We start from the raw sequence: 50678 nt of genomic DNA on the forward strand, positions 1-50678 counted from the left end.
AAGGAGGATGGAAGATGAGAGGACTTTTGAAAAAAATATCAGCAATAACTCTGGCGACTCTGATCGCATTTGACACGCCGCTGTGTTCCCTGGCCTATGACGAAGCTCAGTGGGAGGCTGAGGAAGCCGGGGGAGTCTCCTCCTATGATTATTTTGGAGATTCTGAAGGCAGTACAGATCCGGACATCTGGGGGTATGACTATGACACAGATGTTTCCGACGACGTGATTTCCGACGACGTGATTTCCGACGACGTGATTTCCGACGACGTGATTTCCGTTGGCATCGATGATTTCCTGATTGAACAGGAAGCGGATATGGCAGAGGAGGATGCATCTGAATCTGAGGATGCTGATACATCCGGTGAAGTGGAAGAAGCTCCGGATGTAATAGTTGAGGAAGAGGAGGCAGAAGTTACCGATGCAATCTCCGACAATGATGCAGAAATGGTTGTTACAGGGGATGATCTCGGCAATCTGAAGGCTTATGATGATGACATAGTTCATCTTGTTATCGGACAGAAGGTTGATCTTGGTGAGTACCTGAAGAATAAGGTTACAGAACTGGGATATGATCTTAATCAAAAAGGAGCTAAATTCACCCTTGAAGATGGATCTGTTATATCCCTGAGTGCAAAAGGTGTGGTAAAGGCAAATAAAAAGGGTGTGTGCCGCATTTTCTGGTCCACGCTTAATAGTCATGGCAAACTGACAAGGCAGGCCATGCTTATAGACACCAAAGTCCATAAAGCTGCACTGTTTGATAAGACAAAGACCCTGACCTATGTGGGACAGACCTATGACTATAACTACAATGTTCAAAATGATTATGACTGTCCTCCGGTATCCTTTGAATCCGCTAATCCGGATGTCTGCACCATTGATCCGGAGACCGGTGTTATTACTGCTGTCGCAAAAGGTTCCGCCAAGATTTCCGTAATATGGGGCGGCGGTACCTACAATATCAGTAAATATATACTTACCGGAACTGTGAAGGTCAATGTTCCAGCTCTTTCCAAGACCGAAGCAAAAGTATTATCAGGAGCAAAGCTTAAGCTTAAAGTTACAAATGTTCCTAAGGGTACCTATGTTTATTGGGGTACAAAAGATGGTGACGACTGTATAGATATTAATTCCAAGGACCTTACCTGTACCGTTACAGCGCTTTATCCCGGTACCCAATATGTATACGCCGAGATAGACGATCATCAGTATGAGTGTAAAATAGAGGTTCCCGGTGTAACAGTCAAAAAGGAATCCTTTACACTTGACCCCAAAAAGACCGCTACAGTCACCCTTAAAAATACCAAGTATAAAGCTTCCGCCTTTAACTGGAGCAGTTCTGCACCAACAGTTGCTACAGTCAGCAACAAGGGTAAGATCAAGGCTGTGGGCAGAGGCTCTGCTACTATTTTTGCAGAAAAAGATGGTATAGAATGCGCTGTTTTGGTTACAGTAAATAAATCAAAAAAGAACAATAAGAACCTTCCGGTAGATAGCACAGAGGGTATAGCGAAGTCCACAGTACCTGCCGATGCTTCGGAAGATACAGTGCTTGGAAGCGTAAGTAACGGATGCCAGCTTACTGTGGAAGCCGGTACCTTTGAGAAGGATGCCAATATATCTGCATCGCCCATCAGCACCAAAAAACTTACTTCCATGGGTGCCTATAGGGAAGGTGTGTTTGAAGAGATCATTTCGCCTGTAACTATTTCCTGCGAAGGATATACAGAGGGAGACTACTTCGGAACTAACGTTGCTCTGACAGTTCCTATGGGTAAGCCCGGTGAGACCATCACTGATCCGGAGGCTTATGTATTTGCGTATTACGATGAGAATACCAAGTCCATAAGATATCTGTATCCTGACAGCTATGACCTTGAAAAGAATGAAATGACCATCAATCTGCCTCATTTCTCATCCTGGTTTGGTGCCAAGCTTACCAAGGAAGAAGAGATAGAAGCATTCCTTAACAGCTACTGTGCAAAGCGCGCTGTTGAAGAGGGAAAATTCTCTCAGGCTGCTTCAGAACTTGAGCCCTATATCAAGGCAAAGGCAAAAGCCCTTAACCTCAGGGATGAGGCTTTCAAAGATCTGGTTCAGGCTACAATTAATATCATTGCAAGTGAAGGCGGTAAAGCACTTGCTGACGGCGGCTACAGTAAAACAGGTGCAGCGGCAAGCTCTGTCACTAAAGCTATGACCGGTATAGCAAGAAGTCTGACTGATGGTGATGAGCTGGCTGCCTCGGACGGATTTGAGGCTATGGCAGTTGATGCATTACAGAAGGCATGGGATGAGCTGGGATATTCAAAGCGGGCAGGAGCTGTTTTTGATCCCGAAATAGCAGAAGGCTTCTCAAGCCAGGCGATAGGCGGCACCTATGGCTTATATAAAGTATTTAAGCACCTTAATGAAAATGAAACAGAAGATGCAATGAAGGAGCTGGGGAATGTTATGATGGGCGTTCATCCTGCTGTTGAACTCGGAACCAAAGGAACGAGATTTGTTGCTACCTGTTTAAATGTAGAGTTTACCTATTGGAAGGCCAATGAAGTTGAAGAACTTTATCATATATACAAAAACGGTTTTGATAGAGACTTCTTCGGAAATTTCGTACTACCTGCTAACGAGGAATCATTCCTTACTTACCTTAATTGTTCCAGCGGTTTTACCAAGGCTAAAGGAATCAACCGCTTCTATCAGATGGATAAAAGAGAGGAAATGTGGGCAGAATTAAAGGAGCGTGATTCCAAATGGGCAGAATATGGTTCTTACGATTCTCTTCCTGTGGAAGAAAAAAGCAGGGTTGAAGCATATCTTGAAAAGGAGCTGATTGACTATTTTGAACTGCGCAGGCAGCAGGAGGGTGTGGCTGCACAGATCAAAGCCAAGGAACAGGTAATAATTCAGACTATGCTGAATGATAATTTAGGAGCTTTAAAGCTTACAGACGAAAATACAAGACGGTTCTTCAGAGAGGAAACCGAAAAGGACTATAATCTTACCGCAAGATTGGAACGTCTGGTAAAGATTCGTTCTCATATTTCAATGTATATTGATGAAGAGGCGCTTGAGAGATATGCAAGGGATGAGGGCGGATACAATTATGGAGATATGATGAATCACTGGGTAGACTGCTGTGCAAGGAATCAGATTTGGAACCATCCGGAGAATAGGCAGCAGGCCCTTGATGAATTCCTTGAATATGTTGAGATGGCCAACGTTCTGAAACCCGGTATTAACACTAAGTATTCAGGGCTTAATAAGGGCGTTCTGGCTAAAAGCTTTTGGACTGAGCACGAAGGCACAACGATATTGTGGATGATAGGATACTTCGATGATCATATCTGGGATGAAGATGGAAACGAAGATATTGAAGCAGAAAAGGTTCCGTTTAATCAGGATGTAAGGCTTGATATCTCTGATGGAGAAACTCTAAATAAGAAGATTTCAGGAATAGAAAATATGAAACTAAAAGAGGATGGAACCTTTAGCTATAACGCGGATGGAGTTTCCATAAGCGGTTACCTTAATACATCCACTTACATCGGCAGCGGTACATTTACTTTTACTTCCGAGTATGCTAAGAACTATGGCTATTCATTGGATGAAGTCGATGGATTCCTTAGAAATGGGGATGAATTCCCTGACGGATGGAATTGTTTCCGTAATCCGCTGTCATATGAAGAAAATCTGACTTATTCAGGTTCATTTAAGATATCGCCTTCCAAGTCAGATTACCTCCAGTTCAATATGACCGGAAAAGCGACTATGGAATACTCTGGAACTTATATATCAGAGGTTAAGGACTATAGTCTTAGATTTGACAGGAGCAAGGCTACCTGTGTACCCGGAGACTTCTATGGAACTAAGACCTGGGATACTTATGAGAGCAGCATGAGATGGTATCTTGTTCCCAAAAAGAAAACCAGTACAGGGACAGGAGAATAAATAAGAAAATAGAATTTGATTTATTTAAAGATGCGCTGTACTTCATAACTGGAGGTACAGTGCATTTTTCTGTGGTAATGAAAGGTGACACGGGGACGGTTCTTTTGTCATCGTGATAACACAAGCACTGACCTTCTAACAGAGAAGGCAGTGCTTTCTTTTATGATTGAAGCCCCCTTAGTTTACCGGATTGAATTTTAGGTATCGACGCACAGCGAAGTAAGCGTCAGGGGCAGAGGGGGGACATCCGGAGGGCAGGGCTGGAAGAGGCAGCAGAAGGGCAGAAATATTCGCCTCTGACGGAGCGTATAGATTCATGAGCATTTCAGAAAGGTCCCAACGGGTCTGTTCGCAGCTCCGTTGTTTGACGTCCGGCAGAAAACATCCGGGAAACTATAGCATAATAATCCGGACGGAGTTTAGGAGTTGCAGACCCGTTGGGACCTTTATGAAATGCCATGTAATCTAAGCGAAGGAGGGGCGAATATTTCTGCCCTTCTGCTGCCTCTGCCAGCCCTGCCCAGGATGTACCTCTGCCCCTGAACTTACTTCGCGTGTGGGAAAACAGATGTGAACTCAATCGGGTAACCCAAAATTTAAGGTAGTAATGTAATAAAGATTATGATAGAATAAACGAAAATTGTATACACGTAAACAATTAATGAGGAGTAGGTGAAAATGGCCCAGAAAAATAGTGAAAAAAGCGTTGAAAAGCAGAAGAAATACGTCGATATGAGCAAGGCAGAGCTCGAGCAGGAGCTTGTCAAACTCAAGGCTGAATACAAGAAGTACCAGGAGATGGAGCTTAGCCTTAACATGGCAAGAGGTAAGCCCTGCAGAGAGCAGCTCGACCTTTCCATGGGAATGATGGATGCCCTCAATTCAGAGGCTGATCTGTCCTGTGCTGACGGAACTGACTGCCGTAACTACGGCGTTCTTACAGGTATCGAGGAGGCCAAGGAGCTTATCGGTGCCATGATGGAGAACAAGCCCGATAATATCATTATCTATGGCAATTCTTCTCTTAACGTTATGTATGATACTGTTTCAAGAGCTTTTACCCACGGTGTTATGGGCAACACACCCTGGTGCAAGCTTGATAAGGTCAAATTCTTGTGTCCCGTTCCCGGTTATGACAGGCACTTCGCCATCACCGAGTACTTCGGAATCGAGATGATCCCTGTACAGATGACCCCTACAGGCCCTGATATGGACGAAGTTGAGAGACTCGTTGCCAACGACGAATCCATCAAGGGTATCTGGTGCGTGCCCAAGTATTCCAATCCTCAGGGATACTCCTATTCAGACGAGACCGTAAGACGTTTTGCACGTCTTCGTCCCGCAGCAAGAGATTTCAGGATCTTCTGGGATAACGCATACGGAATTCACCACCTCTATGACGATGATCAGGACTACCTCATTGAGATCCTTGAGGAGTGCAAGAAGGCAGGAAGCCCTGATCTGGTTTATAAATTCTCCTCCACTTCCAAGATCACTTTCCCCGGAAGCGGAATTGCAGCTATCGCCACATCCCTCAATAACCTTGAGGAGATCAAGGCTCAGCTCAACTATCAGACAATCGGTCATGACAAGGTTAACCAGCTTCGTCATGTTCGCTACTTCGGAGATTTCGAAGGCATGAAGGCTCATATGAGAAAGCATGCAGCCATCATCCGTCCCAAGTTCGAGGCAGTACTTGATGCCCTTGACAGAGATCTTGCTCCTGTCGGAGTAGGTGAGTGGACAAGACCTAAGGGAGGTTATTTCATCAGCTTCGATGCTCCCGAGGGTTGTGCCAAGGCAATTGTTGACAGAGCCAAGAAGGCCGGTGTTACCATGACTGGAGCCGGAGCAACCTATCCTTACCACAAGGATCCTCATGACTCCAATATCCGTATCGCACCTACCTTCCCTTCACTTAACGACCTTAAGCTTGCAATGGACATCTTCACTGTATGTGTAAGACTTGTAGCAGTTGATAAGATGCTTAAGGAGATGTAAAAAAGTGGATGATTTCGAGGATTTTGTCAGAGGCAAGTATCAAAAGATAACTAAAACGCTGATAGAAAAAAAGAAATATATTACCACCATGGAGAGCTGTACCTCCGGGCTCATCGCTTCTCTTATCACAGATACCGAAGGCTCCTCAGCCATAATGAAGGGAGCCTTCGTGACCTACAGTAATGAAGCCAAGATCATGCAGGGAGTACCGGAAACAGTAATAGCAGAGTATGGCGTATATTCCTGCGAAACCGCGACGGAGATGGCCAAGGCAGCAAAAACGGCCTACGGCGCCGATATAGCAATCGGTGTTACCGGGACCATGGGAAACATCGATCCTGCCAATAACGACAGCACTCCGGGTGAGATCTATTATGCTATAGCTTATGGAAGTGACGTTTTTGTTACCAAAGATAAGCTGATGTCCAAGGGAACAAGAGCAGAATACAAGCTGGTTGTGGCTAACCTCATAGCCGACAAGCTTCTTAGCATTCTATGACATGAGTTAACGAGGACGATTGTGAGTCAATGGGGACGGTTTTTATACCAATGGGGACGGTTCTCTATGGTAAAGTTTTTGCAAAGAAAAAACTTTACCATAGAGAACCGTCCCCATTGGTATAAAAACCATCCCTATAGACATATAGACAAGTTCAAGAAAGTCAAGAAAAGCTCCATCAAAACGGGTTTTTCTTGACTTCTTTAACATATAGAATAATCCAAACGCAAGAAAAGAAAGAATAAAGGGGGTTATTCTATGTCAGTACATGTAATCGATGAGGCAAATCGCTGCCTTCAGTGCACAAATCCCAGATGTCGGGAAAACGGGTGTCCAATTCACACAAACATTCCGAAAATGATACAGCTTTTCAAGGAAAACAAGATGATGGAAGCTGCGGAGATGCTCTTTGCCAACAATCCGCTGTCCATGGTATGTTCTCTTGTCTGCAACCATGAGAATCAGTGCGAGGGAAACTGCGTAAGAGGTATAAAGGGCGAACCTGTGCACATTTCTTCAATCGAGAACTATATATCGGATTCCTGCTTCGAGAGGCTGGAGCTTAAGCCTGCTCCTTCAAACGGTATGAAGGCAGCGGTTATAGGTGCGGGACCTGCAGGAATCACCATCGCCATCATCCTTGCTCTTAAGGGATATTCAATAACTGTCTTCGAGACCCATGACAAGATCGGAGGAATCCTTCGCTACGGTATTCCTGAGTTCAGACTTCCTAAGTCCATTCTGGATAGATATTACAAAAAAATGAGAGAGCTCGGAATTAAGTTCAGACCCAATTTCTCAATCGGAGGTTCCACCGGAATTCAGGACCTCTTAAACGATGGCTATAAGAGCGTGTTCATAGGAACAGGAGCCTGGCGTCCAAGAAAGCTAGGCGTTCCGGGAGAGACCTTCGGAAATGTATTCTATGCCATCAACTACCTCAACAACCCTGATGTCTATGATCTTGGTGACAAGGTAGCTATAATAGGAGCAGGCAACGCTGCCATGGACGTGGCCAGAACCGCCATCAGACACGGATCGAAGGAAGTTGTAGTCTATGTAAGAGGCGAAGAAGTCAGTGCCTCCAAGTCCGAATTTGAGTACGCCAAGGTTGACGGCGTTAAGTTTGAATACAAAAAGCAGATTGTCCGCATCCTGGATGAAGGCCCGGTATTTCTCAATGCAGAAACGGGAGCCGAGGAGCTTGTTCCGGCAGACAGCATCATGATCGCTATCTCTCAGGTTCCTCAGGACCGCATCGTAACCCACGAGAAGGACCTTAAGCTCAACGAGAAAGGAAACCTTTACACCAACGAATCCGGTGAGACCTCCCTTCCCGGCGTCTTCGCCTCCGGCGACGTAGTAACCGGCGCCAAAACCGTAGTTGCCGCCGTCGACGTCTCAAAAAGGATTGCAGAGGACATGGACAAATATATGCAAGGACTGTGATTGGCTTGTTAACATAGGCTAATATTAAGGGTGGCATATTTTCAATGTTGGGACTATAATGTTAATGATAAAAGTTATCAATAAATTGGAGATATGTCATGACTTTAAGAGATGTAAAGATAAATGAAAGTGCAATAGTAACCGAAGTTGGCGGGGAGGGAGCTCTTCGCCAACATTTTCTTGATATGGGAGTGATCCCAGGCGCCAAGGTCAAGGTCGTGAAATATGCCCCCCTTGGAGATCCCATGGAGCTTCGTATCCACGGCTATGAGCTGACACTTCGCCTTGCCGATGCCGAGAAGATCCAGGTTATGAAGGCCAAAGAGAGCGAAGATGAAAGTGTCCGTAAGGCTGTGGAGGGCAATACATACTCCCATCCCGGCTTTGGTGAAGGCGGCAAGTATCATGACAAGAAGCATGAGAATCCGCTTCCCCAGGATACGGTCCTTACCTACGCCCTTGTGGGTAATCAGAACAGCGGTAAGACCACTCTTTTTAACCGCCTCACAGGCTCCAATCAGCACGTTGGCAATTTCCCGGGAGTTACAGTTGACAGGAAGGACGGCGAGATCAAGGGCTATCCCAATACGCTGATAACGGACCTTCCGGGAATTTATTCCATGTCCCCCTACAGCAGCGAGGAGATCGTATCCAGAAACTTTGTATTGGAGGACAGACCAAGGGCCATCATCAACATCGTTGATGCCACCAATATTGAGAGAAACATGTACCTTACCATGCAGCTTCTTGAGATGGGAATTCCCATGGTAGTTGCGCTGAATATGATGGATGAAGTCAGCGGCAACGGAGGTACCATCAAGATCAACCTTATGGAGGAAATGCTTGGAGTTCCCGTGGTTCCCATTTCCGCAGCCAAGGACAAGGGCATCGAGGAGCTGGTAAGCCACGCAATCCATATTGCCCACTATCAGGAGAAACCGCTTATCTACGATTTCTGTGATGAGAATGCCTACGGAGGCGCAGTTCACAGATGTATCCACGCTGTTGAGCACCTGATTGAAGACCATGCCAAAAGGGCCGAGATTCCCCTGAGGTTTGCGGCCACCAAGGTGGTTGAGGGCGACAAGCTCATTATGGATAAGCTTAAGCTGGAAGAGAGCGAAGAGGTAATGCTTGAGAACATCATCGCTCAGATGGAAAAAGAGCGCGGCCTTGACAGAAGCGCAGCCATCGCCGAGATGCGCTTTGACTTCATTGAAAAGGTCTGCAGCAAGACCGTAGTTAAGCCTCATGAGAGCAAGGAACACGCAAGAAGCGAAAAAATAGATAAGTACCTCACGGGTAAATATACTGCAATACCTTCCTTCATCATTATCATGGCACTGGTTTTCTACCTCACCTTCAACGTGATAGGAGCTTTTTTTCAGGGATTGTTAGAGACGGGAATTGATCAGCTGACAGGTGTTGTCAGTGACCTTCTCTTGGCTCATGGAGTTAACGAGGTTATTTACGGACTTATTATCGACGGAATATTTGCAGGTGTGGGCAGCGTCCTTAGCTTTTTGCCCATCATCGTCACATTGTTCTTCTTCCTGTCGCTGATGGAGGACAGTGGATATATTGCAAGAGTTGCCTTCTTCATGGACAAGGTGCTAAGGAGAATTGGTCTGTCAGGAAGAAGCATCGTGCCCATGCTGATAGGCTTTGGATGCACAGTTCCTGCGGTTATGGCCACAAGGACACTTCCCAGCGAAAGGGACAGGAAGATGACGATTCTTCTTACTCCTTTCATGAGTTGTACGGCCAAGCTTCCGATCTATGCATTCTTCGTTAATGCCTTTTTCCCGGGAAGAGGCGGACTAATCATAACAGGCCTCTATTTCCTTGGAATCCTTGTGGGAGTTCTGGTGGCCTTTCTTATGAAAAAGACTCATTTCAAGGGCGAAGCCGTTCCCTTTGTTATGGAACTTCCCAATTACAGGCTTCCCGGAGCAAGGAACGTGGGACTTCTTCTGTGGGAGAAGGCCAAAGATTTCCTTCAGAGGGCCTTTTCCGTCATTTTTGTAGCAACCATTGTAGTATGGTTTTTGCAGAGCTTTGACATTCACTTTGACCTGGTGAGTGATCCGGAGAATAGTATACTGGCCCTTGTTTCAGGAGGGCTGGCTCCCGTATTTGCACCTCTTGGACTTGGAGATTACAGAGTAGTGACAGCCCTTATTTCAGGCTTCATGGCAAAAGAGAGCGTGGTTTCAACTCTGGAAGTTCTCTTTGCTTCAGAGGGCGGTGTAACCGGTGCTCTCACCGCAGTTTCAGCGGGGACATTATTGGTATTTAGTCTTTTGTACACTCCCTGCGTTGCAGCCATTTCCACCATCAAGAGAGAGATGGGAGCAAAATGGGCTGTATTCACCGTTATATGGCAGTGTGCACTGGCCTGGGTAGTGGCATTTATCGTAAGGCTTATACTTGTGGCAGCTTTGTAAACTGACTATAGGACAAAAATTGAGAATACACTTTCGAAATATTTTACTTTTATTTCTTAGAATCGCCATTTACAATGGTATAGGAAATTATTGGTAATATAGCACGGAGGTGTATTTTTTATGCAGAAATGGGCAAGACTTCTTTATCAACCCGGTGTGCCGCTCTACGGCGATACCAGAGTTACCGGAAGTAAGGAACATATAGATATATCCAAAAGAGCTGCTGATGAGGCAGTGGTTTTACTTAAAAATGAGAACGATCTTCTTCCTCTCTCAGGTGATGCACCAGTTGCCATGTTCGGCAAGGCATCCTATGAGTACATTAAGGGAGGCGGCGGATCCGGAGATGTTTTTTGCAAATATATCCGATCCCTTTACGATGGACTTAAGGAGAGAGGCGTCAGAGTATATGAGCCTGTGATCGAGTATTACAGACAGGAGATAGAGAAGCAGTATGAGGCGGGAAGGGCTCCCGGAATGACCGCAGAGCCTGACCTTTCAGAGGATATGGTTAAGGGCGCCAGGAATTTTGCCGACACCGCCATCATTGTCATCAACAGATTCTCAGGAGAAGGCTGGGATCGCAGCAAGGTTGAGTCTCCAAGTGAGTTCAGCCCCTGGCCTGCAGCAACCAGCATGCCTACTCTTTCCGGTGAGGTTTTCCCTGATGGAGACTTCGTCCTTACCGCCAAGGAGAAGGAGATGGTATCCAAGGTCACAGCATCTTTTGACAGAGTAATTGCCGTTCTTAATATTGGCGGAACTCTTGATCTTAGATGGGTAAAAGAGGATGCTAAGATCGGAGCAGCTCTCTACATGGGACAGCTCGGTATGGAGGGCGGACTTGCCACAGCTGACGTGCTTCTTGGCAAGGTATGTCCTTCCGGAAGATTGTCCGATACCTTTGCAGGAACTCTTGAGGATTACCCTTCAACAGAAGGCTTCCATGAGTCCTATGAATACGTTGATTACAGCGAAGATGTATACGTTGGTTACAGATATTTTGAGACTGTTCCCGGAGCGGCAGAGAAGGTGGTTTACCCCTTTGGCTACGGACTGTCCTATACCTCTTTTGACATGGAGGTTGTAGATGCTGCAGCGGTAAAAGAGGTTTCGGGACTTAAGAAGACTGTGAACGCAGCAGATTTTACCGAGGGAAATGACGGATTCTGCTTCACTGTTAAGGTTACAAACACCGGAAAAGTAGCCGGCAAAGAAGTCGTTCAGCTCTATTACAGCGCTCCTCAGGGACTTCTTAAAAAGCCCGCCAGGGAGCTTGGCGATTTTGCCAAGACCAGGGTTCTTGCACCCGGAGAAGCTCAGCTCCTTACTCTTTCTGTAAGTAAGTATGAGCTTAGTTCCTATGACGATCTGGGCAAGGTTTCAGATGCATCCTATGTGCTTGAGAAGGGCGTTTACAGCTTCTATATCGGCGAAAATGTAAGGAATCTTACGAAGACTGATTTTGAATTCAATAATGAGGAAGACAAGGTCATTCAGAAACTTTCTCACAAGCTTGCATCTGTGGAACTCAAGAAGAGAATGCTTGCAGATGGCAGCTTCGAGGAGCTCCCTGTAGGTGAGCACAAGGACATAAATACATGTATTTTTGAGAAGATGGAGCCCGGAACTGAGGAGGCTCTTGTACCGGCAGTTCGCGGAAGAGACAGCTATTTCCTTACTTATCCTTATAAGGAGGGGGCAAAGACTTTTGCCGAAGTTGCAGAAGGAAAAGTAACTCTTGATGAGTTCATGGCTCAGCTCTCCGATGAGGATCTGATCCACCTTTGCGGCGGTCAGCCCAACACCGGCGTTGGCAACGTATTTGGCTTTGGCAATCTTCCTGAGTACGGAGTGCCCAATGCGGTAACTGCTGACGGCCCTGCGGGTGTTCGTATCCAACCTGAGACAGGCGTTAAGACAACAGCTTTCCCTTGTGCCACATCCCTGGCCTGCACCTGGAACAAAGACCTGGTGGAGGAAGTTGGATTTGCCGGCGGCGAGGAGCTCAAGGAGAACAACCTCTGCGTATGGCTCACTCCTGCCATCAACATTCACAGAAGTCCTATGTGCGGACGTAATTTTGAGTATTATTCAGAGGATCCTTATCTTACAGGACGCCTTGCAGGTGCCATGGTAAGAGGTATTCAGAGAAACAATGTTGGTGCCTCCGTCAAGCATTTTGCCTGCAACAATAAAGAAACCAACAGAAAGCACTGCGACTCAAGAGTGTCTGAGCGTGCTCTTAGAGAGATTTATCTCAAGGCTTTTGAGATGATAGTTCACGAGTCTGCACCTTATACAATAATGTCATCCTATAACGTTATCAACGGAGAGCGTGCTTCAGAGAGTCATGACCTCATTACAGGAATCCTTAAGGAAGAGTGGGGCTTTACCGGATTTGTTACCACAGACTGGTGGACAAGGGGAGAGCACTACAAGGAGATCAAGGCAGGAAATGATCTTAAGATGGCCTGCGGTTTCCCTGAGCGTGTTAAGAAGGCTCAGGAAATGGGTGCAGTAAACCGCGCGGATTTCGAGCAGTGCGCCAGAAGAATACTGGCAACTATTCTGAAATTTGATTAAAGGACCGACTCTCTGTATTCCTGAGGAGTCATATTTACCTTTTTACGGAAGGTGGAGCAAAAGGCGCTTTCGCTGCCGAAACCAAGATGATAGCAGATATCCTTGCTGGACATGGTTGTGGTGGACAGCAGGTACTTGGCGTGGTTTATCTTGGTGGTTACGATGTAGTCGTGGGGCGTATATCCGGTCTCTTTCTTGAAGACTCGAAGGAAGTGATAGGGGCTGATGTTAGCTCTTTTGGCCAGATCTTCCAGAGACAGCTCCCCGGTCAGGTTGTCGTTTATGTAGGATACGATATCCTCTATGGCATCGCCTGAGCCGTTTATGTTCTCCGGTTTTACACCGGAGGTTAGAAGCTGCGTAAGAATATTTACAATCCAATTATTGAGGACAGCGTCATTGACCGATGAGCCGTTTTTGAAGGAAGTGTAGAGTTTATCTATGTACTTCTCGAAACGGTAGTTAGAGCTGAGGGTTATGACGCTGCCTTTTTCTTTGGTGATTTCCCCATAGTATCTGCGGGCAAGGCTGCCGTCAAAGTGAAACCACACCGCTTCCCAGCCGGTCTTGCTGCCGTAGGAGTGGGGGCCGTAGCAGTCTATGAGTACTATCTGCCCCTGAGCGGCGGTATAGGACTTGTCATTGATTTCTATAATACATTTTCCCTTTTTGATATACATGCACAGAAAGCTGTCGAAGGACTCCCTGTAGAGGTGATAGCCTGCTTCATATTTGAAATATCCTGTGATCGTGGGATAGAGGAACAGATCACGGGTATTTGCGGCGGGAGTGTGGATGTAGTAATCGGAAACGGGGGATACAAGTTTTTCTTTTGAGTACATGGGGATACCTCAGCAATTTTTTTATATCTGTGAGCAAATACATCTAATGAAATCTCGGAGATGACCGGGTATCATAATTGTAATGATGATGGCAATTTTTTGCAAGATACGAGGTGGTGGAGGAGTCGATGGGACGATTGCGAGTCAATGGGGACGGTTCTTTGTGACTCGCTTCGTGAGTCACAAAGAACCGTCCCCATTGACTCACAATCGTCCTCGTTGAATACTAAATAGCCGCAAGGAGGCTTACATGAGCAAAGTTAAGATATACGAGGAGTTAGTCACAATCCCTACCTACGAAGTGGGTCCCGCCGACAGGAATCCTATGTTCTTAGAAAAGAGGGTATATCAGGGGAGCAGCGGCAAGATCTACCCCTATCCCGCAACAAATGAGATCAGCAGAACCAAGAAAGATAAGCAGTGGAAGGCTGTTTTTCTCGAAAATGAATACATTAAGGTGATGATCCTCCCCGAGCTTGGCGGAAGGATTCAGAGAGCCTACGACAAGACCAATGACTATGACTTTGTTTATTACAACAGGGTTATTAAGCCTGCCCTGGTGGGACTTACAGGCCCATGGATCTCCGGCGGAATAGAGTTTAACTGGCCGCAGCACCATAGACCCACAACCTTCAGTCCTGTGGATTACAAGCTCACTGGGAATGCAGATGGCAGTAAGACCTTGCTGATCGGAGATGTGGATCAGATGTACGGCACCAAGTGTGTTACAGGTTTCACTCTTTATCCCGGCAAGGCCTATATCGAGGTAACTGGACAGCTCTACAACAGAACGCCGCTGCCTCAGACCTTCCTGTGGTGGGCAAATCCTGCGGTTTCCGTAAATGACTATACCCAGTCCATCTTTCCGCCTGACGTTCACAGTGTCTACGACCATGGCAAAAGAGATGTCTCCAGATTCCCAATAGCCACAGGAACCTATTACAAGCATGATTACAGCGAGGGTGTGGACATATCGAGATATAAGAATATTCCCGTTCCCACCTCCTACATGGCTGAGAAGTCAGAGTATGATTTTGTCGGCGGCTATGATTACAGCAAAAAGGCCGGTCTTTTGCATGTTGCTGATCACCACATTTCGCCCGGCAAAAAGCAGTGGACCTGGGGCTGCGGCGACTTTGGCAAAGCCTGGGACAGGAATCTTACCGATGAGGACGGCCCCTACATTGAGCTGATGACAGGAATGTTCTGCGACAATCAGCCTGATTTTGCATGGCTTAAGCCCTATGAAGAGAAGGTGTTCAAGCAGTACTTCATGCCCTACAAGGCAGTGGGACAGGTCAAGAACGCCGGCATTCACGGTGCTCTCAATATGGAACTACGTGACGGCGGAACTTCCCTCTATATCTGCGCATATGCAACTCAGCTCTATGAAGAAGCAGAGATTAACGCAACCTACAAGGGAGAAGTTATATTCAGGGAGAAAACTAAGCTTTCGCCCAATGACATATATGAAAAAGAGCTTCCGGTTAACATTGAGGATGAGTACCGTCTCAAAGTCAGCATAATGGCAGAGGGAAAGGAACTGATATCCTATCAGCCCAAAGATCAGGGAATTCCCAAGCTCGCAGAGCCTGCAAAGGCAGCAAAGGAACCGTCAGAGATACTCACCAATGAAGAGCTGTACCTTACAGGGCAGCACATCGAGCAGTACCGCCACGCTACCTGGTCTGCAGACGATTATTATCTGGAGGGACTTAAGCGTGACTCCGGTGATACCAGGATAAACAATGCCTACGGACTTCTTTTGCTGAGAAGAGGGCGTTTTGCCCTTTCCGAGAAGTATTTCCGGGCGGCTATCGATAGACTGACACTTATGCATCCCAGCCCATTCCACAGCGAAGCATACTATAACCTGGGGCTTAGCCTTTTTTACCGGGGAAAATATGATGAGGCCTTCGATACCTTCTATAAGGCAATCTGGGTAAAGGAGCTCCAGGAGGAAGGATTCTACTATCTGTCTGCAATAGCCTGCAGAAGAGGAGAGTACGAGGAGGCGCTTGATTTCATTGAAAAAGCACTTGTGAGAAACACCCACAGCATTAAGGCAAGGGCGCTGAAAGCCATGCTGCTTGTGAGGCTCGGAAGGATGGAAGAAGCTAATAATTGGATAAAAGAGAATCTCAAGATCGACGCCTTTGATTATGTATCAATCTATGCAGGTGTGCTTGCGGGGATGTGTGATGAAGCTTATCTTCATAAGCTCTCAAGGGATTTCCATGAAACATATCTGCAGATGGCCAGGGATCTGGCGGAAGCCGGGCTCTACGACGATGCACTGAAGGTGCTGGATTACAGTGGCTCCGATCATCCGATGATTCATTACTATAGGGCATATTATCTCAGTAAGCTTGGTTGTGATAATGAGGCACAGGCGGAGCGTGATCTTGCAGAGAAGGCAGATCCTTATTGCTGTTTCCCAAATAAATTTGAGGACATCGCAGTGCTGGACATTGATGCACCGAGGGCCATGTATTATCTTGGATGCCTCTACTATGACAAGCTCCAATATGATCTCGCAATCGAACTCTGGGAGAAGGCTGCAGCCAAGGATGACACGTTCCCAACTCTTCTTCGCAATCTCTCCATCGCCTATTACAACAAGCGCGGTGACAAAGATAAGGCAAAGAAGTGCCTGGAGCGGGCATTTGAGCTGGATACCTCAGATGCAAGAGTGTTTATGGAGTTAGACCAGCTATATCAAAAGCTCGGGATATCCTTAGAGGATAGGCTTGCAAATTTCCATAAACATATAGAACTTATTCAGAAAAGAGATGATCTCTACACCGAATATGTAACTCTTTTGAATGACATGGTCAGGTACGAAGAAGCTCATGACCTTATATCCTCCCACAGCTTCGGAACCTGGGAAGGAGCAGAGGGCAAGATTACAACCCAGTTCAAGGTAAGCCTCCTGCAGCAGGCCAAGAAGCTTCTTGATAATGTTCAGAAGGAAGCTGAGACGAAGGAAGAGCTGGATGCTGAGATGTGCATACAGATAAAAAGGCTTCTCCAGGAAGCTCTCTCATATCCTGAAAACCTGGGGGAAGGACGCCTTGAAGGCACCAAAGACAACAATCTATATTATTACCTTGGAACTACCTTCGAACTAATGGGGCAACCTGAGAAGGCCAGGGAAGCCTACCTGAAGGCAACCCTGGGAGCTCAGGAAGTAGCCGGCGTCATGTACTACTACGACCAGCCCGCCGACATGATCCTCTATCAGGCCCTTGCCCTTGAAAAACTCGGCAGAAGGAGCGAAGCCAATGCCCGCTATTATCGCCTTCTCGACTACGGCGAGCAGCACCTTCGCGACACCTTCAAGATGGACTACTTCGCAGTCTCAATGCCCGACATGTCCGTCTTCGATGCCGACATGACCTTGAAGAACCGCGCCCATTGCTACTACCTCATGGGTCTTGCCAACCTTGGCCTTCATAACCCCGCCACCGCCGCAGAACTCTTCCGCCAAGTCCTCGCCATAGACAACACCCACCAGAACGCCATCCTCTACCTCAATCTCGCCGTCATATCTAAAGACACAGAATCTTAACTTGCGTACATAGGGCGAATATTGTAATATAACAGAAGATTTTTTGAGAGAGAATTTGAGGGGAAAGTAATGTGGAGGAGTGAGAGAAATGTATTGTATTCACTGTGGTGCCCAAATAAGCGACACATCTAATTTCTGCTTGAAATGCGGCAAACCCACCTCACCAAGTACATCAGGCCGAGAGATCTATTTTTCCAAACAAAAGGCAGTTAATCATATTCAAATGCTTACCAGGCAGTCTGCCGAGAAAATTGCGGAGGAACCCGGTTACTTTTGCTTTAATTGCGGATGTTATATAGACAGCAATCTTGCACAGCAGGAGGGCAGAGGAGTTTGTTCAGCCTGTGGAACAACCGTTATTCGTGAATATCTTCGTCCCCAGAACCTGCTTGGGAACCTTGCCAAGAAGTTCTCTTCTGTGGGAAATCATAACACCCCACTTACCCCTGAGAAGCTTATTTACAATTACTATGGATCCCTTTATTATCAGCAGACCGGCTATCCCTTTGAGGAAGTTGCGGTTGATAAGGAAAAGACCGGAAAATATCTCGTAGAAGTTGGATATCAGAAGGCCAGAGCAAGCTTTAAGAGCTACAGAACCTATATCTTTTTTAACGTTCTGATACCTGAGGAAAACGGATCTTTTCAGGAAATAGATGCAATTGTCGTATTCGGATCCATGATATACGTGATAGAAGCCAAGAACAGAAGCGGCATGTACAGTATGAACGGCCTTGCCGAGGATTACTGGGATTTTGAATCCTATGACGGAGAAAAGGCTAAGGTCTATAATCCGCTGTTGCAGAACAATGAACATGTAGCTGCCCTTCAGCACTATCTTCGTGACAAACTGGATTTTGAACCTTTCTTTTTCAATTTTGTGAGCCTTGCAGGTAACGGAACAGTCAACTGGAATATTCCGATCGATCCTCTTGATGAGCTTAAGCTTGGCTGCTGGAGAGTTACCAACAACGTTTCAATTGAGAAGACCTTCACTGATGATTTTGGAGTCTTTTTGCAGAAAATGATGGCTCCCGGTTATGATGATGGTTTTCCGGATTATGATGACAAATATGCTCAGATGATCCTCAAGGCCATGGAACCCGTTCTCAATGAACCCATGGAGGAGAGAGACAGGAAGATTGCAGAGAGGGAAAGTAATAAGGATGATAAGGGACAGCGACCGTATTCCTATTTCTTTGGTATGATCAACGGTTCGGTTCCTATCCTGTACAGAACCAATCATGTGCACAGCCAGGTAATATATGCCTATACCGGCAGATGGAGCTCTGCCTACAACGTGGTTAATCTTGGAGAGAACGGAGATCCTTATCTTACGGATGAATCGGCCACTGTTGAATGGTCTGCCATCAATACCGAAGAGGACCTGCGAAACGCATTTCTTTTCGTCAAGAACGGCAATCCACAGGCAGATGGTCAGGCAAGCGGCTATGGAGACAGCGCGCCTAATGCATCAATATCTGAATTTGAGTCCATGTTCTTCCATGGCTGCAATGATCTTGCTACCTTGAACGCAAGATATAAGAATCTGTGCAAGACCTTCCATCCCGACGGAGCCAGCGGAGATGAGGAGACCTTCAAGAAGATGCAGAAGGCATATGAGAGCATAAAGGCAAGACTATAAAGCATAATAAAAAGGCAATTACTGAGAAGAAAAAGAGGCCTTTGTGTGTTACAATATTTTGGAATGATTTTGTTGATGTCGTAACATTTGGGGAGATTTACGATGATTGATGGGAAAAAGATTGTAGCACTATGTGCATACAGGATATATGATCCGCAATTTTTTGACTGCGTGACAGAGCTCAATGAGCTTCTGAAGGCTCAGGATTGCAGGTTGTTTATTTACACCATGAACTCCGAGATCGGTAACAGCGGAGATTATGAGGCTGAAGCTTCTGTTTATGATCTGATACCTTTTGATAAGACTGACGCTGTCATTATTATGGCAGAGAAGATCAAGAAGAGAGAGGTTGTTCAGCATATTATCGATTCCGCAACGGGGTACAATGTACCTTGCATTGTTGTGGACGGCGATTATGACAATGTTGCCAAGGTGAAATTTGACTACGGTAAGGGCTTTGAAGCAGTAGTCAGACACATTATCGAACAGCACAAGCCCAAGTGCCCCCACTTCATGGCCGGCAAGATGGACAGTGAATTCTCCAACGAGAGAATAGAAGTGTTCAAAAAAGTAATCGCTGAGAACGGTTATACTTTTGATGACAGTATGTTAAGCTATGGCGACTTCTGGTCCATTCCGGCCAGGAAAGTTGCCCATGAGCTTCTTAAAAGAGAAGTACTTCCCGACGCTATTATCTGCGCCAATGATATCATGGCTATCAATGTCTGCGACATATTTACGGCAGCCGGAATCAAGGTCCCGGGAGATGTTGTGGTCTCAGGCTTTGACGGAATAGATGAGGCCTTTCTTGCCAAGCCCGGAATGACTACCGCTATATGTGAGAGTAAGGTCCTGGCAGATACCATCAGTGAGGTGACACAGGCAGTTCTTGGCGGTACCAGAGACATCGAGAGGTGGATCACACCTACCTTTGTTCCCAATGAATCCTGCGGATGTCCCCGCAGTCTTTTCGAAGTCAATTCCGTTGTACATGGACTTAATAACAGGTTTTACCATCATCAGGATGATATCCACATCATGCATGTATTGGCCTCCACCATCATGGCAAGTGAGAGCATAGGTGATTGCACCGGTCATATCAGGGAGAATCTTTCCGACAATATGTGCGTCGTTGTTGAGGATGCCTGCTTTGATCTTGAGAGGAACTATTTCCTTGACCATGTTACTAATACTACCAAGAGTATTATTTATAACAGTTATTGCAAATGTAATCAGATTACTCCCTTTGATCCCGAGTGTGTTATTCCAAGTCTCATGGAGGCTATGGATGCGGGATATCCGCTCATATTCAATGCTCTTGAATACATGGGCAGAGCTATAGGTTTTGTCTGCTATTCTTTTGACAGATATGACCTTATAGATTATTCCAAGACTCCCAGCGTGACCAACTGCCTTAGTATGGGCCTTGGCGGATTTATAATGATCCGTTATCAGAGATACCTCAAGGACAAGATCCAGCAGATGTATCAGAACGATGCCCTGACAGGACTCTACAACAGAGTTGCGTTCCTGGCCAAATATGAGGAGTTCAGGAGTAAGCCCCAGAATAAGGGTAAACAGCTCAACATTATCATGGCTGACCTTAACGGTCTTAAGATCATTAACGATACCATGGGACATGCAGCCGGTGACAGAGCCATTGCTACTGTGGCCAATGCCCTGAGAGCTGAGTGCCCGTCAGAGACTCTTCTTGTTCGATTCGGAGGAGATGAGATGATCGCCCTTGTTCCCGGTGAGAACAACGTGGATTCTATCATCTACAGAGTCAAGGAGCATCTGGCAACGGACAGCAAGCGCCTTGGGTATCCCATAACCGCCAGCTACGGAACCTATTCCACCGTGCTTTCGGATGAGCTTAATCTTGAGGATGTCATAGCCATCGCCGATGAGCAGATGTACATCATGAAGAAGGGCTCCAGGATAATAAGATAAATTAAATATTTGCATGAATACTATGCGGAACGTTTCTAATGTTTTTTTAGAAACGTTCCGTTTTTTTATTTCATTTTATTTCCGTAAAAGGGTTAATTTTTCTGCAAAAAATGACGATATACCAAACGGCGTAGAATCGTTTTTTATGGAAAAAGTAAAATTTTATTTCTGACATTCAAATTGAAAAGAGGGGTTTCCATATGAAGAGATGGCTGAAGATAATGAGTCTTATAATGAGCGTGCTGTTGCTTTCCGCAAATATGCACGCTATTTCCGCAAGGGCGGCTAATCTTGACGGGGCCAATGCAGCCAAGATCGCCAGCGCGATCACCAGCACGGCAGAGCAGCAGGCCAGGAAACAGGGAAAGGATTATTTCAAGACTCTTGCCAATGGAAGGATTATCTATGTCAAAGGCTTCAAAGTAACTAATTTAACTCCTCCTTCCCATGGTCAGCTTCTTGATACATCTGCAACCGTAACAGCAGACAGTGGTCTTTCCTGGGAAGTTCCGGTTATCTGGGTTGATCAGAACGGAAATATGCTAAAGATTGCTCTGGATATAGACGGAGTAGTGGCCTGCTATCCGATTCTGGCATTTTACCTGCCTGAAGGTTATGCAATGGCAACAGGTAAAAATGTGACTTATGACATCAGTATGCCTGATTTCGTGACAGATCTTATGGCTAAGTCCGGTGTCGCAACCCTCTCTAATCCCTCAAACGGAGTAACCTATATCACACCTCTTCTTCCCGGAAAAAACAAAGTGGAAGCCAATAGAACAACTCAGTATTCTCTTTATGATGAGGAAGAAACTGAAAGTGCGTCTTCAGGCGTTGAAGAAAAGCCTTATGTGCCCCAGGCAGATACTTCCGATAGTGGGAATGGCAACGGCGGTAGCGGCGGTGGAAGATCCGGAGACAGAAGCGGATATAAGAAGTATGATCCAAAGCTAAGTGAAGATGAAGAGAAGGCGATAATCGATCTACATGTTCAAAGTGACGATAGTTCCAAGGATGCTATTGAGGAGCTTAAAAATCTTGATAAAAATGACCTCGCTTGGTTTATATCTTTTGTAAAAAATGTTGTTGAACCGGAGGCAGTGCAGCTGCTTGAGCAGAAGTTCCCTGCCTATGGTGATGCGGCTGAAAAGAAGAAAGATGAGGCAGAGCTTGGAGAGAAACTGGGATTATATGTATATTACAAGGCTGCTGAAGGGTCTCAGAATTCCGGAAATTCCGAAGTGGGCGATGAGACTGATGAAACTGACAATACAGGCGGTGAAGTTGGAAATGGCACTATTGCTGAACTTAAATGGGATTATAGCGAACAGGGTGAACTGACATATTCCCTTGGAATAAATGTTTCCTATTTCTACACAGTGGATAAAGAGTCGGGTAAGACTGTGTTCAACGATGAAGCATATGATCTTCTCGATAATACCTTGCTACATGAAATCATGCATGCCCATATGCTTGACTATACCAGAACCGGAATGACCGGAAAGAAGTATGATGAAGCAAGCGGTAAATATGTGAATTCGGCAGAAAACAAGTTCCCGACATGGTTCATCGAAGGTATGGGAATGTCTGTTGATAATCCATATCAGTACTTGAACGAGTATTTTACAGGTGTGAAGGATAACTCTGTCGGATATGGATTTGATAAGGAGTCAAAAACCTATGATGCAGAGCTCCTTAAGGAAAGATACAGTTCCGATAACACCATGCAGCTTGGTTACGCAGATGGCAGTAATCCATCTGATGTAACAAAGAGCGCTTATGCAAGCGGATATCTTGCCAATGTATATCTGGCCTACTTGGCAGCTATAGCATACGATAAAAAGGATGCCATTTCGGAGAAAAAAGGTGAGATTACTATTGATTCCAAGGTCATCCGTAGCGGAATGAATCATATTTTGGAAGAACTCCATAACGGAAAAACTCTGGATAATATAATTGGTGAAATATCACCTTCTGATGGCGCAGGCGGCAATTGCTACAGTAATACCGATGAGTTTGCAAGTAAGTTCATAGCATCAAGCGGAGAGGATAGTGACGGAGGCAAATCAGCGGATTTTTGCGCCACCCTGTTAAGCTATTTTGCTTCAAACAGCGATAATACAGCGAATGGCAAAAACGTTAACGGATCCGTACTTTTGGATTTTGATGATTTGGATACATATCAGCTTAAAGGCATAAGTAAAGTTAAGACAGAGGTCTATGTACTTGATAATGCTCAGGAGAGTAAGTCAAATGTGAATTCTGAAGAAGCACAAAAATCCGGTGGAAAAAAAGACACAGGAACGATTGTTGATACATCAGACGAAAACTCTTCAGAAAATACCGATACGGATTCTTCAGAACAGTCAGAGGAGAAAAAAGCCTTGGATAAAGTAAGTGTTCCTACTGACAGTACTCCGGAGAATCAGGATAATGCCTCTGAAGGAAACGCCATAGATAATACTTCCGATAGCTCAGATAACAGGGATTCATCTTCTGCAGATGATAACAAGAAATCATCAAAGCCTTTAGAGAAAGCTTCGGATGACTCAGAAGATGCAGAAAGCGACAGCTCATCAGCTGAAGAAGCTATCGAGGATGATTCCGAAGAAACTGCCGAGTTCCCTGTTGAGCAAGAACAACCTGAGAATGAATCTATAGAAGAGCCCGAGCCGGAACCTGCTCCAGAAACAGCCCCTGCCCCTGAGGAACCTGCAGAGCAGCCAGCCGCTGAACCTCAGCCGGCACCTGAGGCAGCACCTGCGCCGGAAGTAGCTCCTGAACCGGAATCTGCTCCGGCAGAAGACTACACACCGCCAAGCATGATAATTTCCGAACCCGAGCCCGAACCTGCACCCCAGGAACCCGCTTCCCAGGATAACAATCAGGAAGTTCTGGATGCAGTTAAACCTGAGCCATCCTCCAATGATGACAGTTCTTCATCGGAGAATTCCGGAGAGTAAATCTTTTTATATAAGGATGACAGCAGGGACGGTTTTTATACCAGTGGGGACGGTTCTGCTTCAGGCATCCTTGGCCATTCTTCTTACGAGATATCTGAATTCATCCTTATATTCATCGGTTTCATCGATGGTCTTAAGGGTGTCAAGGATATCGTCCAGGGTTGCATCTCCAACGTGTTCGCTGTTTTCAAGGATCATGGCAAATTCAACTGCACAGCCTGCGAACTTGAAGCTGTCGCTGGGGGTATCTGTGTAGAGCTTGCTGCCGATGATGTATTCTTCGAGCTTGGACTTGTTTCCGTCGGGCTCTTTGTATCTTAATGCCAGTGTTCCATAGTCGGTAGAAACGTTTGCATCGGTGTCATTATTCTGATATTTGAGGTTGATGGCTGATTTGGAACCAGTGGGAACGATCTCATACAGTGCAACAACTGTGTGGCCGGATCCAAGTTCGCCACCGTCCTTGGTGTCATCTGCAAAATCCATTGCATCCATTGTTCTGTTCTGGTAACCGATAAGTCTGTAAGCGTTGACCTTGGCGGGATTAAACTCCATCTGGAACTTAACATCCTTGGCAACGGTTACAAGAGTTGAACTCATTTCATCCACAAGAACCTTGTGGCCCTCAAGCTTGGAATCGATGTAGGAGTAGTTGCCGTTACCGCAGTCAGCAAGTCTTTCAAGGCTGGCATCCTTAAGATTTCCTGTGCCAAAGCCAAGAACTGACAAGAAGATTCCATCATTCTTTTTCTCTTCGATAAATCTCTCAAGCTCGTCGGGATCTGAGATACCTACATTCAGGTCGCCGTCTGTTGCCATGATGATTCTGTTGTTTCCGCCTTCGATGAAGTTCTCTTTTGCTACTTCATAGGCCATCTCCATTCCGCGCTGGCCTGCTGTTGCGCCGCCTGCTGAAAGAGAGCGGATGACTTTCTCTATTTTCTTTTTATCCTTAATTCCAACACCGTCAAGAAGAAGTTCCTCTCTGCTTGCATAGGTTACAATTGAGATGGTGCTGTTCCCGGGAAGATTGTCAACGAGGTCCAGCATTGAAGTCTTAAGGAGCTCTAACTTGTCAGATGAGCTCATGGAACCGGATACGTCAATCAGGAAAACAAGGTTACTGTCAGGCATCTCTTCGGAAAAACTTTCCTCAGCCTTAACACCTACGAATAACAGCTCATGCTCTGAGTTCCAGGGGCAGGTTGAGATCTCAGCTGTTACACCGAATTTGTTGCCGGCTTTGGGGCTAACCAGATTGTAATCGAAATAATTAAGGAACTCCTCTTCGCGGACTGCGTCGCCGTTTATGTCATACAGGCCATATCCGTCCTCGATCATTCTGCGGACATTTGCGTAGGATGCTGTATCAACATCTGCTGCGAAGGTTGAAAGAGGCTGTGTCTGAGCCAGGAAGAAACCTGCCTCCTCAGGCTTTTCATAGGATTCTCCGGGATTTATATTGTTGTAACGCTCATCGTAGTCTCCGTAGCTCTCTGTAACTGCTTTGTTTGCTGATTCATAGCCGGCAGCAGGGGCCATAGGAGCGGCTTCGTATGATTCGCACTCCTCGGTTGCAGCTTCATGTGAAGGCGAAGGAGATGCCTGTTCGCTTTTGGCTATGGGAGCTTCTGCTGCGGGAGCCTCTGTTGCCTGAGTGTCTGATGTGGGCATGGGGCTTGCTTCCTGCGCTGCACGATTTGCTCCGCCGCAGCCTGTAAGTGATGCTGCCATGATGGTGATTGTTGTCAGAAGTGATAATCCTTTAATATACCTTTTCATAATATTTTTCCCTCCAAAATACGGCTTATGTGTTTTTTGTTTTTTGCCGTTCTATCTTGTATACAGACGGGAAAAAGAAAATGTTGCAAGGAATTAAAATTTTTTTCAAAAAATTTTTTTTACAGTTTGTGCTATACTATCAATGTGCGATTTTATGCGCTTTTTTAAGAATAATAACTTTGGGAGATTTATTTAGTGGAGAAGAAAAAGGTTTTTGACAGGCCGTACAAAGCGGCTGTTTTTTATGGTGTGTATTCGATATTGTTTGCGGGAATGATCTACGGGGTGTTCTATTACTTTTTTGCAAACAATGTTAGTTTTATCAATTCCGCCGATGCCTTCAGGCAGCATATCAAGGCCCTGGCCTATTATGCCAAGTGGATGCGAGGCGTCCTGTATCATCTGGTGAAGGAACACAGTCTGTCGATACAGACCTTCTCCTTCGGAATGGGCTACGGAACAGATATCTACCCGACGCTTCAGTATTACGCTATCGGAGATATCCTGAATCTTCCGGCAGTCTTTGTTCCCAATGAATATATATATGTATATTTTCAGGTTGTTATGATGCTGAGACCCTTCATCGCGGGCATTACCTTCTCGGCTCTTTGCTTCTACTTAAGACCGAGAGCTTCCAAGATCGGTGTGATGACAGGAATGTTCACCTACAGCTTCTGCACCTTTTTCCTGTTCCTTGGTATCTGGCATCCCTATTTTGCCAATCCGCTTATTTATCTGCCCCTTGTAATTCTTGGAGCAGAGAAGATAATCAGGGAAAATAAGTCCGGATTCTTCGCCTTTGCGATCTTCCTCGCAGGCAGCAATAACTTTTTCTTCTTCTATATGATCGTGCTCCTTACAGTGGTGTATGTCATCGTAAGAGTTGCCTTTACATATGGAGGACAGCTTAAGAAGTGGGGAGAGCTGATCCTTAAGTTCTTCGGAGCAGGTATCATCGGAAGCCTTATGGCAATGGTGATACTTCTTCCGGTAATATGTGCTTTTCCGGCCAATCCAAGAAGTAACAGCGGAATTACTTTTTCGCTTTTTTACAACAAGGAATATTATGAGCAGCTGGTAAGAAACCTGTATTCCTTTGTATATCACGGCTTCTATGATACGCAGATAGGTTTCCATGGCATCATTCTTCTGGCGGTGTTCATGCTTGTTATCAGGGTTATAACTCTTTTGGTCAAAAAAGCATCCGGCAAGGAGAATACTGAAGGAAACGCACCGCTTCAGCTCTTTGTATGCTTTTTGCTTCTTATCCTGTTTGTGTGTCTCCCGGCAGCGGGCTATGCACTTACGGCTTTTGCCTATGTTATCAACAGATGGACCTTTGCCTTTGCGCTGTGCGCAGCATTTATGATAGTTGATGTCTGGGACGACCTCTTTAATATCAAGTGGCTGCAGATGGCATCTATGGCGGTTCTTGCCCTGGCCTTTTACCTGCTGGTGAGATTTACTCACAACAGAGGCTATGAGAATGCCATGGCGGAGCTGCGACTTATGTATGTTGGACTTGCCGTAGTTCTTGTCATGGGGCTTATCAACTGCCTTGTAAGAGACAGAGAACATCTTATGCTCAAGATATCAAGGGGGACAGCGCAGGTTCTTATCCTGGCACTTTCGCTTACGGGAATTGTAATTAACGGCTATTACGGCTATTCTCCGGAGCAGGGCAATATGATCCAGGAGTATTTTAACGAGGTTACACCGGACAGCATGCATATCCTTTTGGAGAGCACCGAGGTTCAGGCGGTAAAAGAGGCAGTAGAGGTAAACGGCCGTGATCCCAACGGCTTCTACAGATATTCAGGACGTGACCTTGTATGGAACTCCTCGCTGATTGAGGGCGTATCCTCAACTCAGTTCTACTGGAGTCTTGCAAACGGCGTCGTATCCGATTATTTCAAGGAAATGGGCAACAACGATCAGCAGAATTTTGCTTACTATGCCCTTGATGACAGAGCAATACTCAATACCCTGGCGGGCGTTCGTTATTACTCACTTCGTTTCAATACGGATGAAGAGATCCGTTTTGTACCTTACAGATTCATACATCTTCATGACAGATACAACTTTGCTATTTTTGAGAACATGAACCCGCTGTCTCTTGGCTACGCTTATTACAACGTGATACCAAAGAGCGATTATGAAGCCATGACAGCCGCAGAGAGGCAGGAAGCTCTTTTGTACGGCATTGTTCTTGATGAAGATGACAAGACCTATCCGGAGGCTGAGATCTCCTACAGTTCTCAGTCAGTGCCTTTTGAGATCAGCGCAGAAGGGAATGTTACCATTGAGGATGGTAAGTGGACCGCCAAGGCGGGCTCATCCATTCACATCACCTTCAAGGGCCTTCAGAACTGCGAGACCTATTTATGGCTTGATGAGCTGTATGTGGATTCTCCAAGCGACTATCCGCTTATGAACATTCAGGCTGTTTCCGGTGAAAATGTAGTTACCACCAAGCAGATTTATTACAAAACTGAGAAGAACCAGTTCTACAGTGACTGGCACGATTATCTTCTGAACATGTGCTACGCCGAGCAACCCAAGGATGAGATGGTCATCACCTTCACTGAGGATGGAACCTACACCTTTGATGATCTCAAGATCATCTGTCAGCCTCTGGTCAATTATGAGAATCAGATCAGAATCTTAAGCCAGGATATGCTGGAAAATGTAGAGCTGTACAAGAATCCGATTTCCTATGCCACAAACAAGGTTACCGGAACCATCAACATGCAGGACAATGGTATCATGTGCCTTACGATTCCTTACTCCAAGGGCTGGACAGCCTACGTGGACGGCAAAAAGACTGAGCTTACCAAGGCCAATACAATGTTTATGGCATTAAAGCTTCCTGCGGGAAGTCATGAAATAACTCTCAAATATCACACACCGGGACTTCTTGCAGGTTTCATACTTAGTATACTGGGCCTGGCGCTTCTGATAGGTCTTATGAGAGCTGAAAAAGGTAAAAAGGCGGGAGAGAACAATGCTTAAGAAATTGAAAAATGAAAAAGTTCAGGATACGTTACTGTGGATCTTCATGGCAATAGGCGGCCTGTTTACATTATTCCTGATCTACAAAAAAGATTTCTATATGGAAAACAGCGATATCGCCTCCGACATGATCCTTGGCAAGCTCCTTAGCGCCGAGGGCGGCATCCTTAGTAGCAACTGGTTCTATTCCACGGAGCTGCACGTTGTTCATACGCAGCTTCTGTACAAGCTTCTGTTCTATATCTGGCCTGACAACTGGCTCATGGTAAGACTTGCAGCTGCTGTGGTATTTCTGGTCCTTATAGTCGCTTCCTTTATCTACATGGCTAAGGGAGCCGGACTCTACAGGGAGGGCCTGTTTGCAGCCAGCATACTTACCTGGCCCTTCGGACAGTGGTATGTCAGGATCGTAACCTTCGGCCAGTCCTATGTGACCTATTTTATCATCGCATTCTTTTCCATGGGACTGTTCTTCAGAGCGGTGAGCCCTGTGGTCAGGAAGATTTCGGATGATGAGGACAGGAAAGAAAACAGAGCGGTGCTGGCAATCCTTCTGGCAGTTCTTGCAGCGGTTTCTCTGGTAGCGGGACTTGGCGGCGTAAGACTTCTTATGATCTGCTATGCGCCATTATTTGCAACGAGCCTTCTTGGACTTCTGTATGCTCATTATTACATGTTCAAGAATAAGACCAAGTCCGGTAAGATAGCAGCAGCGGCCAACAGAGTATTTATCTCTGCGCTGGTTCCCTTTGTTTTTTCCTGCATAGGTCTATTCATAAACAGAAAGATACTTTGTGAGAAATATAACTTCCAGGATCAGTTCAGAGAGACCTGGACAAATTTTTCCTTTGACTCTATCGGTAATTGCCTGACTGATGCTCTGACACTGTTTGGATGGCATGCAAACGTTCACTTTGTGAGCTGGCAGGGAATCATCAACTGCCTGAATTTCCTGCTGATCCTTCTTTTGGTGGGAAGTATTGTGAGGACCTACAAGAGGCTCTTCAGATACAATGAGATGACACAGCTGTTCCTTCTCTTTGTGGGAACCCTTACACTTATAACTACTGTGGTTTTATCCTGCAGCAACAAGTATTACTCATATTACTGGCTTCCGGTTATTCCTTATTTCCTTCTTGTTATGGGAATTGAGTTCAAATATGAGGAGGCGGGATATTTCAGACACTATGCGCCGGTGATTGGTCTGTTCGTGGGAGTATGCATATGCACCGCAAGTATTTCGGTGTATGCTGACCCCAATCCCGATGATATCTATCAGGACTATGCTATTACAGATGCCATTGAATGGCTGAAGGAAACAGATTATACCGACGGTTTTGCGATGTTCTGGTCCAGCAACGTGGTAATGGCGCTGACTGATGGACGCATAGACATGCATACGGTAAAAGAAATTGATCATCTCGACAGCCTTGATAATGAATATCAGTGGCTTCAGAATGCAGAGCACACAAGATCCCTTCCCGAGGGCAGGTTCTTCGTGCTTGTAAGTGCAAGAGATTACGATCTTGGAAATCCTTATTCAGCAGATATATTCAAACTGTCGGACCACCTGGTGTATGGCACCGACAGCGCATATATCTACAGCTTTGAGAATATGGATGATTACATCTATTCAATATCAAATGCGCAGTGATCACTGCATGGAATCGGCATCCGGAAGGATGCCTTTTCTTTTTTCCAGGGCATGAAGAAGGATTATGCCAAGAACGTAGCAGGAGAGGACCTCTCCGGCACCTACGGTTGCTGTGAAATAACCAAGGGTTCCTTCGAATCCATATACTCTCATGAGTACCTGGGGGACGATTATCATATTTGCAACGATCGGAGGAATTGGGCAGAGCCATCTTGCCGCGGGAAAACGCTTTTTGGTGCGGCCTATGAGATATGTGCCCACAGCGCCGATGAGTGTTGCCAGGGAACCAAAGACTATATCCCAGGGAGCGCAGCCTGTAAGGATATTCGCAAGAAGACATCCCACATACAGTCCCGGAACCGCAGCTGCGGTGTAATAGGGAAGGATAGTCAGAGCTTCCGAGAATCTTAACTGAATGGCATAATTTGCAATCCCAAGGGCGTTGGCAATCAGTGTCAGAGTGATGTAAAGAGCCGCTATTACTGCAGCCTGAGTCATAAACAGAACTTTTGTGTTTTGCATTTTTTCTCCCCTTATTTGGCTAAAAAGTCATATTGATTTTTCATATCCTCTTTGTATAATACTAGCATGAAAAAAACATGGTCAATATTTAATCTTTTTAAAAAGCAGATTCCCTACCTGGGAGATTATTTCAGCGCTTCCGAGATATCAAGACTTCTTGAGGATGAAGAATTCAGTGTATATGTGACAGAAAAAGGGGAGCGCAGCAACGAGATACTGATAAGCGACAGCGGGAAATGGTTGTGTATAGCAGACCGCTATTATCCGCTGGATCTGATAGCATATTTTTCGGAACCGGCTGATGCGGTGGTGTATATAGATGGCAGAAGAATCAAGGTTCACTATGGAGAAGCAGGCTTATTGGGGCGCAGGTGTTTGAAGGAGCTATATGGTCCCCATGCCTACAGAGAGGGCAAGCACACCTTTTTCTATGTGGACAAGAATTACAGGACGGGGGAACCCTCCGTCTGGCAGTATGACCACGAATGCGTTGAGGCCTTTGAAACTCTGGGCTTCGAATCGCCCTTTTCCGAGAAATACAAGGACATACTCTTTAATCTTGAATATGATTACATGCAGAGTACTAATGCCTATTGTGAATGGCAGAAAGTTTACAATAAGTACAAAAAAGATATGAAAAAGCTTCTGAGCGCAGACTGGAGGCAGCTTCGTTATGACTGGGAGTCTGCGATGCTTAAGACGGAGTTTAGAGGCTACGATCCCAGAAAACAGCTGCGGAACGAGATCAAGAATCTTCAAAACGGAGACAATATCCTTACTGCCCTTAACAGCATGGTGCTGGATGATGCAACTCTTGGAACCATCATTTTCGGGATCAACAAGCTGGAGATCAGGGATATACGATGCATTTTTGATATTGAGGCATATACGGATCCCTTCTACGTATGCAACTGCATAAGACTTCTTAAGATGATGGGACAGCCAAGGAATATCGTGGGAATAGATTTTCTTTTTGATTGTCTGAACGATATCAAGGAGCCCTATTATGATATGGCTATGGAGCTGCTTCTTACTTTTGATGAGAAAATGCTTGTACCGGTTCTTGAAAGCAAGTTTGGAGCTGCGATTGAGGATAAGGATGTGCTCAAAATAGCAGGTCTTATGGCCTTTGCAGACAAGATACATTACAGACTTGTAGGATAATTGCATGATTTAAGAGCTGAAATAAGTTATAATGATATAGATACACATTCGCGGTATCTATATCATTTTTTTACGGAAATTACAGAAGAACAGGGAAGATGCGACGGTATGCGAAACTATAAGTTTATTATAAGCTACGACGGAACAAGGTTTTACGGATGGGAGAGGCAGCCCGGCAAGGATATGACCATTCAGGGCAAGCTCGAGGAAGTGCTTAAGAAAATGACAGGCACCACGGACATTAATCTGATTGGAGCCGGAAGGACTGACGCTGGGGTTCATGCAAGGGCAATGACTGCCAACTGCGCACTTGATACGAATATGACTGAAAGTGAGATACAGGAATATATGAACAGGTATCTCCCGGACGATATCAGCGTAAATGAGGTCAGAATCTGCGCAGACAGATTTCATGCCAGGTACAACGCCATCGGCAAGACCTATAGGTATACCTGCTGGTACGGGGCATCCAAGCCTGTTTTTGACAGAAAATATGTGACCGTTCTTGAGAAGAAGCCTGATGTGGATGAGATGCAAAAGGCTTCTGAGTATCTGATCGGAACCCATGATTTCAAGAGCTTTTGCGGCAATACCAAGATGAAGAAGTCCACGGTCAGATGCGTTGACAATATCAAGATCGAAGAGAGCGGCAATTATATCAGATTCTACTTCCATGGAAACGGATTCCTGCAGAATATGGTAAGAATACTGACAGGAACGCTCCTGGAAGTGGGCTACGGCAATATCAAGGCTGATGATATGAAGGACATTCTGGAAGCCTGTGACAGGCAGAGATCGGGCCCTACTGCAAGACCTGAGGGACTGTGCATGATGAAGGTTGATTATTGATATCGGATATTTTCATAAACAATGAGGGGTGTATATGACAAATAAGGCTATATCTGGATTACTGGCAGCGATGGCAGCTGCTTTGGCAATTGCAGCAGGAGTCTGCTGGGGCGGCATAGAGGTGCAGGCGGAAGGAAACGGCGCAGTCTCCATAGGCTCTGCAACTATTTCCGGCGAAAACGTGATCGTCACAGCAGTTACTTCTGACAATCCTGCCAGCGATGATGGTAAATACTATCTTTTTGCCGAGAAGGTTTATCAGACAGGTCCGGCGGGAGCACCTGTAGCGCAGGCGCCGATAGCCCCAAATGTATCATTTAATTTTCCTCTGGAGAGGAAAACGGTATCCTGTCATCTCTATGACAAGTTTCAGGTAGCGGTTCTTCAGGGCGGTGCGTTTGTTCCCGTCACCGGCAGCCGTTATATCACCAATCCGGAGGCTGTCTGCGGCTGGTCCATCCCAAGGAAGAATGACGGTAAAAAAGGACTGATCCTGGACGGGGCCAAGATCGGCAACGGCAATAACGAGGCTCCGACTCTCGGAGTTCAGCAGGCAGCCTACAATATCAATCTTGAGGATGTAATAGGCGGCAACGGCCAGGTTGTCTATGAATACAACGGTAAGACTTACTATTATGACTCTTCTTACCTTAGTCAGTACGACCACTGCGCAAGGACCTGTACTCAGCAGGGCATGGGGGTTACAATGGTGCTTCTCAATCCCTGGAGACAGGGGGAGGAGTTCATGATCTCTCCTTATTCCAGGGCTGGTCTTGGAAAAGCAGAGTACTACATGATGAATACCTCTGAGGATCAGGGGCTTGAGAATCTGGAGGCAGTGGTATCTTACCTGGCTTACAGATATAATGGTCAGAACGGCTTTGGCCAGGTGGACAACTGGGTTATTGCCAATGAGGTCAATGCCAAGAATGCCTGGAATCACACCGATGTATCCGATCTTATGACCTATGCCCGGCTCTATGCAAATGAGCTAAGGGTATGCTATACGGCTATTAAGAGCAGGAACGCCAATGCTTATGTATGCTGCAGCGTGGATCAGAACTGGACACACACACATAATGCTTCATATTTTTCAGCGAGGAGCTTTTTGGAGGCAATGAATGCCTGTATCTGTGCTGAGGGCAATATTGACTGGGCTCTTGCTCAGCATCCCTACAATTATCCGATGACCTGGACCAGCTTTTGGACACCAAAGGATGCCAAGGCAGCGTCAATGATACAGCACAATATCAATTCGCCTTATATTTCCATGGAAAATATTGAACAGCTGACAGATTACATGTGTCAGCCTGCCATGCTTAACACCAAGGGAGCAGTGCGCCCGATACTTCTTACGGAGGTTGGGTATTCCTCCAATCAGGGTGAGGAAGCTCAGGCGGCGGCAATTGTTTATGCTTATCAAAGAGCCGCTACCAATAGATATATAAATATGATAGTATTTAATCGTCAAACTGACATTGAAACTGAGGTTTCCCAGGGACTTCCCGTGGGGCTTACAAGACAGGACGGTTCAAGGAAGCTGGCCTTTGAATATTATCAGCAGATGAACGGCGCTAACGCCGGAGAATATATACAGCGGGCGGCAGCCTACATGGGGATAGGAGACTGGGCAGCAGCCATGAACGCCAGATAGCGGGGATGTTGGGATGAGGATTATCGATTATTACAATTATATAGCGACGGCTGCGTGCATATTGATATGTGCGGCGGCCGTTGTTATTTATGCACGGGGATACAACGCAAGGGGTAAGAAAAAAGAGAGATTTACTTGGGAAAATGGTCTTACATACCTGCTTCTTGCCGGAATAATCCTTATAGCAGCTTTTTTAAGACTCTACAAGCTTACCGCTATACCTGCGGGACTTCAGCAGGATGAGGCTTCCATTGGTTATGAAGCCTATGCGCTTGCCCGCTACGGAATAGACAGAAACGGCTATTCGTACCCGGTTTATCCCATAACCTGGGGCTGCGGCGGTGGAAGTCCGCTTCTTATCTATCTTAATATGTTTTCGGTCAGATTGTTTGGAACGGGAGTGCTGAAGCTTAGGCTTATTCCTGCAATCTGCGGTATTCTTACGGTTCTTTTGTTCTTTTTTATTCTCAGGGAAGCTTTTGGCTACGGTAAATATGAGGGCAACAGGAACGGCATCGCCCTGTTCGGGGCTTTTTTCCTTGCGGTTTGTCCCTGGCATGTTATCCTCTCAAGATGGAGTCTTGACAGCAATATCATGCCCTTTGTTCTTGCGCTTGCCACATATCTGTTCATGTTGGCTGTAAGAAAGCGCAGCAGCCTGCTGTACGTCCTTAGTGCAGCGGTATATGCCATTTGTATGTATACCTATGGATCAGCAACGATAGTTGTTCCGATCACTCTTCTTTTGGCCCTTATCTACTGCGTGAGAAAAAGAGCTATTACCATAGGGCAGCTAGTGGCTTCGGGAGTAGTTTTTCTTTTGATCTTCCTGCCGCTCCTTGTTTTCTATGGGGTTAATTATCTGGGGCTTCCGGAGATCCACACCGGCCTTTTTACCATCAACAGATTTACTTCATCAAGAAGCGAAGAAGTTTTTCTTAAGCTGGACAAGACTCTTCCTGCGCAGCTCTGGAATAATCTGGTGACGCTTATAAGGATTGTAACCTTCGGGGATGATTCTGATATGCTCTGTCATTTTATTCCGGGATATTCGACACTGCTGGAATTTACATTCCCCATCACTTTCCTTGGCATTGCTGTGTCATACAAGGAGGCAATTGAGGGCTTTGCTCTTGTTCCGAGAAAAAATAACAGCTACGAAAGAACCATGAACCTTGGACAGACCAGTGAGGATGAGAACAAGACTATCAATGTTATCTGGAATTCAACGCTGACAGCCTGCATTGTTCTATCGCTTCTCATAACCGCTGATATCAGCAGAATGGTCATGATCTTCCTGCCGCTTATATTTTATTTTGTCAAAGGCGCTGCTTTTGCGGCAGAACAGTCCAAAAAGCTGGTGGCTGTGCTTATAGTGCTTGTGTTTTTGGCCACTGCGGCCTTCACAAGGGACTATTTTAGCCTGTACAACAGCAATACCATCAGTGTGTTCATGCCAACCTACGGTGATGCCATTGGGAGAGCCTATGAGGTTGCGGGAGATGAGCGCCCTGTCTGGTCTACCTATGAGGGACTGTCTTCACCTTACATGATAGCGCTGTATTACAACGAATATGACCCGAGAAAGTTCGCAGAAACCGTGGTTTACAAGGATCCATACGCTGAATTCCGCACAGCCAGCTCCTTTGGCAATTTTACCTTTGCGGACCTTCCCGAGGATGTCCTTGATGATCAGTATTCAAGCACTGTTTTCGTGGTGGCAAGTTCAGAGCTCAGTCTTTTTGAGAAAGGCGAGGGTTATGTGACCGAAAATATGGGTGGATACTCGGTTGTCTACAGACCCCTTTCGGAGTGAAAAATTTAATAAAATTTTATAAAATTTATAAGTTGGTTATAATGCTAAAATGTGCATAAAATCTGGGCTTGAGAGCTATTTTTCTCTTCTGAAATCCGACATAATAGATATATAAAAAATTATGTCGGAGGTGCGTATGAAGAAAAGGATTTTTTCGATTTTGGCGGCTATGGGGATAGCTCTTTTTTTTACTCTCAATGCATCTGTTGCCAGGGCAGCGGATCCTTCCGTTAAGAATATCACCATTGAAAGTGAATACATGATTCCGGATGACATGGGGTGGTGCACCTACTATGTGCTTATTGCCACCAACAACACCGGTAAGGATATATCTGTAAGCGCCGATTTTACCTCCTACGACAAGGCCGGTAAGGCTTTGAACAAGGTTAATGACTATTCCGAAGCGGTCAAAAAGGGGCAGAGGTTCATACTGTACGGGCAGTTTGTGAACAGCAAGAACCCGGGACTTAAGAGCTGCAAATACGAGTTTAGTGTCAAAGAGACCGGTAACTGCACTTATTCCTCGGTTAATCTGGATGCTTCCAAGAACGGCAATTGTCTTGAAGTATCTGCAACAAATTACTCCGAGAAGGATATTCAGGGAGTAGGAGTAAGAACGGTATTTTTGAAAAATGGCAAGCCTGTTGCCTTTGACGTTGTAAACATCGCCGATACCGGCTATACCTTCCACGGAGGTAGCACCAATTCCCAGGCAATGGGAGTTAATGCCGGAGAATATGACGAATATATAATGACCTATACCTCGGCCGGAAATCTTCTGGCAGGCAATTTCTGATATTAACCTCGGAAGGTGCAAACCCTCCGAGGTTTCTTTTTAAAATCCCTTTTGGTGTTGACGAATCTATGCTATACTATCATTTGGTTACATATAATTATTGGGGGAGAGTTTGTTTTCCAGATGGCTCTAAGCAGCGGGGGTAAGAAAAAGAAAGAATACAGCGGCAGGGTCAAGAAACTGCGCAGGCTGATTGTGGCCGCAGTGGTGCTGTCCTGTCTTATACCGACCAGTATATGTCTGGTGCTGGCAGTTCGATTTGACAGACTGAGAACTGACTATGAACAGACCAAGGCCGATCTTGATTGGTACAGAGAACGCTACGGAAGCGAGATGGATATACTTTCGGAATCCGGCGCTTCTGATGAGGGATCCTTTAATGGTGTGGCACTGGCCAAGGAGCCGGAGGGTGACCCGCAGGATGTGACTGAGGGACCTGCACCGGACACGGAAGAATATGATACGGATTATGCGGTGGTTGAGATGAGCGGAGCTCAGAATCCCGAGGATATTGAGGGAACAAGATATGTGTATCTTACCTTTGATGACGGACCAAGTTCCTCCACCGATGAGATTCTTGATATTCTTGCGGAATATGACGTCAAGGCTACTTTCTTTGTCTGCGGCAAGCCCGATGCCAGATATACCGATGCCTACAAGCGCATTGTGGATGAGGGACACACTCTTGGAATGCATTCCTATAGCCACAAGTACAGCGTTATATATGATTCTCCGGAGGCCTTCAGAGCCGATCTGGAGAAACTCAGAGTTTTTCTCTATGAGACAACAGGAGTCTGGTCCAAATATTACAGATTCCCGGGAGGAAGTTCTAATTCCGTCAGCAAGGCAGATATGTCCGAACTGGCTGAATATCTCAAGGGGCAGGAAGTCACTTTTTATGACTGGAACGTCTCTGCCGGAGATGACAGATCCGGTGCCAACAAGGATACAATCTACAGCAATATAGTTAATAATATCCCGAGGTTCAAGCACTGCATCGTGCTGATGCACGATTCTGCGGACAAGAAGAGTACCGTTGAGGCTCTGCCCGGGATCATAGAGGCCATACAGGCCATGGATGACACAGTGATAGTTCCGATAACGGACGATACGTTACCGGTTCAACATATCAAATTTTAAGAAATCAGTAATGAATGGAGGATATGAAAATGGGATTTTTTTCAGAACTCAAGAGTGATCTTTCACAGGCTGTAAACACACTTATGCCTGAGGACACTTCCGAAGAAACAGCCGCTCCCGAAGAAGCTAAGAGCGAGGAGAAAAAGGAAGAGAAATCCGAGAAGGTTGATCTTGACACAATGCTTAACAGACTTGATGACATCAAGCTGGAGGACATCAAAGGGGAGGAATCTGTTGCAGCACCTGAACCAGCAATTTCTGAGGTTAAGGAACCTGAGCAGGAGACAGTATTCAACGATCCTGTATTTGACGAGCCCAAGGCCAATACCTTTGAGCCTGTAGTTGAAGAACAGACCGCAGCACAGCCTAAGGAGACAACTCCTATGAGCGCCCTGGAAGCTATCAGCAGTGGGAATGTTGATACCTACGCAAGCCAGGCAGCAGCTCCTGTTGTGGAAAATACATATAATTATGGGGGAAATGTAGCTATGGAATTTGAACAGCAGACACCTACAGATGAGACAGCTGTCATTACCGAAGGAATGGTAATCACAGGAGATTTACAGACAACAGGATCACTTGATCTTGTTGGAAAGGTGTCAGGCAATCTTAAGTGCCTTGGCAAGCTCAATGTAACAGGTGAGATCATCGGCGATTCAGATGCAGCAGAGATCTATGCAGAGTCAGCAAGAATCACAGGTGAAGTAAGATCAAGAGGCAGTGTCAAGGTTGGACAGAGCACTGTTATCGTTGGTAATATTTATGGCTCATCAGCTGTTATTGCAGGCGCTGTTAAGGGCGATATCGACGTTCACGGACCTGTAGTTCTTGATACAACAGCCATCGTTATGGGTAATATCAAGTCTCAGTCAGTTCAGATCAACAACGGTGCCGTTATCGAGGGTATGTGCTCTCAGGCTTATGCCGATGTTAATCCTTCTGAGTTCTTTGAGACTCTTAAGAACAGATAATAACAATATCAATATTGGAGTGAATGATGAGAATTTTATTAAAGCTTAGCGGTGAGGCCCTGGCAGGCCCCAAAAAGACAGGCTTCGACGAGGAAACTGTCAGAAAGGTTGCACTTCAGGTTAAACAGCTTGTGGATGGCGGCACTGAGGTAGGCATCGTTATCGGCGGTGGCAACTTCTGGCGCGGTCGCACCAGCGAGAACATCGACAGAACTAAGGCTGATCAGATCGGAATGCTTGCAACTGTAATGAACTGCATCTATGTTTCAGAGATCTTCAGAAGTGAAGGTATGATGACCAACATACTTACTCCATTCGAATGTGGCTCATTTACCAAACTTTTTTCCAAGGACAGAGCAAACAAGTATTTTGCTCACAACATGGTTGTATTCTTTGCAGGCGGCACAGGACATCCTTACTTCTCAACAGATACCGGAGTTGTCCTTAGGGCCATTGAGGTAGAGGCTGATTACATTCTTCTTGCAAAGGCAATTGACGGAGTCTATGATTCAGATCCGGCCAAGAATCCTGATGCCAAGAGATATGACAAGATATCAATTGACGAGGTTATAGCCAATAACCTTCAGGTTGTTGATATGACAGCTTCAATACTGGCAAGAGATAATAAGGTTCCCATGAGAGTATTCGCACTCCAGGAGGAAGGCAGCATTGTAAAGGCAGCAGCAGGTGATTTCGACGGAACCACCGTAACCTGTGACTGATAATTAGGAGGATAAATGTATGAACGAGAGAGTAAAAGCTTATAATGACAAAATGCAGAAGTCATTTGATTTCCTCAAGGAGGAGCTTGCATCTATCCGCGCAGGAAGAGCTAATCCTCACGTACTTGATAAGATAAAGGTTGATTATTACGGAACACCTACACCAATTCAGCAGGTAGGTAACGTTTCCATCCCTGAGGCACGTATTATTCAGATCGCACCTTGGGATAAGACTCTTATCAAGGACATTGAGAAGGCTATCATGGCTTCCGATCTTGGTATCACCCCCAGCAACGACGGCACTGTTATCAGACTTGTTTTCCCTGAGCTCACTGAGGAGCGCAGAAAACAGCTCACCAAGGACATCCGCAAGAAGGGTGAGGATGCCAAGGTTGCAGTCAGAAACGTAAGACGTGACGGCAATGATGCTTTCAAGAAGCTCAAAGGCTCCGATGTTTCTGAGGACGAGATCAACGATCTTAACGATGAACTTCAGAAGATCACTGACAAGTTCATCAAGGATATTGATGCAACCGTTGAGGAGAAGAATAAAGAGATCATGACAGTCTGATCTTGAGATTTTTAAGGACTTTAGTATGGAAGAAAATTTAAATATCCCCCAGCATGTGGCAATCATATTGGACGGTAACGGAAGGTGGGCCAAGGAAAAGGGCATGCCTCGTAACTATGGTCACATGCAGGGAGCTAAAGCCGTTGAGGACATCCTGGTAGATGCCAGGGATCTTGGTATCAAGTATCTCACGGTCTATGCTTTTTCAACTGAGAACTGGTCCAGACCTGAGGCTGAGGTTTCAGCTCTTATGACGATACTTCGCAATTACTTAAAGACCAGTATCAAGAAGTCCATGAAGAATAATGTTCGCTGTCGTGTCATCGGCGAGAGATCGGCTCTTTCCGAGGATATTCAGGCAGCTATTGCAGAGCTTGAGGAAGCTACCGCAGGTAACACCGGACTTACCTTCACCATTGCCATCAACTATGGAGGCAGGGATGAGATTACAAGAGCAGTAAGGAAGGTGGCTGCCAAGGTTCAGGGCGGTGAGATATCCGCTGATGCAATTACTGAGGAGATGATCGCACAGAACCTGGATACCAGCTTTATGCCGGATCCGGATCTTCTTATCAGAACCTGCAATGAACAGCGAATTTCCAATTATCTTTTATGGCAGTGCGCTTATACTGAGTTTTACTACACTCCTGTGGCATGGCCTGATTTCAACAAGGCTGAGCTGGTTAAGGCTATTGAGTCCTATTCCGGCAGAAACAGGAAGTTTGGCGGACTTAAAACCTAAAATAAGGCTGGTATAACAAATTGAAAACTAGAGTTATCAGTGGTGTTATAATAGCAATCGTGCTGGCTGCAGTGCTGATTCCCGGAGGGTATATATTATCGGCAACTCTTCTGGCGGTGTCCTGTATCAGTTTCTTCGAGCTGACAAGGGCGACAGGAGTGCATCAGCAAGGCAAGAAATGCAATTCCATTGAAGTGTGCGGATACATTTCTATCCTTGTTCACTACATTCAGATGATGCTGGTGAAGGATTACAGATACTATATCTTTTCCGTGATGTTTGCATTTTTCCTGATCATGGTGTGTTACGTGATAAGTTTTCCCAGATACACATCGGTTCAGGCCATGTCCACGTTTTTCTGCTTTTTATATGCGCCGGTTAACATGTCCTTCGTATATCTTTTGAGAATACGTCCCTATGGGGCCTATCTGGCATGGATTCCTTTTATTGCCTGGGTGTGCGATACCTGTGCATTCTTCGCAGGCAAGGCTTTTGGCAGGCACAAGCTGGTGCCGGTACTTTCACCCAAGAAGACGGTGGAGGGTGCCATTGGCGGAGTGCTGGGCAGCATGGCAGTGGGACTGATATTTGGATATCTTCTTTACAGGGAGATACACAATCCTAATGTATTTTATGTTCTTCTCATAATTACCTTTGTGGGCAGCATAATTTCCCAGCTGGGAGACCTGTTGGCTTCAGGTATCAAGAGGGACCACAATATCAAGGATTACGGCAAACTGATTCCGGGCCACGGCGGTATTATGGACAGATTTGACAGCGTGATTTTTGTTATACCCTGTATATACTTCCTTGCGGCAGTACTGGTGCCCATGGCGGTATAAGGACTAAATATCTGATATTTCAAGGAGAATTCTGATAGGATTCTCCTTTTTATTTTTCATGTGGATTATGGTATTATGTCTAGTGTAAATTTATGATGGATTTATTATGACCATATAATTATTCGGGAGAAATAAATGAGAAAAATAGTTCTACTTGGTTCCACAGGCTCCATAGGAACCCAGACTCTGGATGTGGTTAGAAACAACCCTTCGGAGCTTACGGTAGTGGGTCTTGCGGCTAATACAAATGCGAAAATGGTTGAAGAGCAGATAAGGGAATTTCATGTTTCCCATGCCTGCATGTTCGACGAAAAGGCTGCCCTCGATCTCAAGGAGAGGGTTAAGGATCTTGATGTTAAGATATACAGCGGAATGGAGGGACTTCTTGAACTTGTAAGTCTTCCTGAAGCTGATACAGTCCTTACAGCGGTGGTTGGAATGATAGGTATCAGACCTACGATCAGAGCTATCGAGGCAGGTAAGGACATTGCACTTGCCAACAAGGAGACTCTTGTATGCGCGGGACATATTATAATGTCGCTTGCAAGAGAGAAGGGAGTTTCCATACTTCCCGTTGACAGTGAGCACAGTGCCATCTTCCAGTCCCTTAACGGAGAACCTCGTGATAAGGTTGAGAAGATTCTTCTCACAGCCAGCGGTGGTCCCTTCAGAGGTAAGAAGATTGCAGATCTTGAGAATATGACTGCAGCTGATGCCCTGAAGCACCCCAACTGGGATATGGGACCCAAGGTTACCATAGATTCTTCATCCCTTGTCAATAAGGGACTTGAGGTTATGGAGGCCAGATGGCTCTTTGATGTAAGCCTTGATAATATTCAGGTTGTGGTTCATCCCCAGAGTATAGTGCACAGTGCGGTTCAATTCGTGGACGGGGCTGTTATAGCTCAGCTGGGCGTTCCGGATATGAAGCTGCCTATTCAGTATGCGCTTTTTTACCCGGACAGAAGACCCATGAACGAGAAGAGGCTTGATCTGTTTGAGCTTCACCAGCTTACCTTTGAAAAGCCCGATACCGATACCTTCAGAGGACTTAAGCTTGCCTTCGATGCTGCAATGCAGGGCGGCAGTATGCCCACTGTATTCAATGCTGCCAATGAGATGGCGGTCAAGAGCTTCCTTAAGGGCGACATCAGATATCTTGAGATCTATGACATGATTGAGAGAGCCATGGAGCATCACAGCCTTGTGGATAATCCTACGGTTGAGCAGATTCTTGCTGCAGAGGCAGAGACTTACGAGTATTTGGACAGATAAGGAGATACAGGCTTAAATGATAGTCAGTGTAATTATATTTTTGATCATATTCGGAGTACTGGTGGCTTCCCATGAATTCGGCCATTTCATTGTGGCCAAGTCCGGAGGCATAAGAGTAAAAGAGTTTTTTATCGGAATGGGCCCCACAATTTTCAAGAAACAAAAGGGCGATACATTATACAGCTTGAAGCTCCTTCCCATCGGTGGCGCCTGCGTCTTTGACGGTATGGACCCTGTGGAGGAGGAAAAAGAGGGACTGGATGAGCATGCCTTCAGGAATGCACCTGTGTGGAGAAGAATAGCCACACTTTTTGCAGGACCCTTTGCCAACTTTTTGATTGCATATATACTGGCAGTATTTCTTGTGAGTTTTTCTACCTGGGATTTTCCTGTCATCAACAAGATGACCGAAGATTCTGCGGCAGCTGAGGCCGGAATGCAGGTTGGAGATAAGTTCATATCTGTGGATGGAGAGAAGGTCTATATGGCCGGAGAGGTTACTCTTATTTCCCAGTTCGCAGAGGGAAGCCCCATGGAGATTGTCTATGAGAGAGACGGAGAGAGGCATACAACAACGCTTCTTCCCAAGTACAGCGATCAGGACAAGAGATATTATATGGGAATCTATCTTGGCGAATACGAGAGGGTCAAGGGCCCTGCTGCTCTTAAATATGCCTGGTATCAGGTTCGCTATTATTTCAAGACAACCTACAGAAGCCTTGCTCTTTTGGTAAAGGGCAAGCTCTCCAAGGACGATGTATCAGGTCCTGTGGGAATGGTCAAAATGGTGGATGATACCTATGAAGAGGTCAAGCCCTATGGCCTGTCAGCTGTAATTCTTACTATGCTGTCACTTACAGTTCTTTTGTCTGTGAATCTGGGAGTGATGAATCTGTTACCTATACCGGCGCTGGACGGCGGACGACTTGTATTCCAGTTTATCGAAGTGATCTTCGGCAAGCCCGTTCCTCCTGAGAAAGAGGGTTTTGTACACATGATCGGAATGGTGGCACTCTTTGGATTAATGGTGTTCATATTATTCAATGATATTACAAAGTTCACTAGGTAGGGATTGCGAGAGCTGCGAAACAGCGAAGAAATCCCGTTCTACCTTGTGTTGTGAAAAGGAGGCCGATATGGCATACAGAGATAACACTAAGGTTGTACATATAGGAGACAGGGTAATAGGCGGAGGTAATCCGATCCTTATCCAGTCCATGACCAATACAAGAACAGAGGATGTGAAGGCAACTGTGGAGCAGATCCACCGCCTTGAGGCCGCAGGCTGCGATATTATCAGATGCACCTGCCCCACAGAAGAGGCTGCCCGGGCTATCGGAGAGATCAGGAAGCAGATAAGCATTCCCCTTGTTGCAGATATTCATTTTGACTACAAGATGGCTATTGCGGCAATGGAGAACGGCGCCGACAAGATCAGGATCAACCCCGGAAACATCGGTTCAAAAGAGCGCATAGCTGCCGTTGTATCCTGTGCAAAAGAAAGAAATATCCCCATCAGAGTCGGGGTTAACAGCGGATCTCTGGAAAAGGACCTTGTAGAGAAATATCACGGAGTAACCGCTGAGGGACTGGTGGAGAGTGCTATTGATAAGATCGGAATCATAGAGGATCTTGGCTATGACAACATGGTGGTAAGTATCAAGTCCTCTAATGTTATGCTCTGCGTCAAGGCCCACGAGCTTCTTGCCAAGCAGTGCAGCTATCCGCTTCATGTTGGAATCACTGAGGCAGGCACTGTCTATGGAGGAAACATTAAGTCTTCAGTAGGACTTGGAATTATTCTGAATGAAGGTATCGGTGATACCATCAGAGTATCCCTGTCGGGAGATCCTGTTGAGGAGATCAAGACAGCCAAGATGATTCTCAGAACCCTTGATATCCGTAAGGGCGGAATCGAGGTTATCGCTTGTCCTACCTGTGGCAGAACCCGTATTGATCTGATCGGACTTGCCAATAAGGTTGAGACTCTTGTTCAGAACTACGACCTTAACATCAAGGTTGCGGTTATGGGCTGCGCAGTAAACGGCCCGGGTGAAGCCAAGGAAGCGGATATAGGAATTGCAGGCGGAGACGGAGAGGGACTTCTTATCAAACATGGTGAGATCATAAGGAAGATTCCCGAGGATCAGCTTCTTAGCGTACTTAAGGAAGAGCTGGACAATTACCGTTAAGATTTGGAGTAAGGTATGTCAAAAGATTTTTTTGAGGTATTCCCTGCGCTGACTCTTGATGCCCACACAAGGGAGATCATGGAGCAGACTGTGGTGGAGAAGGTGTCCACCACCAGGAAGCAGGATATTATTAGGATATATATTTCAAGTACCAGGCTTATCGATAAGGCCGACATTATTAAGACGGAAAACGGCATCAAGAAACAGCTTTTTGCCGGACAGGACGTGGTGATCAAGATCTACGAGAAGTTTTCACTGTCGGCTCAGTATACTCCCGAGAACCTGCTTGATATCTATAGAGAGAGCATTGAGGCAGAATTAAAAGACTATGACCATATGGAATATAGTCTTTTTCGTTCTGCCAATTTTTTGTACCCGGATCAGGATAATCTCATAATCCAGCTGGAAGACAGTGTTGTTGGACAGAAGAAAGCTCCTGACCTTATCAGGGTTTTATCCAAGATAATCAACGAAAGATGCGGCCTTGAAGTGGCTATTTCTCCGGAATTTGTCAAGGTAGAGAAGGAGAATTCCGAGCCCGATTATTCCGGTGAATCCGCCAAGATGGCCAGGAGACTCGAAGCAGTGGAAGCAGCTGCTGAGGAGAAGAAGAGACTCAAAGAGGAAAAGGCTGCTCAGAAGGCTTCAGGCAGTGCAGGCGCTGCTGCAGGTCCTTCCGAAAGCAAGGCGCCTAATGCCGATAATGCAGAGGGTGGAGAAGCCAAGCCTTCCTTCAAGGGCAAGTGGGCCGGCAAGAAGGGTGACTTTGGTGGTAGCTATAAGAGATCCGATAACCCTGACGTTATTTTCGGAAGAGATTTTGAAGAAGAGGCAATGAAGCTGGTGGATCTCGTGGGCGAACTTGGTGAAGTTGTTGTTCACGGACAGATCACAGCCTTTGACAAGAGAGATATCAGGAATGAGAAGAGCATTCTCATTTTTGACATAACGGATTTTACAGATTCCATCACGGTCAAGATGTTTGTTAAGACTGAGGATGTTCCTGAGATCTGTAAGGATATCAAGCCCGGAGCCTTTATCAAGGTTAAGGGTATTGCTGCTGTGGACAAATTTGACCATGAGCTGTCGATTCAGTCTGTGGCAGGAGTTAAGAAGATTCCCGACTTTACAACAAAGCGTGTGGACAGGGCTGAAGTTAAGCGTGTTGAGCTTCACTGTCACACCAAGATGAGTGATATGGACGGGGTTTCCGAGGTTAAGAACATCGTCAAGCAGGCCTATAAATGGGGAATGCCGGGAATTGCCATCACAGACCACGGCGTTGTTCAGGCGCTTACCGATGCCAACCATGTATGGGAGGATCTCTACGGAGCTGAGAAGAAGAGAAGGAAAGAAGCCGGCGAGCCTCCGATTGACAGACAGGATTTCTTTAAGCTGATCCTGGGTGTTGAGGCCTATCTGGTAGATGACCTCAAGGAAATTGTTGTAAATGACAAGGGGCAGCCACTGGATGATACTACCTTTGTTGTATTTGATATTGAGACCACAGGTTTTTCGCCTATTAAGAACAGAATTATCGAGATTGGCGCCGTTAAGATAAGAAACGGTGAGATCATTGACAGGTTCTCGGAGTTTATTAATCCTCAGGTGCCGATTCCCTATAGGATTGAGAAGCTGACCAGCATCAACGACGATATGGTTATGGATGCACCCACAAGGGAGGTTATTATCCCTCAGTTTGTGGAGTTCTGTAAGGATGCGGTACTGGTAGGTCATAACGTCAACTTTGATATCAGCTTCATCAACCAGAACTGTAAGGATTTGGGAATTGATGTAGACTATACCACCGTTGATACCATGTGGCTTGCAAGATACTTTTTCCCTCTTCAGGCCAAGCATACTCTGGATGCGGTAGCCAAGACCCTTAATGTAGTTCTTGATCACCACCACAGAGCGGTGGATGATGCGGAATGTACGGCGCTGATATTCAATAAGTTTGTGCCAATGCTCAAGGAGCAGAAGGCAGTTAATCTTACCGATGTGAATATCCTCGGTAAGCCCACACCCGAGATGATAAGACATCTTCGCCCCAATCACTGTATTATTCTGGCCAAGAATACATTGGGAAGGGTTAATCTCTATACCCTAGTAAGTAAGTCTCACGTAGACTACTTCAGAAGATTCCCTCTTATTCCAAAGAGCGAACTTATCAAACACAGAGAGGGACTTATTATCGGAAGTGCCTGCTGCGCAGGAGAATTGTACGGCGCTGTTGTTGAGGGACGAGCTCCCGAAGAGATCGCAAGGCTTGTGGATTTCTATGATTATCTGGAGATTCAACCCGTCGCCAACAACCACTTTATGGTGGATAACGAGAAATATGAAGACATTAACTCCGATGATGACATCAGAGCGATAAATAAAGAGATAGTAAGGCTTGGAGAACAGTTTAACAAGCCTGTTGTTGCTACCTGCGACGCCCATTTCCTTAACCCTGAGGATGAAATATACAGAACCATTATCATGGCGGGAAAAGGTATGGACGAGGAGGAACCTGCACCTTTGTACCTTAGGACCACAGAGGAAATGATGCAGGAGTTTGACTACCTGGGCGGTGACAAGGCCAAGGAGATAGTAATTGATAACACCAGGAAGATTCTGGATATGTGTGATTCCATTTCTCCGGTTCGTCCTGACAAGTGCGCTCCCGTCATTGAGAACAGTGACGAGATCCTCACCAAGATCTGCTACGACAAGGCTCATGAGATCTATGGTGAAGAGCTTCCCGAGATAGTTAAGGAGCGTCTTGAAAGAGAGCTTAATTCAATTATCAAGAACGGTTTCGCAGTTATGTACATCATTGCCCAGAAGCTGGTTTGGAAGTCCAACGAGGACGGGTATCTGGTAGGCTCCCGTGGTTCTGTAGGATCTTCTTTTGTTGCTTTCACTTCCGGTATTACGGAAGTTAACTCTCTGGCGCCTCACTATGTTTGCCCCAAGTGTAAGTATTCCGATTTTGAATCGGAAGAAGTATTGGCCTTCGGAGGTAATTCCGGATGTGATATGCCGGATAAGAGATGCCCCAAGTGCGGACATATGATGAACAAGGACGGATTTGATATTCCTTTCGAGACCTTCCTTGGATTCAAGGGAGACAAGGAGCCTGATATCGACCTTAACTTCTCCGGTGAGTATCAGTCCAAGGCCCACAAGTATACTGAGGTTATTTTCGGCTACGGTCAGACCTTCAGAGCCGGAACCATAGCATCTCTGGCTGATAAGACTGCCTACGGCTTTGTAAAAAAATATTTTGACTCCATAGGAAGCAGTAAGAGAAAGAGTGAGATCAACAGAATAGTTCAGGGCTGCACCGGAATCCGCCGCGGAACCGGCCAGCACCCCGGTGGTATCATAGTTCTTCCGGTGGGAGAGGACATCAATTCCTTCTGCCCTGTGCAGCATCCTGCCAACGATATGACTACCGCTACAATTACAACTCATTATGACTATCACTCCATCGATCATAACCTTTTGAAGCTCGATATTCTCGGACACGATGATCCGACAATGATAAGATTCCTTCAGGATTGTACCGGTCTTGATCCCAAGCTGGTGCCTCTTGATGACAAGAATGTTATGAGCCTTTTCATGAACACAACGGCTCTTAATATTTCACCTGAGCAGATTGGTGGAACAAAGCTTGGATGTCTGGGACTTCCCGAGTTTGGTACTGACTTCGCTATGCAGATGGTTATTGATGCCAAGCCCTCATCCTTGTCCCACCTTATCAGGATTTCAGGTCTTTCCCACGGTACGGACGTATGGCTTGGCAATGCTCAGACCCTTATCCAGGAAGGTAAGGCCACCATCGATACCTGTATCTGTTGTCGTGACGATATTATGATCTATCTGATCCAGAAGGGACTGGATAAATCCGAGTCCTTCAAGATCATGGAGGCAGTGCGTAAGGGTAAGGTTGCCGGTGGTAAGGAGAAGAACTGGCCCGATTGGAAAAAAGACATGATAGACCACGGCGTTCCCGACTGGTATATCTGGTCCTGCGAGAAGATCAAGTACATGTTCCCCAAGGCCCATGCTGCGGCCTACGTTATGATGGCTTGGAGAATCGCATATTTCAAGGCTTATATACCTCAGGCCTTCTATGCAGCCTGGTTCAGCATAAGAGCCAAGGCCTTCAACTATGAGCATATGTGCCAGGGAGAGAACCATCTTCATGCCATTATGAGGGACTATCAGAACAGAAAGGACGAACTGTCCAACACCGAGCAGGCAGAGTACGGTGATATGAGACTGGTTGAGGAGATGTATGAGAGAGGAATAGAATTCCTGCCCATAGATATCTTCAAGGTTAAGTCCAGAGAGTTCCAGGTAATAGGCGACAAGATCATGCCTGCCCTTAACAGTATCGGAGGCATGGGAGAGAAGGCTGCGGATCAGATCGTGGAGGCAGCCAAGGACGGACCATTCCTGTCCAAGGATGACTTCCGTCAGAGAACCAAATGTCCTCAGGGCGTAATCGACAAGATGGCGGAGATGGGACTTCTGGGAGATATTCCGGACTCCAACCAGATCAGTTTGTTTGATCTTATGCGGGCTCAGTAAGAAAAAATAAAAAAATTGAATTTTTTTCAAAAAAGTACTTGCAATAATTCCGGATATGTAATATTATAATCGAGTTGCTGCTGACATGCAGCACTTGATAAGCCTCGTTGGTCAAGCGGTTAAGACGCTGCCCTCTCACGGCAGAATCAGCGGTTCGATTCCGCTACGAGGTATTCTCAAGAGAGAAGAACTGTTTTAAAAAGTACTTGCAATTTCTTCACTCATGAGATAATATAAACAAGTCCACTTCAGTGGACAATATACCGTGCCTCGTTGGTCAAGCGGTTAAGACGCTGCCCTCTCACGGCAGAATCAGCGGTTCGATTCCGCTACGAGGTATTGAATGTTTTATAACAGCCCAACCCGATTTCCTAAGCCACTTTGGTTTAGGATTTTTTTTGTCCATTTTTCTTTTCCCATTTAGTCATATCTACTAGGTTTTCACTTTTTGCCACGATCAGGGATACCGCAATATCTCCCG

General features: G+C 45.9%; 30 protein-coding genes, 2 tRNA genes and 1 pseudogene. 30 read left to right on the forward strand and 3 right to left on the reverse strand.

The annotated features are described in order from the left end of the window. Nucleotides 1–14: 14 nt before the first annotated feature. The 6 genes from G588_RS20260 (at nucleotide 15) to G588_RS0113110 (ending at nucleotide 12935) form a co-directional block, all read left to right on the forward strand. The gene (locus G588_RS20260) at nucleotides 15–3953 is read left to right on the forward strand and encodes an Ig-like domain-containing protein (RefSeq protein WP_155830801.1); all 3939 of its coding nucleotides are present in this window, start codon (nucleotides 15–17) and stop codon (nucleotides 3951–3953) included. A 678-nt stretch (nucleotides 3954–4631) separates the two neighbouring features. Further along, entirely contained in the window at nucleotides 4632–5954 is a 1323-nt protein-coding gene (locus G588_RS0113090; RefSeq protein ID WP_022779191.1) for an aminotransferase, read from the forward strand. A 4-nt stretch (nucleotides 5955–5958) separates the two neighbouring features. Then, entirely contained in the window at nucleotides 5959–6453 is a 495-nt protein-coding gene (locus G588_RS0113095; protein WP_022779192.1) for a CinA family protein, read from the forward strand. Between the two features lie 258 nt (nucleotides 6454–6711). Beyond that, complete coding sequence (locus G588_RS0113100) at nucleotides 6712–7902, forward strand: NAD(P)-dependent oxidoreductase (RefSeq protein WP_022779193.1); 1191 nt, start codon at nucleotides 6712–6714, stop codon at nucleotides 7900–7902. Nucleotides 7903–8000: 98 nt separating this feature from the next. Next, nucleotides 8001–10349, forward strand: a complete 2349-nt coding sequence (gene feoB, locus G588_RS0113105; RefSeq protein WP_022779194.1) for a ferrous iron transport protein B — start codon at nucleotides 8001–8003, stop codon at nucleotides 10347–10349. A gap of 120 nt (nucleotides 10350–10469) precedes the next feature. After that, nucleotides 10470–12935 carry a glycoside hydrolase family 3 protein gene (locus tag G588_RS0113110; RefSeq protein ID WP_022779195.1) on the forward strand — a complete coding sequence of 822 codons (2466 nt, stop codon included), beginning with the start codon at nucleotides 10470–10472 and terminating at the stop codon, nucleotides 12933–12935. On the opposite strand, the gene G588_RS0113115 is transcribed toward G588_RS0113110, so the two are convergent. Continuing rightward, nucleotides 12932–13777, reverse strand: a complete 846-nt coding sequence (locus G588_RS0113115; RefSeq protein WP_022779196.1) for an AraC family transcriptional regulator — start codon at nucleotides 13775–13777, stop codon at nucleotides 12932–12934. The genes G588_RS0113110 and G588_RS0113115 overlap by 4 nt on opposite strands. A gap of 250 nt (nucleotides 13778–14027) precedes the next feature. Here G588_RS0113115 and G588_RS0113120 point away from each other — a divergent pair, with 250 nt between their 5' ends. The 5 genes and pseudogenes from G588_RS0113120 (at nucleotide 14028) to G588_RS21670 (ending at nucleotide 23909) form a co-directional block, all read left to right on the forward strand. After that, nucleotides 14028–17348, forward strand: coding sequence for a tetratricopeptide repeat protein (locus G588_RS0113120; RefSeq protein WP_022779197.1), 3321 nt, complete (start codon nucleotides 14028–14030; stop codon nucleotides 17346–17348). An 88-nt stretch (nucleotides 17349–17436) separates the two neighbouring features. Then, a pseudogene (locus tag G588_RS23525) lies at nucleotides 17437–17499 on the forward strand (zinc-ribbon domain-containing protein); the annotation flags it as partial. Between the two features lie 72 nt (nucleotides 17500–17571). Beyond that, entirely contained in the window at nucleotides 17572–18993 is a 1422-nt protein-coding gene (locus tag G588_RS0113125; RefSeq protein ID WP_022779198.1) for an NERD domain-containing protein, read from the forward strand. Nucleotides 18994–19095: 102 nt separating this feature from the next. After that, entirely contained in the window at nucleotides 19096–20946 is a 1851-nt protein-coding gene (locus G588_RS0113130) for a substrate-binding and GGDEF domain-containing protein (RefSeq protein ID WP_022779199.1), read from the forward strand. A gap of 200 nt (nucleotides 20947–21146) precedes the next feature. Further along, nucleotides 21147–23909: a hypothetical protein gene (locus G588_RS21670; protein ID WP_022779200.1), complete on the forward strand. Its 2763-nt coding sequence runs from the start codon at nucleotides 21147–21149 to the stop codon at nucleotides 23907–23909. Nucleotides 23910–23969: 60 nt separating this feature from the next. Here the strand turns inward: G588_RS21670 and G588_RS0113140 are convergent, their stop codons facing one another. Then, nucleotides 23970–25691 carry a vWA domain-containing protein gene (locus G588_RS0113140; protein ID WP_022779201.1) on the reverse strand — a complete coding sequence of 574 codons (1722 nt, stop codon included), beginning with the start codon at nucleotides 25689–25691 and terminating at the stop codon, nucleotides 23970–23972. A gap of 195 nt (nucleotides 25692–25886) precedes the next feature. Here G588_RS0113140 and G588_RS0113145 point away from each other — a divergent pair, with 195 nt between their 5' ends. Next, the gene (locus tag G588_RS0113145; RefSeq protein ID WP_022779202.1) at nucleotides 25887–28703 is read left to right on the forward strand and encodes a YfhO family protein; all 2817 of its coding nucleotides are present in this window, start codon (nucleotides 25887–25889) and stop codon (nucleotides 28701–28703) included. Beyond that, nucleotides 28696–30357: a hypothetical protein gene (locus tag G588_RS0113150; RefSeq protein WP_022779203.1), complete on the forward strand. Its 1662-nt coding sequence runs from the start codon at nucleotides 28696–28698 to the stop codon at nucleotides 30355–30357. Before G588_RS0113145 ends, G588_RS0113150 begins: the two co-directional genes overlap by 8 nt. Here G588_RS0113150 and G588_RS0113155 read toward each other — a convergent pair whose 3' ends face one another. Continuing rightward, a complete protein-coding gene (locus tag G588_RS0113155) occupies nucleotides 30358–30879 on the reverse strand; it encodes a QueT transporter family protein (RefSeq protein WP_022779204.1) in 522 nt (173 codons plus the stop codon). A gap of 66 nt (nucleotides 30880–30945) precedes the next feature. Here G588_RS0113155 and G588_RS0113160 point away from each other — a divergent pair, with 66 nt between their 5' ends. The 17 genes from G588_RS0113160 to G588_RS0113240 all read left to right on the forward strand — a co-directional run bounded on the left by G588_RS0113160 (nucleotide 30946) and on the right by G588_RS0113240 (nucleotide 50536). Continuing rightward, a complete protein-coding gene (locus G588_RS0113160) occupies nucleotides 30946–32043 on the forward strand; it encodes a hypothetical protein (protein ID WP_022779205.1) in 1098 nt (365 codons plus the stop codon). Between the two features lie 108 nt (nucleotides 32044–32151). Further along, the gene (gene truA, locus G588_RS0113165) at nucleotides 32152–32892 is read left to right on the forward strand and encodes a tRNA pseudouridine(38-40) synthase TruA (protein WP_022779206.1); all 741 of its coding nucleotides are present in this window, start codon (nucleotides 32152–32154) and stop codon (nucleotides 32890–32892) included. Between the two features lie 34 nt (nucleotides 32893–32926). Beyond that, a complete protein-coding gene (locus G588_RS0113170; RefSeq protein ID WP_022779207.1) occupies nucleotides 32927–34546 on the forward strand; it encodes a DUF5722 domain-containing protein in 1620 nt (539 codons plus the stop codon). A 13-nt stretch (nucleotides 34547–34559) separates the two neighbouring features. Continuing rightward, nucleotides 34560–36362: an ArnT family glycosyltransferase gene (locus G588_RS0113175; protein WP_022779208.1), complete on the forward strand. Its 1803-nt coding sequence runs from the start codon at nucleotides 34560–34562 to the stop codon at nucleotides 36360–36362. Between the two features lie 136 nt (nucleotides 36363–36498). Further along, nucleotides 36499–37158: a hypothetical protein gene (locus G588_RS0113180; protein ID WP_022779209.1), complete on the forward strand. Its 660-nt coding sequence runs from the start codon at nucleotides 36499–36501 to the stop codon at nucleotides 37156–37158. Between the two features lie 123 nt (nucleotides 37159–37281). Next, nucleotides 37282–38298 (forward strand): polysaccharide deacetylase family protein, encoded by a 1017-nt coding sequence (locus G588_RS21675; RefSeq protein ID WP_022779210.1) that lies wholly within the window; start codon nucleotides 37282–37284, stop codon nucleotides 38296–38298. Nucleotides 38299–38327: 29 nt separating this feature from the next. Then, on the forward strand, nucleotides 38328–39269 hold the full coding sequence (locus G588_RS20275) for a polymer-forming cytoskeletal protein (protein WP_022779211.1): 942 nt from the start codon (nucleotides 38328–38330) through the stop codon (nucleotides 39267–39269). Between the two features lie 23 nt (nucleotides 39270–39292). After that, nucleotides 39293–39991 carry a UMP kinase gene (pyrH, locus tag G588_RS0113195; RefSeq protein WP_026668782.1) on the forward strand — a complete coding sequence of 233 codons (699 nt, stop codon included), beginning with the start codon at nucleotides 39293–39295 and terminating at the stop codon, nucleotides 39989–39991. Nucleotides 39992–40010: 19 nt separating this feature from the next. Beyond that, nucleotides 40011–40562: a ribosome recycling factor gene (gene frr, locus G588_RS0113200; RefSeq protein ID WP_022779213.1), complete on the forward strand. Its 552-nt coding sequence runs from the start codon at nucleotides 40011–40013 to the stop codon at nucleotides 40560–40562. Between the two features lie 25 nt (nucleotides 40563–40587). Further along, entirely contained in the window at nucleotides 40588–41304 is a 717-nt protein-coding gene (locus G588_RS0113205; protein ID WP_022779214.1) for an isoprenyl transferase, read from the forward strand. A 20-nt stretch (nucleotides 41305–41324) separates the two neighbouring features. After that, nucleotides 41325–42146, forward strand: coding sequence for a phosphatidate cytidylyltransferase (locus tag G588_RS0113210; protein WP_022779215.1), 822 nt, complete (start codon nucleotides 41325–41327; stop codon nucleotides 42144–42146). Nucleotides 42147–42281: 135 nt separating this feature from the next. Next, nucleotides 42282–43421: a 1-deoxy-D-xylulose-5-phosphate reductoisomerase gene (locus tag G588_RS0113215; RefSeq protein ID WP_022779216.1), complete on the forward strand. Its 1140-nt coding sequence runs from the start codon at nucleotides 42282–42284 to the stop codon at nucleotides 43419–43421. A 16-nt stretch (nucleotides 43422–43437) separates the two neighbouring features. Continuing rightward, the gene (gene rseP, locus G588_RS0113220) at nucleotides 43438–44490 is read left to right on the forward strand and encodes an RIP metalloprotease RseP (RefSeq protein WP_022779217.1); all 1053 of its coding nucleotides are present in this window, start codon (nucleotides 43438–43440) and stop codon (nucleotides 44488–44490) included. 67 nt (nucleotides 44491–44557) lie between these two features. After that, complete coding sequence (gene ispG / locus G588_RS0113225; RefSeq protein ID WP_022779218.1) at nucleotides 44558–45613, forward strand: flavodoxin-dependent (E)-4-hydroxy-3-methylbut-2-enyl-diphosphate synthase; 1056 nt, start codon at nucleotides 44558–44560, stop codon at nucleotides 45611–45613. 15 nt (nucleotides 45614–45628) lie between these two features. Beyond that, nucleotides 45629–50197 (forward strand): PolC-type DNA polymerase III, encoded by a 4569-nt coding sequence (locus G588_RS0113230; protein WP_022779219.1) that lies wholly within the window; start codon nucleotides 45629–45631, stop codon nucleotides 50195–50197. Nucleotides 50198–50298: 101 nt separating this feature from the next. After that, a tRNA-Glu gene (locus G588_RS0113235) sits at nucleotides 50299–50370 on the forward strand. Nucleotides 50371–50464: 94 nt separating this feature from the next. Continuing rightward, a tRNA-Glu gene (locus tag G588_RS0113240) sits at nucleotides 50465–50536 on the forward strand. Nucleotides 50537–50678 lie beyond the last annotated feature (142 nt).

This window comes from Butyrivibrio sp. AE3009 (assembly GCF_000420845.1).
In the GTDB taxonomy this organism is placed as follows: domain Bacteria; phylum Bacillota; class Clostridia; order Lachnospirales; family Lachnospiraceae; genus Butyrivibrio.

Excerpts from the sequence above, each read along its gene's own strand:
- G588_RS0113205 (WP_022779214.1), top strand. The coding sequence starts at position 40,588 with ATGGAAGAAAATTTAAATATCCCCCAGCATGTGGCAATCATATTGGAC.
- G588_RS0113090 (WP_022779191.1), top strand. The coding sequence starts at position 4,632 with ATGGCCCAGAAAAATAGTGAAAAAAGCGTTGAAAAGCAGAAGAAATAC.
- G588_RS0113150 (WP_022779203.1), top strand. The coding sequence starts at position 28,696 with ATGCTTAAGAAATTGAAAAATGAAAAAGTTCAGGATACGTTACTGTGG.
- G588_RS0113230 (WP_022779219.1), top strand. The coding sequence starts at position 45,629 with ATGTCAAAAGATTTTTTTGAGGTATTCCCTGCGCTGACTCTTGATGCC.
- G588_RS0113115 (WP_022779196.1), bottom strand. The coding sequence starts at position 13,777 with ATGTACTCAAAAGAAAAACTTGTATCCCCCGTTTCCGATTACTACATC.
- rseP (WP_022779217.1), top strand. The coding sequence starts at position 43,438 with ATGATAGTCAGTGTAATTATATTTTTGATCATATTCGGAGTACTGGTG.
- G588_RS20260 (WP_155830801.1), top strand. The coding sequence starts at position 15 with ATGAGAGGACTTTTGAAAAAAATATCAGCAATAACTCTGGCGACTCTG.
- feoB (WP_022779194.1), top strand. The coding sequence starts at position 8,001 with ATGACTTTAAGAGATGTAAAGATAAATGAAAGTGCAATAGTAACCGAA.
- G588_RS0113215 (WP_022779216.1), top strand. The coding sequence starts at position 42,282 with ATGAGAAAAATAGTTCTACTTGGTTCCACAGGCTCCATAGGAACCCAG.
- G588_RS0113130 (WP_022779199.1), top strand. The coding sequence starts at position 19,096 with ATGATTGATGGGAAAAAGATTGTAGCACTATGTGCATACAGGATATAT.
- truA (WP_022779206.1), top strand. The coding sequence starts at position 32,152 with ATGCGAAACTATAAGTTTATTATAAGCTACGACGGAACAAGGTTTTAC.
- G588_RS0113140 (WP_022779201.1), bottom strand. The coding sequence starts at position 25,691 with ATGAAAAGGTATATTAAAGGATTATCACTTCTGACAACAATCACCATC.
- G588_RS0113110 (WP_022779195.1), top strand. The coding sequence starts at position 10,470 with ATGCAGAAATGGGCAAGACTTCTTTATCAACCCGGTGTGCCGCTCTAC.
- G588_RS0113180 (WP_022779209.1), top strand. The coding sequence starts at position 36,499 with ATGAAGAAAAGGATTTTTTCGATTTTGGCGGCTATGGGGATAGCTCTT.
- G588_RS0113120 (WP_022779197.1), top strand. The coding sequence starts at position 14,028 with ATGAGCAAAGTTAAGATATACGAGGAGTTAGTCACAATCCCTACCTAC.
- ispG (WP_022779218.1), top strand. The coding sequence starts at position 44,558 with ATGGCATACAGAGATAACACTAAGGTTGTACATATAGGAGACAGGGTA.
- G588_RS21675 (WP_022779210.1), top strand. The coding sequence starts at position 37,282 with ATGGCTCTAAGCAGCGGGGGTAAGAAAAAGAAAGAATACAGCGGCAGG.
- G588_RS0113170 (WP_022779207.1), top strand. The coding sequence starts at position 32,927 with ATGACAAATAAGGCTATATCTGGATTACTGGCAGCGATGGCAGCTGCT.
- frr (WP_022779213.1), top strand. The coding sequence starts at position 40,011 with ATGAACGAGAGAGTAAAAGCTTATAATGACAAAATGCAGAAGTCATTT.
- G588_RS21670 (WP_022779200.1), top strand. The coding sequence starts at position 21,147 with ATGAAGAGATGGCTGAAGATAATGAGTCTTATAATGAGCGTGCTGTTG.
- G588_RS0113100 (WP_022779193.1), top strand. The coding sequence starts at position 6,712 with ATGTCAGTACATGTAATCGATGAGGCAAATCGCTGCCTTCAGTGCACA.
- G588_RS0113155 (WP_022779204.1), bottom strand. The coding sequence starts at position 30,879 with ATGCAAAACACAAAAGTTCTGTTTATGACTCAGGCTGCAGTAATAGCG.
- G588_RS0113125 (WP_022779198.1), top strand. The coding sequence starts at position 17,572 with ATGCTTACCAGGCAGTCTGCCGAGAAAATTGCGGAGGAACCCGGTTAC.
- pyrH (WP_026668782.1), top strand. The coding sequence starts at position 39,293 with ATGATGAGAATTTTATTAAAGCTTAGCGGTGAGGCCCTGGCAGGCCCC.
- G588_RS0113160 (WP_022779205.1), top strand. The coding sequence starts at position 30,946 with ATGAAAAAAACATGGTCAATATTTAATCTTTTTAAAAAGCAGATTCCC.
- G588_RS0113175 (WP_022779208.1), top strand. The coding sequence starts at position 34,560 with ATGAGGATTATCGATTATTACAATTATATAGCGACGGCTGCGTGCATA.
- G588_RS20275 (WP_022779211.1), top strand. The coding sequence starts at position 38,328 with ATGGGATTTTTTTCAGAACTCAAGAGTGATCTTTCACAGGCTGTAAAC.